This is a genomic window from Marvinbryantia formatexigens DSM 14469 (genome assembly GCF_025148285.1).
GTDB lineage: Bacteria > Bacillota > Clostridia > Lachnospirales > Lachnospiraceae > Marvinbryantia > Marvinbryantia formatexigens.
Genome location: NZ_CP102268.1, coordinates 288,358 through 344,765 on the forward strand (window position 1 = coordinate 288,358; position 56,408 = coordinate 344,765).

A 56,408-nucleotide genomic window follows, 5' to 3' on the forward strand; every position below is an offset into this window, starting at 1 on the left:
TAACACCAATAATCTTCATAATATTTTCTCCTTTTTATTTGCAAATAATACCTATTGATTCATAGAAATTAGAAATATCCGTGCTATCTGGTTCTAACTTCTTTATATACGATATTGTTTCGTAACCAATTTTTCGAGCAGTCTGTAAAGCCGTACTTTTAAAACCTACTATTGTTAGTTTGTTTGCAGTAGTATTTATTAAGTAACTTTCTAGTGCTACTGTTCTGTCTAATTCAACACATTTATTCAATGTATCCATACGCCCTGTTTCCCTTGGGTGATATTTATAATATACTGTTTGACCATTCTTTTGGGCTTCAAAAACGATTTCCTCTACATACGCAATCACATTAAAGAAATCCTCTCCATATACCGCCAATAAATCTAATGCTATTAGTATTGAATCATCAAGCATGTCAATTTTATTCCCATAGAAAAGCTCTTTCATTCCAAATTTAAACGCTTTATCTGTTATCAAATAATGATCTATTTGCTTTAACTCCGGTCTAACTGCCTCTGGAAAGGTAAACCATCCTCCGCTCAAATTACGATTACTTCCCATGCAGGGGCCTAAATCATAGTACTTTCCTAACCTAAATCTAGTACTAAAGATAATTTTTCTAATAAATCTCTTCAAGACCGTTCCCCCCATGCCTAACGACGGGACACCATTATCAAAATATGCATTTGATCCATCTTCTAACCAAAACATTTTGGCATATTTATTTTTTGTTCCAACCAATTTAAGACAAAACATTTCCTGTATGCACATATCATCGACAATAAATATACTGTCATACTTTTCGCTAATTTGGGAAGTAATCGTAGAAATATCATTCTTAATTTTATTATATTTTTGAGTTGGAGTAAGCTTTCCTTTATGGTAGTTCCCATTTATCACATGAACATTAATAAAGTTTTTATCAAAAACCTCCTTATATCGTTCTGTAATCTTAAAATCTTCAAAGAGAATAAGATCATTCGTGTCGTTCTTAAGTTCAGTTTTACATAATCCTATTGCTAAAATTAAATTGTATTGCGTATGTAGTACGAATAAATTATTCATGCCTCTTTATCCTTCTTTTGATTTGTATCACTATTTCTCCTGTTAATTCATCTTTAATAACAAACATAATTCCAAAGAATACAATTGCTCCTAATAATATTTGAATCACCGTTACCGAAGGAGCAGGCTTGCATATAAAATTCAAGCCAAATACAAACACGAACATAATCATTGATGCAATCAAATATCGCAAGGTATTTGAAAACATTTTCCGAATTGAAATCTGCTTTGATAATACATAGTATTGAACTAACACAAGCGTATAATTTGAAATCAGTGTCGCAACTGCCGCACCAATATACCCAAACTTAGGTATCATCAACGCATTCACAAGAATATTCATAACCGCGGCTAATGAATTTGATAAAAGAAGTATTTTTATCTGGTTTGTTGCAATAAAATACTGCGTTCCTGATATTCCTATCAATGTATTACTAAGTACAATAGGAGCTAATATCATTAGCGCTGTTGAAGTTGCTGAAAACTCATCACCTAAATACCAAGGGATAAAGCAATTGGAAATTCCAGCAATTCCAAACATTAACGGAAAAGCCATGAACAATGATGCTCTACAAGCTTTGGTCAATAACTCGTTAATTTTTTCTTTATTATTGTTTGAAAACTCATTTGCTATTCTAGGCATCATTACATTACTCAAAACCGTAATAAAAGTTAGTGGAATAAGCACTATCTTTTCAGCTTGGTCATAAAAAGATATCTGAGCGGTATCATTTGTTAACCATTCAATCATCACTTTATCGACTTGCAAATATATAGTAGAAACTAATGACGGAAGAAAAAGCATTAACGCTCCTACATAGTGTTTAGGGAATGATTTAAAATTAGGACGTAATGGATATAAATACTTTTTTAATTGGGGATATGATATTATCATTCCTACTAAATTTGACAAAGCTAGCAAAAGAATATATTTCCATAAATCGTCAGATTCTTTAACAGCTATGAAAATCCCTATTGTTGCTATTAGTTTAGCAATCGTATTCTTCAATGCCGGAATTTTCATATCCTCAACGCCAACAAAAAACCATGTGCAATCTATTACATTTCCAAAATAATACGCATAATAAAATGCAAATAGTATCGCATAATCCGAAATCAAAGCACAGACACAATACACTATTGATCCGATTATACCTAAAAAAAATCTAAGGCACATCACATCCGCAAATGTCCGTGCAGTTATGGTTGTATCATCGCGTACATATGCAATCTGACGACTTCCATAAGATGAAAGTCCAATCAATGAAATGGAAATTATTATGGAAGTCGTTGAATTAATATAACTATATATACCTAGTTGATTTGCTCCTAATACTCGTGCTAAATAAGGTGCTGTAAGTAATGGTACAATTAAGACCAAAATATTATATAAAACATTATAAATATAGTTTTTTGCTATTTTATTCATATTTGATTTTCTTTCCTGCCATCTTTTAAGTGCATAAAAATTTTATAATGCTCAGTTGCCATCTTCTCCAAAGAGTATCCCTTCATCTTCTGTATATTATTTTGGGCCATAATTTTTCTTCTTTCTTCGTCATCAAGCAAGTAGTTAATTTTTTCACTCAAATCCTCAATATCTTCACAGTCAACAAGAAACCCATTCTCAAATGGTTTAATTAATTCACAACCAGCTACACACTGATTTGTTGTAATTACCGGGAGGCCACACGCCATTGCTTCATTTATTACAAGCCCCCAAATATCATCTCTCGTTGGTAAGACAAACAGATCAGCAACATGATAATACTTTATTAATTCATTTTTCTTTTGAAAATCAACAAAGTGAACATTTTTTAGCCTTCGTTCTTTGATAATATTAATATATTCCTGTGTCGGTTCTTTTCCTCCGATTATATAAACCCCAACATTGTTTCTTTCATTACTTAGTGCCTTTAAGAGAGTATCAAAGCCCTTTCGGAATATATATTGTCCTACAGAAACAATCACCCTTTCTTCTCTGATGCCGAGTTCTTTTCGCAACTGCTCCTTATCTTCTTTTGACCTTATTCCTTTATCAATCTCTTTTTCTGGCAATGATGAAAATGGATATATATACGTATTTGTAATGCTAGCACCATGCTTAACTAGCATTTCCTTAGATTCTTTCCCCGTACATAAATATGCCGTTGCTCCTTTTATTAAATGACTTTTTATTTTCTTCACTATTCCTGACTCTTGTACATTTCTTGCACCATCAATTGATAAAATATATGGGATTTTCTTGTGCCTACAATAGTAAATTGACAGTATTGATGTCGGTGTGCTATAACCACATACCACAAAGAAGTCAAACCTAATTGTTTTCAAATATTTCAGCACCTTTAGGCACAGAGCATCTTCTTTACCTACATTAAATCCATCCATAAAAATAGACTTAAATGTATGTCTTTCTTCAGATTTCCATTTACCATCTCTATTAGAACTAAGTGTTCGTTCAAACAAAACTGTTAAATCGCACATTTCTCCTAAACGATTGAAAAATTCTACTCTGTATGGTGCTGGTAAATTCGTCAAGAAAAGTACTTTCATTTTGTTAGCCATTCTCTATTATCCTTCTCATTTCCTCTGCATACTCAACCTCGTACTGTTCCCAAGTGTGTGATTCCGCTGTAGTCTGTGCTTTTTTCCCCATTATTTTTACTTCATCTCTATTAAGTAAAAAATATCTTATTTTCTCAACCATTGAATCAATGTCTCCAGCTGGAATAACAAATCCATTCTCTCCATTTTTTATATAGTCTGCCGCACCGGCATTACTAGTACTAATGATTGGAATTCCGTAAGACATTGCTTCACTAACAACACGACCAAAACTATCAAACAACGTAGGAAGGATAAAAACATCTGCATTGAGATAATAGTTTTCAACCTGAGTATGTGGAATATCCCCAATAAAGTTGCACCATTTTTTGTATGGCTCAAGTAACTTATCGTCTATGTAATTTTTACCTACTAACACTAACTCTATTTCTTCAGAATTAATTCTTTTTACTGCTTCCAGCAAAAAATATAATCCTTTTTCGCAAGACACCGAGCCAACATACAGTAAACTTAATTTTCCAGGCTTACCTATATTATGTGATTTCTTATTTTGTTCTAAACCATACGATATGACATGTATTCTTTTTTCATCAATGTTATTTGCAATCAAAGAGCTTTTTGCAAACTCAGATGTGCATATTATGTGATCCGCTTTTGATATATTCTCCATCAACTCACAAATTATGTTATCGTCCGATGTCACTGAAATATGCCTTCGCCATTCTTCAGGCATTTTCTTTGCCATTCTTTCCATAATCATTGATTGATAATTATATGCAATAGAAGTCATATCAAAAACTTTTATTATATTGTTGTTCTGCAATTCATCAAATGCCTTCGCCGGCGCCGCTCCCATCATAATCAATGCATTAACATTTTCACGAGAAGCATATCTTGCAACCTTCCGCGCAAATTTTTTGCTTAATCTAATATTTGTCCGAACATACAGATTCTTCAATTTAGGAACACGGTTTATCAATATAAGCATAAGATTTGGCAAAATATCAAACTGAATTACTTCTGTATCCTCAAGAACAGGACAGTTTCGTAAAGTCATTCTTTCATATTCTTTATGGCTAATAACCCTAAAGACTTTTAACCATCCTAAATATCCTTTCTTAACGTATACTGTAGTTATGTATCTATATAATAAGCCGCCCTTCTTCAGTGCTTCTGCTCTTCTGAATGAAGACTGTTGCCCTGCGTGCGCCACGATAACCTTATATTTCCTCATAATCTCTCATCCCCCTGCTTCCAAAGGACAGCCTCGGTAAAAACCTCAAAACTAAAATCGGCAAAAATAAAAACAATCCATCTTGTAACATATTCTGAAACGATCTTGTTAATACCTGAAACATAAACGTAGCCGATAATGCATAAATAATTACATCTGATGCTCTTTCGGAATATTGAAGTTTTCTAAGTTTTGCTGTTATCCTACCTAAAATAGAGAAAACAATTATTATTCCAAATATTCCACCATTTTTATATCCTTCACACCAAAAATTATCAGCTATGCCTTCTGATGCCATTCCACTCAGCATTCCTTTATATCCAGCATCGTGTTTAATTGTCGCAACAGCTGCCCCCTTTCCGGGCCAAATAAAACTTGGAACCAACTGAAGTATTGCCGCAATATAGGTTCCTCCAAATGAGAATTGTCTTATCGAATTAATATAATTTGTATAGGCAAAATAAGGAAAAAAAACCTCAATATTAATCATAAAAGAATCAAATGCCGATGAACTTTCAAACCCAGACAATGTTCCAACACCTGTTCTATAGACACCTCTCATTGCTCCAACCCAGCTAACAACTAGATATAAACAAACAACAATCAATAATAATCTAGGTATTGATATTTTCTTCTTATTTAATATTGATCTAACAAGAATAGGTGCCAGAATCGCATCAATCATCAAATGTCGGTATCCAGCTGACACTGTAAAAAGTAATGTCACAATATATACGATATAAGTGGTCCATCTGTAATTTTTTTGATATACAAGCAGAACCACAGATATAGATACTAATGCATTCAGACTCACCATCAAAAACCATAGATTTGAATCTGTAGAGCTAAGAATATCATCCGAATAATTTCCTTGCTGCCCTAATGTCAATTGTGATAATACGCTCCTGCCTCGCAGTGATAAATAAATTACATACAGTACAAAAAACACACCATAAAGAATCCACGCATGATGAACTCTAATATCCGAATAATCATTTTCAATATCTTCTCTTGAATAAAGCCAATTATCATATCTCGGACTCTTTGCAAAAAAGAAGAAACAGAAAAACAGATATCCTATGATGAAGTAAAATGATGCCTGCGGAGTATATTCCATAACTTCCAGATAACGGTATTTTGTTTGCCCTCTTAATTGCCAGACCATCGGAGCAAAAACCTCAACCAAAAAACAAACTGCAGCGATTATTGTAAAATGTGAAATTACCTCATTTTTGAATTTATAAATATATACAAGAATAGAACCTATAATAACAATTCCTGTAAAAACTAAACATATTGTATTGAACACTTATTCTTCTCCTGACCGAATCAATTCTTGAAACAATTTTATATATTTATTATTCATATGTTGTTTGCTAAAATATAAAGTTGCATATGAGCGACATTTCTTTATATTCTTCAAAGATTCTTCCATCAAAAAATAATCTATTGCCTTAACCATTTCCTCTAAATCATTCATTTCAACAAATCGCCCGATTCCCATTTGTGGTGCAGTTTCAGCAATTCCACCAACATCAAAACCAACAACTGGGGTACCGCACGCTAATGCTTCCAAGCAAACCGTCGGAAAATTATCACATTTGCTTGTAATCACAAATACATCAGCGAGTGCATAAAACTCGGTAAGTTCCTTCTGATTTGTTGTCATCGGGATATATATAACATTATCCCTTTGTAAATCTTCTCTTACGCCACCTACCACAATAAACTTTATATTCTTCCCTTTATACATATCTGCTAACTTAATAAAGGTATCAATTCCCTTTCGTTCGCTAAAAACGTCATCTGTCACGGTTAATATAACTTTGAAGTTGTCAATCTCCAGTTTGAGTCTCAATTGGTTTGTATTACAAGGATAAAAAGTTTCTTCAGTGTCAATTCCATTGTTTATCACGAAACATTTTGCTTCATGCAAATATGACTTCTTCACTCTATCTGATAACCATTTTGATGGCGTAACAAAAAAGAAGTTTGAAATTCCATGAAATAATGCTTTTTTCCGTTTGTACAGCAAACTGCTACAATCAAATAATATGGATTTGGGATACTCTTTAACTTGTGCGCACTCCTTACACCCATAAAGCCATTTATCACATCCATATGCATAACTGCATTTGCCTGTAAACATTAATTCATCATGTAATGTCCAAACAACCTTGATATTCTTTTTTTTCAAATACTTAATCAACTTATATATATTGAGATAGTATCCGTGTATATTATGCAAATGGATAATGTCAGGAGAAAAGTTTTCAATTTCCTTAATTACTCTCTCCGTAGATAAGTTAGAGAAACATCCATGCAATCCTGTAATTCTACTCAGGCAAACATCAAGGTAGAATTCAAATTTCGTACATACTTGGATGGCGTAGCTATCTGCAACAGGTCCTTTTCGTCCATAACAGACTCTAACCTCATTACCATTTTGAATTAATTCCTGGCATAGATCTCGAACAATTTTTCCTGTACTTCCAACGCCATAAACACTATTAATAAACATTATTCTCATTTATCTATCACCATATTTAGCGAAGAAATATACTTCTTTACGTTTTCGCTCTGAACAAATAACGCTTTAAAAACCTTATGTCCTGGTTTCTTATCTACATCCTTCGCATCTGCAATCTTAGTAATCCACTCGGCTAATCCTTGACAATCATCTGCGTTAACAGAAGCTCCGGAGCCAGACTCTTTAATCATCTTAGCGAACCTTGATTCACCGCCAAAGGCAAACACAACCGGTTGACCACAAGAAAGCACTATTCCCGTTTTACTAGGCATCGCGGTCTTCGTTCCACCGGCTACCAATGGAATAATATTTACGCCTGCAGCAGAATAGATATGTGTAGAAATTTCACTTGGTTGCATCGGTAACATAGTAATATTTTTTACATCTGTTGCCATTTTCTCAATTGCTGTTTTTCTCGCTCCATCACCAATAATTAAAAATTGAATGTCTTCTCTATCCTGAAGCTCTTTTGCCGCATTTACCACTATTTCAACATTCTGCATCTTGCCGATATTCCCAGCATAAATTGCATAGAACTTATCTTTGTCTAAATTATATTTCTTTACGAATTCATTCTCTTCCCAAGAAATATCAACCACTTCGTCTGAATATCCCCAATTATAGATGACTTCTATTTTGTCAGCATCTACGCCTTTGCTGACAATAAAGTCTTTCATATCATCAGAAATGCAGATTAGCTTATCTGCTTTCATATACACAGACTTCTGCCACATCTCAAAATATTTGTATAGGAAAGAGCCTTCCGATATCAAATGGCTTTGAACCGCATTGTCCGGCCAAACATCCTGGAGCATTGCAACAACTTTAATGCCTTTCATCTTCGCAGCTTTGACAGCCCAGAAAGATGAATACGATACATCCTCAAAAAGAACATCAACATCTTTAAGTTTCAGAATACCGATTGCTTCTCTAATGTTTGTCAGTGTATCTCTGACATATCTGGAAAAGATATTTCCATGGTCACTATTTTTTCTTTTATATAACCTGTACTCTATATCCTTTCCTTCATAGCCATATTTAAATTCGATTTCATCCGTATTCTCCACAGCAACAAGTCTAATAACTTGATTCCCATCATCAAGGAAACCGCCAATAATATCCTTAAACAGATGATTAAAAGGACTTGCCGGGTTATATAAAATTGGTGTAGCTATTACAATTCGCATACCATCCTTTAAGCTTTCGCTGTTTCCTTTCAAAAAATATTACGCAATGACTACCTTTATCTTATCCAACGCATCATAGCAGTCTTTTATTGCTATTTCAGCATTTTCATCCTGGGCAATAACAAAACCCATTCTTGACCCGCTACTTATTACGTCAGTTACTTCTTCTCCCACATCATGTACAACACTTATCTGCTGAATACCTGACACCTTTTCAGCCTCTTCAATGCCTTCAATGCTCTTGACAACACCTGCAGTCTGCTGGAAATAACGAATAGCAGCACCTTTGCTCCACTTATGCTCAATATCGGGCTTTTCCCCAAGTGCAATCTTGATACAACATTCCACCATATTCACACCGGTAGAAAGCGGAACAAGATGTGTTGTTATATTATCACCACCAAGTCTTGCACCAATTTCAACTATCTTTGGTCCCTCAGCAGTTACAATAATCTCTGTATGGGATGGACCGTCCTTAATTCCTATTGCTCTGTTCGCAGCCTTTGCAACCTCAGCAATTCTTTCAGCAATCTCCCCACCATATTTTGTCGGCTGTGAATGCCCCATTTCTACATAATGTGGGGCACCTGTAGTTAACTTGTCCGTAATTTGAATCACATGACAAACGCCATCAACAGAAAGTGTTTCGACACTGACTTCTATACCACTCATGTATTCTTCCACGACCACATCTCCCACTCGGGAAAATGGTCTGCAGTAACTATATGCTTCTTTAATTAGTTTCTGGTCGGTTATATCAATAACCTCAAATATTCCTCTGCTGCCGGAACTATCAGCAGGTTTAACAATGAAGGGAACCGTAAACTGTTTTACAGCTTCCGTGTACTCTTCTTCATTTGCAACTTTAAAAAACTTCGGAATTGGAACTCCTTCCGCTTGAAGTGCTACCCTCATTTCAGCCTTATTTGTGGCCTTTAAAGCGGTATCTGCATCAATACCAATCAGCCCCATCTCTTTAGCCACTGTTGCAACGGATCTCATTGGCATGTCAGTAGCCAATGTCATAATTCCATCAATCTGATGCCTCTTTGCCGCTTCCACAATAGCAGGAGCATCTATTGTACTAATAACTTCTTTTATAACGCCCGGAACATTAAAACCAATTGCTTCTGGATTCATATCCACTGCAATTACATCCATTCCCATTTCTTTAGCTTTTTCAATAGCCGGAAGCTGCAGAATGCTTGCTCCCAGAATCATGATTTTTTTACTCATTACATACTCTCCTTATACAGGAAGCAATATATTTCATATCCTCAACGCTATGTCGCTGATCACAATAGATTGTAAGCATGTGTTCTTCGGTATATTTTGCAACTTCGCAGGACATTCTCTGCTCTTTATTTAATGGCCAAATGATTGTACAGAAGATGCTCATAGAAGCAAGCGCTTTCTGAACTGCGTCTCGGTTGTTAATTAGAACTGCCACATATACATCACCAAAGCCAGTTTTGTCTTGAACAAAGTCGAAGTCTTGCAAATTATCGATAAGTACTTGTGCATTCCTACAACGAAGTTCATTTACTTCTCTCAGGTCAGTTTTACAAGCTCTTTCATATGAATACTGCGACATCAATCCGGGAAGTTTCTCTTCGTCAATCACATCTGCTACAGTAGAAAAGATTTTTCGATATTCAGCCTTTATCTCTTCATTACCAGATTGTAAAAATTCATTTCGCATACATTGTGCTTTTAATCTTATCTCAGAAAATGTAAGATCTTCACTGTATTCCTTTCCCTTCAGGTCTCTATCAGTCCACAATAAGCCACCATCCGGAATATCAATCCATTTGCGAAGGCTAGCTACCGTAAAGTCTGGCTTGAAAGTATATTTACTCTCCACCAGAAGATTGTGCGTCCTATCCTCAATAAAAACAAATGACGGATATAAAGCTCTTAACTTTTCAAGTTCTGCATCCGCAATCGCTTTATTACCGAAATAATCCATGTAGAGAAACAGAACTGTTTGATCTTCATTTGAGATTAAGGAATACAGTGATTCCAGATTAATCGAATAGTCATTATTCAGCTTGTAGTATTTCACCTTGTGACCATACATTTCAAAAGGAAGTATCATAGAGTCACATGCAAGAGCAGGAATCAAAACAGTAGTCGATTTGAATTCTCGTGCTACTGCTTTAAGAGCATCGCGACCGGATCTTAAGCATATAGCTCCCATAAACTTTTCATGAGTTACTCTGCCTTTCGTTGTTTTATATATCTCTTTATCAAGCACAGCATTATACTCATATCCATACTCTTTAACCATTCCACTCTCCCACCTCAAAAAAGCAAAACTTTAAACTTAGTGTTTTCTCAGTTCTTCTATTTGTTTCTTTGCCTCGTCTTCGTTGCTTGTATCCTTATATGTATTATCGTGCCCAAGCACAATAGCAATTGTTTTGAAAAAAATCTTCACATCCATCATAAAGCTGCAGTGTCTTGCATAATAGGCATCGTTCTTCATCTTCTCTTCACCATCGGCACTATTTCTGTAATAAGCCTGACTATATCCGGTTAATCCCGGTTTCACAGTTAAGAAGATTTTGATATCTTCAGGATATTTATCTAACCAATCCGGCGGATCAGGACGAGGACCAATTAAGCTCATCGTTCCATTGAGGAGATTCAAGAGCTGCGGAAGTTCGTCCACACTTGTATTTCTCATGAACTTACCAATTTTTGTAACTCTGGGATCATCCTCTCCGTTATATGTTGAGCCATCAGCCAGACGAATATCTGGTGCATTAACATACATAGAACGGAATTTATACATCTTAAAAAGCTTACCATCTTTTCCGATTCTATTTGCATTATAGAAAATAGGACCTTTGTCAGTGAAATAAATAATCGGGCCAAAGATTATCAACGCAATCAAAAAAAACGGAAATCCACACAAGCCGATTAGAAAATCGAATATATTTTTTACGCCTTTTCTATACACCGTTTTTCCCCCTGTTATTTCATGTACTCACGTACTACTTCCCTATAGTTCTCAATAACGTAATCAACATCTTCATCAGTCAAACATGTATGAAGAGGAAGTGTAATCAGATTCTCGTAATAGCTATAAGCATTCGGGAATTCCTTAATATCCCAACCAAGTGCTCTGTATGCTGTCATCATCGGCAACGGCTTGTAGTGGACATTTGTGTTAACGCCACGCTCAGCAAGCTTCACAATAATTTCTCTTCTAGTTTCATCAGACGCACCAGGAATACGAGTTAAATACAAATGGTTTGAACTCTGGAAATTTGCTCCGCTGTGGATTAAATGTTTAATTCCCATCTCATCACACATAGCATCGTATCTATTTATAATTTGACCTCGTCTTTTCAGCATTCCCTCATATCTATCAAGCTGTTTTAAACCAATGGCAGCCATAATATCCGTCATGTTGCACTTATACCATGGACCGATAATGTCGTACTCCCACGCGCCAACCTGTGTTTTAGCAAGAGCGTCTTTGCTCTGTCCATGAAGACTCAACAGCTGATACTGATGATAAATTTCCTCATTATCAACACCTGGAATATCAAGCCAAGTAGAAGCTCCACCTTCAGCTGTGGTAAAGTTCTTAACAGCGTGAAAAGAAAAATCCGTAAAATCTGCTATCTCACCGGCCATCTTTCCGTTTCTACTAGCCCCCAGAGCGTGAGCACAATCGGCAAACACAAGGATTCTGCCCTTTGCCTGCTGAATTCTTGCCCCAAGGTCATCGCCTTCTTTTGCTTTAAACAAGCTTTTCTTACTCTCAACGGCTGCATACAGCTTGTCATAGTCACAGATGATGCCCCCGAGATCTACAGCCACAACCGCCTTTGTTTTCTCGGTAATCACTGCTGCAACTGATTCATAGTCCATCTCAGTATTATCTGACTGACTATCCACAAATACCACCCTAGCCCCTGTGTGAATCGCAGCAGACGCCGAAGCCGTATATGTATAAGCTGGAACAATAACTTCATCCCCCTCGCCAATTCCACAAACTCGAAAGTTTAACTCCTCCGCTGCAGTGGCAGAATTTAGGCAAACAACCTTGCTGGTATGGCAATATTCAGCCAGTCTTCTCTCCAATTCTTTTGTTCGAGGACCGGTCGTAATCCATCCGGATCTGAGTGCTTCAGCAACTTCTGCAATCTCAAGTTCAGAGATGTCAGGAGGACTAAATGGAATGACTCTTTTATTTAAATTTTTAACATCATTTGCCATAATGATTTCTCCTATTATTTCCCCAGCCTTTCAGCTGTTGATTTCTTTGTGTTTATCTCTCCCGGCTCTTCCCGGTCTGTTCCACGCTACCATGACTTTGTAGCATACCTGCCTCTATCCAAACACCCTATTTCTTACACACAATCTCCAGCCCAACCTGTACATTCTGCATCCCGCCCAGTAGCGGAAGCTCCAGCCATGCCTTTCTCTTGTGCCTGTCTATCTTTCTGATATATCCTTCTTTTCCTTTCAGAGGCCCGGAGTGGATGACTACCTGGCTTCCGGTGATGATGCCTTCAGACATCTGTACAACCTGCTCCTCCCCGCCAAAGCCCAGGAGGAATTCCTTTTCATTTTCAGAAATCGGAACGATTTCCCTGCCTGTCCCAATGAGCTTTGTCAAGCCAATAACCTTTTTTAATTCTTCGTGCAGATTCTGGATATCGGATGTCACTACAAATACATATCCCGGAAACAGGATCTGCTTCTGTGTTTTCCACTCACCCTGGATATGCTTTTTCACCTCATAACGCGGGATGAAGCACTGCTCCAGCACCGTCTCGGATATTTTCCTTCTACACTGTGCACATATCCGTTCTTCCATTCCGGTCTGCACCTGCATCACATACCACACTTCTGTCTCTTCCTTCTGTTTCCTGAATTGCGTATGCTTCGCCATTCTGTCCTGTTTCAGGCAGATTTTTTCTCACTTTCTGACATCCAGGTTCTGCAAACGCGGCGAAGCGACGATCTGCTGTTTCCCTGAATTTTTTCTTATGCCATCTCTTTTGCTGCGGCAACCTCATCCAGTGCACTGTCTGCTGCAGGATATGGTCCCGCAAGGATCTTTTCCGGCTGTTTTCCCGCCGGATGGAAAGTCGTCACCATCTGCTCGACCATTCCCACGATATCCCCGCTGTTCTCATAACTTGCCTTTGCAAGCTCCTCCAGCTGCCGCAGGAACTTCTCCACATCGAATGGGACCGGCTTCCCGATATGGATCAGGTCATTGTCTGTCTTTTTCAGACCTTCCTCTGCCATCAGCTTTTCCTCGAAAAGCTTTTCGCCCGGCCGCAGCCCGGTATAGACGATCTTGATATCCTCATCCGGTTTATATCCGGAAAGCTTTATCAGGTTCCGCGCCAGCGTGTCGATCTTCACCGGCTCTCCCATGTCCAGCACAAATATCTCACCGCCCCATGCGTAAGTCCCTGCCTGCAGCACCAGGCTGACCGCCTCCGGGATGGTCATGAAGTAGCGGATGATGTCCGGATGGGTGACGGTCACCGGTCCGCCCGCTTCTATCTGCTTTTTGAAGAGCGGGATCACGGAGCCGTTGCTGCCCAGCACATTCCCGAAGCGTACCGCCACAAACTGTGTCCCCGGATGCTCCCCGTTTTTCACACTCTCCATATTCAGACCGGGATGCTTCCCGTCCATGCCGTCCACCGCCATGTGGTCCTCCGGGTCGTGCGCTATCTGCCCGTCTATCTGTTTGTCCATGTGCGCGTGCAGGAACGGGAGCAGGTCCATCCTCCCCGCCTTGCTGATGGCGTCCATGCTCTGGATGACCATCTCGCACAGGCGCTTGCTGGCGCCCATGATGTTGGTCGGGTTCACCGCCTTGTCCGTGCTGATCAGCACGAACCGCTGCGTGCCGTTTTTCAGCGCCGCATAGGCTGTCTTGTACGTGCCGACCACATTGTTCTTGATTGCCTCGTTCGGGCTCGTCTCCATCAGCGGGACATGCTTGTGCGCCGCAGCATGGTAGACGATATCCGGCCTGTAGGTCTCAAATACCTGGTTGATCCTCCGGCTGTCGCGCACGGAGCCGATCAGTACCGACAGCTTCAGGTCCGGGTATTTCCGGCGCAGCTCCTGCTCGATGTCGTAGGCATTGTTTTCATAGATGTCGAAAATGACCAGCTGTCCCGGCTCATGCCCGGCGATCTGCCTGCAGAGCTCGCTGCCGATGGAACCGCCCCCGCCTGTTACCAGGATTGTTTTTCCTTTTATGTACCGGAAGATCTCCTCCATGTTGACTTTTATCGGGTCCCTGCCCAGCAGCTCCTCCACCGCCACCGGCTTCATCCTGCTTAAGGACACCTCCCCGTTTGCCAGCTGGTAGACGCCCGGCAGGCTCTTCAGCTCGCACCCCGTCTCCTTGCAGATGTCCAGGATTGCCCTCCGGTCCTCCGCGGATGCGGTCGGAATGGCGAACAGGATCTGGTCGATCTTATATTTCCGGACATTCTCCGGGATGGAGTCCCTGCCGCCCGCGACCGGGATGCCTTCCATCAGCCTGCCCCATTTATTGGGATTGTCGTCGATCACACAGCAGGGACGTGCCTCTGCCTCCCCGGAATTTTTCAGCTCGCGGATGATCACCTGCCCGGCTGCCCCGGCCCCGATGATCATTGCATTGCGGACTGCACGTCCGTCCTGTCTCCGGCGTGCGCGCTCCATCGTGATGTAGCGGTAGGAAAACCGCACCGCGATCACGAGGCAGTACTGCATGACCGCACCGATGATGTAATACGATACCGGCATCCGCTGCAGGAAAAGCGTGATCCCTGCTGTATGGAATACCGCCGTGGCAAGGGACGCCACCGTGATGCGGTTGAGCTCACTGAAGCTTGCAAACTGCCATATGCTGCTGTAGAGCCGCAGGGCATAAAACACTGCCACCATGAATACTGCATAAAACGGCATGAATTTCACAAAAGCATCCAGATATTCCGGAGGGATCTGTGATACGTGCATGTCGAAACGCAGCAGCAGCGCAAAAAAATAGGATGCACACGCCGCGACCACGTCATACAGCACAAGATAAAGCGCGATCACTTCCCAGTGCTGGAACCTGTGTTTTTTTTCTTTCGTCTGTCCTGATACCTGTTTCCCGTTTTTCTGTTCTTCTCTCATAGCTTTTCCCAACAATATTTTGATTTTTTCATAAACTCCCTGTATAATCCTGCCCGTGTGCGGCTTCCCATGCGCCGCAGGACCTGATAACCGAATATTTCCGGTAGACATCTGTCTATACTATTTTTCGCAAAAAATGTAAAAATTTCTCACAAACGCAAAAAATGCCCTGCCGGGCGCATAGCATATTAAGAAGATACTTTCCTCTCATACTATGCGCCCGGCAGGGCGCTTTTTTTGCTGCATCGCTATATTTCTTTTTTCTCTTTCTTTTCCCCTTTCCGCAGATACCTGCGGTATTGAATACTGTTGCCGCACACCTTATAAGGTACATCCAGAATTTCTACGCTGCCATCGTCTCTGCATTTTTTAAAGCCCAGGAAGCTGCCCAGAGTACGCCGGTTTCCTGTTGTCATCAGCTTTACTCCGAAATTAGTGGTATACTCAATGCAATCTCCGCGAATCGTTCCGCTGAGAATAAATGCCATATAAATTCCCCGTTCAAATGGAAGAAAATCCGGTGCAGCCATCATCTTTTCCAATGGAAGGTTCCGCTGTCCACCCCTTGCGTTTTTTCGTGCGCCGGTTTTTGCAGTGCCGTCTATATTCCGTAAAAAGCTTCCCTGCACATCCAGTCCGTCGACCATAATCCTCATTCCGGCGCGATTTACTTCCGGCAGTTCCTTTAGGCATTTCAAGAAAAAATCAAAATTTTTCTGCATAACTGTCGTGGTTCCCTGTCCGGAAGCCAGCGCGTTTTTCTGCTGCTGCAGCTCATACAACTGCTGACGCAGGTTTTCTTCCGTCTCCGCTCTTTCTTCCTGTATTTTTCCAGGCTCTTTATTCATTCCCGGCGCTTTCTCCCACGCGGCGTCGCTCTGCCTGTCCGTCATCCGCCTTAACTTATTTTCCAGCTCCGCGATCTGGTCGTCCAGTATTTCCATACGCACAGCGGAAATATGATTTCCCCTCTCCCGCTGGCAGGCGCTCTCATAAGCTTCTTGAAACAAGGTACAAATCCGGCTGGAATTCCCATTCGCTTCATAGTCTCTCTTCAGAGCATACAGCATTTCCATAAAACTCTGCTCAATGGCGCACTCATGCAGAATTTCCGACGGACAGTTCCTGTCTTTCTTTTCGCTGTGGATCCCGGAAATCTTTCCTTTACGCTCCCCGGCTCTTCGTTCGCATTTCCATACTGGATAAGCGTAGACATACTTCTCCAGATAGCGCGAGGTATCTCCCCCGGTTGCTGCAAGAGAGCGTTCATCCGTGTATCCGCTGGCAGTCCCGGTATAAGTCATCCGGATCAATTTTCCTCCGCATTCTTCCTCCGTCCCGGATAGCGCTGCTTTGCAGCGCAGGTTGAAAAACGGCGATTTTCCCGGTCCCGTCTGCCTCTTTTCGTCTGCGATACATTCCGTATTTTCCCCGGATTTTTTACGGAGCATCGCCTGCACCTTATCCCAGGTGGTCCGGTCGATGATAGCGGCATGATGATTCTTCACATAATACTTTGGTGCCTCGCCATGATTAATCGTAGAACGATGCGTCAGAAAATCTCTGGTAACCGTTTTCTGCATTTCCAGGTCCCCTACGTATTTTTCATTGCGGAGCACCGTCATGACCGAGCTGCAGGACCAGTTTTTATCATTTATGGTTTTGCGTCCCAGCTTATTGAGCTCCTCCGCGATCCGGTTGGCCGACCGGCCGCAGACGTATCTGTCAAAAATATACTGCACGGTGGCTGCCTGCTCCGGGTTTATGACCCAGGTGCCGTCCTCCGCTTTATCATATCCAATCATCCGCTTCAGATTAATCTGCGGGATACCCGCCTGGAAATTTTTCCGGAAGGTCCAGCGGATATTCTCGGAAATGGACCGCGACTCATCCTGCGCCAGAGCAGAAAGAATCGTCAGAATCAGCTCGCCGGTCGCATCCAGCGTATCAACATTTTCTTTCTCAAAATAAACGCCCACCGGCGGATTCTGCTGCCGCAATTCGCGTACACAGTTGAGCGTGTCGACCGTATTCCGCGCAAAACGGGAAATGGACTTTGTCACGATATAATCCAGCCTGCCGTTCCTGGCGTCCTCCATCATACGGTTAAACGCATCTCGGTGTGCGCGGCTGGTACCGGAAATCGCCTCGTCCGCATAGATACCGGCAAAACGCCATCCCTCCCGGTTCTGAATGAGACCTGCATAAAATGCTTTCTGATTCGTATATGAGGTCAGCTGGCTTTCATCCCCTGTGGAGACACGGCAATAAGCTGCCACGCGGATATTTGTCTGCTTCTTTAACTGTGCCCCGCCCTGGACCGACCGTTTTGTTGCCGGTATAACAGAAACCTGCGGACCTTTTGCCTCTGCTGTTATCATGTTATGTGCCTCACCTTTCTCCTGTTCTTCTGCAGTCTCTCTCCATCATGCACTGCCCGTCGCAATGTCCCGCCGTATTGCGGAAATCTCCGATATTCGTGTGCATCTCGACCTCTGTCCGGGTATCATCAAACCAGTGGACCGTATATTGAAGCGGCGAATGTACGGTAATGGAAAGAACAAATGCACTTATATGTTCTTCCGTAATACCGTTCAGAAATTCGACCGTTCCAGACTGTCCCACAGGAAGCCCCTTCATCCATGCAATCGTTTTTTCCCGGCAGTCGTAGTTTTCCTCCAGTTCCGTCCAGTAAGCTTCCAGATAATTCATACGTTCAGTCAGCTTCTGCTCCCGCTCTTTTTCTTTCGCAAGCTTCTGCTCCGTTTCCTTCAGCCCGGTCATAATCTCCTTCATCTCTTGCTCCCGGATACACAGCTCCGCCTTATGCGACTGTTTTCGACTTTCGAGCAGACAAAGCTCCCTCTGCAGACTTTCGATCTTCCTTCCGGCATCTGAAATCTGAGATTTTAAGAAAGAGCGGTCACGCTCTATATAATCCAGGCGGCAGGCATCCTCCAGCCGCTTCTGCATCTGTGGCACAAAATGAGCAGCTTCATCAGAAAAGGGAATTTTCCGGGCATCGTCCAGCGCAAAGCGCCCGCTCATAATATCCGCAAGCTTCGCCTCATCCACAAGCGGCAGGGTCGTCAGACGGAATCGCTCCATCACTGCCCTGCGAAACATTCTCACTATCTGCTTTTCATAGACCTTTTCGGAATGACAGATTATTTTCCCGTTATTTAAAGTTGTGGAAGGACAGAACCAGATTGGATGAAACTTCGTGTTTCTCACATGAAAATACCGTCCACATTCCGCACAAAGCAATCTGCCGGAAAAAGCCCGCATCTGGCGCTTCTTTCTGTGCTTTCCATAGGTGTCTGCATTCATCCTTACGATTTTGGAAGCTTCCTCATACAGCTCCCGGTCAATAATTGCCGTATGATGATTTCTTACAAGATACTGTGTGACCTCTCCTCTGTTGATTCTGGTCTGATGAGATAAATAGTCCAAAGTGAAGGTTTTCTGAATCAGTACATCGCCGGCATACCGTTCCCGGTGGAGTATCTGGGAGATATGACGCGCGGTCCAGCCCTCGTCCAGATTTTTGTACAGCTGCCCTTTTTCCGGATGCGCTTTTCTCTTTCTGCTGTAAAATGACTCCGGTGAAGAAATGCCCTCCCGGTTCAGCTCCCCGGCTATTGTATGAAAGGGCATCCCGTCTGCCGCCATCTGGAATATCCAGCGGACGATTTCTGCCTCCGCCTCAACGGTTTCAATATCTTTATACTGATAGCCACTGTCCGTGATAACCATTTTTCCGTTGTACTGGTATCCATACAGCTTCTGATTGCGCACGTCCCCTCTGGGAAATCTTTTCTGCATTCCCCAGCGGATGTTTCCGGAAATGCTCCTGCTCTCCTCCTGCGCGATGGCTCCCAGCGCAGTCAGGATAAATTCGCTCGTCGGTTCCGCCGTATCCAGCGCTTCCTTCTCAAACATGATCGTCACATGATAATCCCGCAGCGTTCTTAGGGCAATCATAAAATCCGCCGTATTCCGGGCAAATCTGGAAATAGATTTACACACAATGCGATTAATTTTTCCTTCCCTGCAATGACGCAGGATACGCTTAAAGCCTGTCCGCTTTTCTCCGTTAGTGCCGGACCTTCCATAATCGGAATATATGCCCGCCGATATCCAGGATGCATTTTTCGTCAGCAGCTGCTGAAAGTATCGCTCCTGCGTTTCATACGAGTTTTCCTGGTCTGACAGGTCCGTAGAAACGCGGATATACGCCGCAACCTTCTGCCGTCCTGTCTCTGCTTCCGTCCGGCAAAAGGATTCCCCAAATCCGGTATTGATACCGTTTTTCTGTTCCCCTTCCATTTTATTTATTCCCTTTTATTCCTTTATTCCCTGCAATTCTTATATTTTCTCATTTTCTAAGAAGATTACGTTCATTGCTTTCCTGTTAATCTGTTTCATGATGCTTCCATTATCCATCTTTTTGGGATAAAGTTCAATACTGTCTATAAAGTCTTTCATAAATTCTTTCTTTTCAGGCTTCCTGTATAATACAAAGTGTAAAGGATGAATGCACAGAAAGGAATGGAGCTGAAAGATACCTCAGTGTAAAATAAGAAATACTGACCTTTTTTCTGAAGAAATTATCGCGATTAGCAAGAAAGCCTATGAAAAGGTCACAGTCATTACTTAGAGATAGGCAGAGGCTGGCGAAACTTGTTATGCGTGCGAATGGATATGAGACAGAATTTTATAAGAAAGAATAAATGTAAGAGGCACCCACAAAAAGTGGATGCCTTTACTGCCCTTACAGCGAAAATACTTCTTAAAAAATTGCCCTTACGGCGTACAATCAGTAATTAAAAGCTTGCCCTTACGGCGTACAATCAGTAATTAAAAGCTTGCCCTTACGGCGTATATCGCTTTCTGTCACTTATATAATAAAGTATATGCGCCCAAAAGTCAATTGGTTTCTTCTGACTTTTCATTTTTTTCGGCAGTCTCTTTATTATCTGCGGATTTCAGCAATTTATTCTCTTCAAGGAGCTTGTCATAAGCCTCTTGTAGTGCTTTATTCTTTTCCTTTTCCTGTTCAAAGGCTTGTACCAGTTTCTGGTGCTCAATCCATTCTTTGGAGAAGAAATTTTTAATCATAGTTTTGCGTACTTCACGAAAAACGCCATTATCATCATTTACATCTCCGGCAATCATTCCTAATACAGAAATAATACGGGCTTTGGACATAATCTTTGCATTATTAAGAATCAAGGCACAATCATGTGCAAACCCTTCAACAGCACCAACTTTGCGATAATACCATTTCCCAGATGGATTATCGATTGGATGATAAGCAGCGGACACTTTCACGAGGGTACTTGTGGTTGGAATTACTAAAACAGTATTTGCCCATTCTTCAATAATAACAGCAGGATGCTTGTAAGAAAGTTCTGGAGAAAAATTATTTCCCCATTCCATTTGAACAATTGTTCCAACTCCATAAGAACGCTTTACAGAAAGGTTCTTTTTCGTAACCCAACGGTTCAAGCTACTGATAATCATTGCCATTTCACTTTCAGTTAATCGTTCAGAGGCGTATATTAAATTGGATAGTATCTGCATGTATGAAGCTAAAACTTCACTGGTGTCTTTCGCCATTGTGGAACGCGATATCGGGTCAGTAGCAATGGACGTTTCTGGTAATATGAGAACTATTATAACATGTATTTATAGATATTAAAATAGTAAAATGATTTCAAAATAAATTTCCGAAAATAATTTTTGAAATAAATTCGTATTTATTGTTTGAAAGGAATTATAGCAAATACATATTTTAAGAGTGAAAGGTGTATTTTCTTATGGATTTCTTTGTGCTACTACCTTCAAAGTTTATAAAAAAATAACAAGTTTTTATATTACCATGAAAAAAGGGCACAAAAGACCAAGACACCATAAAATGTCTATAGAACATTCCCTATGTTAATGAGAGTTGCGTTGTATATGAACCGGATTGATGAGCAGACGATCAGCCTTTCAATGGCAACGGGCTTGACATTGGAAAATTGAATGTAAATGGAAAGTTGGAAGGACACTTACTGAGGTTTCTCGGTAGGTGTTTTTCTTTTGCAGAAAAAAGGAGGATACCCATGAGTGAAGTAACAACAGCAATGGAATGGAGGACGATTCCCGTTGGGGACCTCCACCCTGCTGCCTATAATCCGAGGAAGAAGCTGAAACCCGGAGATAAGGAGTATGAGAAAATCAAGAAATCCATTCAGGAGTTCGGCTATGTGGAGCCTATCATTGTCAACTTTGATATGACAGTCATCGGCGGCCACCAGCGTCTGACGGTCTTAAAAGACTTGGGATACACCGAAGTCCAGTGCGTGGTGGTTCATATTGAGGATGAGGCAAAGGTAAAAGCCCTGAACATCGCACTCAATAAGATCACTGGCGCATGGAATGAGCAGCTTCTGGCAGACCTTATTGTTGATTTGCAGAGTCAGGATTTCAATACCGATCTGACGGGTTTTGAGCCAGCGGAGATCGACCAGCTTTTTTCCAAAGTCCATAACAAGGAAATTAAAGAGGATGATTTCGATGTGGATGAGGAATTGAAAAAGCCGACCATGTCAAAGACAGAAGATTTGTGGCTGCTTGGCAGGCACCGTCTGGTCTGTGGTGATTCGCTGCTGCCGGAAACTTTCAGTACATTGATGGATGGAAAACGTGCCAATCTTGTGGTCACGGACCCGCCCTACAATGTAAATGTGGAGGAAACCGCAGGAAAAATCAAGAATGACAATATGCCCGATGAGGATTTCTATAAGTTCCTCTTTGCGGCTTTTGTAAATATGGAACAGAACATGGAAAATGACGCATCCATTTATGTTTTCCATGCAGATTCCAAAGGGCTGATCTTCCGGCAGGCATTTCACGATGCCGGATTCTATCTGTCCGGCTGCTGTATCTGGAAGAAGAACGCCCTGGTGTTAGGACGCTCCCCTTACCAATGGCAGCACGAACCATGCCTGTTCGGGTGGAAGGTCGGCGGCAAGCACCAGTGGTATTCTGACAGGAAGCAGACAACCATTTGGGAATATGACCGTCCGAACTCATCCAGAGACACCTCTAATACTTCTGATAATTTCTTAGCTGTCAAGAGGTCTGGATACCGCGCCCCACATTCCCAACGGGACACGGCCTGCCTGGTAACATAGAGATGATCCGACAAGGTCTGCTGCGTCATCCCTTTTTCTTCTCTTGCCCTTTTTAGTTTCTCACCAAATTCAACCATAAATATCAACCACCTTTTTCCGATTTGATTCCTATAGGATAGGCTGATTATAAAATATTCTGCTGTCAAATGAAAGAAACACCCTCTAAAATCCATGTAAACCAAATGGTAACATGGTATTTCATGCTATCTTTTTTTTTGGCACACGAATATCCAGTCGCTGGAACAACGGTTTTGTATTATCCTGTTGGGCGCTTGTTATGCTCAATTAACATAATTAAACTAAACACAAATAGTCGGCTCTTTGCCACAGTACAGACTCGTATTAACGATCTGTTATGCTGACTGCTTCAATCGCCACACTGCCTCCACGAACAATTTCTATACGCCCCGGAAAATTTTTCTCCAAAAGCCGGATGAAATCATTATTCTTATTTTCTGTTTGGACACATTCGAGCAATATTGTGGTAGTATCATAGTCAATCATTTTCGCATGAAAAACATCCCTCATATAAGCCAATTTTGTCATATCCTGCTCTGAACAGCTATGGATTTTAATATACATCAGTTCTTTCATGTGGATTGCCATTTCCGTAAAATCCACAACCTTAATGACTTCAACGCTCCGGTTTAACTGTTTTTTGATCTGTTCAAAGGTCTGGTCATCACTGGTCAAACTGATTGTCATGCGGGAAATAGTTACATCTTCCGTAGTGCCTACGGTCAGGCTGTCCAGATTATAAGATTTACCGGAAAACAGTCCGGAAATCCGGGCCAGAACACCGATCTCATTTTCTACAAAAAGACTGATCCATCTTTTCTTAGTCATTGTCAGTACCTCCCATAATCATATCGCTTAATGGATTCCCCGGCGGCACAATCGGAAGCACGTTTGCCTCCGGCTCAATAATAAATTCGATCACTGTGGGAACCTTTGGTGTATTTTTTGCTTCCTCTAATGCAGCCCTGATTTCCTCCTGACGCTGAATGCGAATCGCTTTCGCGCCATAGCTCTCAGCCAGCTTCACAAAATCAGGAACATATTCCGGACAGCAGGCAGACGGGGTATTGCATGTTGTCAGGCAGCTTTTTCGATACCGCAAGCAAGTGCTGGAATACCGTTTATCAAAAAACATTTCCTGCCATTGGCGGACATTACCTAAATACCCGTTATTGAGAATACAAATAACAATCGGCAATTCATATACAATGGCTGTTGCCATTTCCTGAATGTTCATTTGCATACCGCCATCGCCGCAGATGGTAATTACGTCTTTGTCAGGATTCCCTAATTTTGCGCCAATGGCTGCGGGAAAACCATAACCCATTGTTCCAAGACCACCGGAAGTCAGCATTTGCTTCTGACTGGTCAATTCCAAGAACTGTGTGGTCCATAGCTGGTTCTGGCCCACATCGGTAGTAATGACAGCATTGTCAAATACCCGATTGATCTCTCGGATAATATGGCGAGGTGTCATCCTCGATGGTGTGTCCTGCAAAACGGTAAGAGGATGTTCCTTTTTCCAGGAATCCACTCGTTTTTGCCAGTCCCCAAAATCGTATTCGGGAGCCTTCTCCAGCAAAGCCTGGATTGCATTTTTTGCATCCCCGACAATCGGTATATCCACGACGATATTCCTTGAGATGGAAGCCGGATCTATGTCAACATGTATGATCGTTGCATTCCTGGCAAATTCACTCACTTTTCCGGTAATGCGGTCATTAAAGCGGACACCGATAGAAAACAGCACATCACATTCGCTAATCGCTGTGTTAGCAGCATAATTGCCATGAATGCCCAGGTTTCCAACATAGAGCGGATGAGTAGTTGGAATTGCCCCTTTCCCCATAATCGTAGTGACTGACGGTATCCCGGTCTTTTCTACAAGTGCAGTCATTTCCTGATTCGCATGAGCAATATTTACACCACCACCCAAAAGAAATACAGGCCGTTTCGCATTTTTCAGACATTCCAGTGATTTTTTTATTTGCCCCATATGAACATTCGTATTGGGCTTATATCCACGCACTTCCGCTTGTTTCGGATAACAGTCACTTCCTAATGCCTGCTGAATGTCTTTTGGTAGATTGACAACTACCACTCCCGGCTTACCGGAACGGGCAATAAAAAATGCCTTTTTGATGGTAGCGGCTAAATCTTCTCTTTTACGGACTGTGACTGCGTATTTGCTGATGCTTCTTGTAATTCCAACAATATCAACTTCCTGGAAGGCATCATTGCCGATCAGATGGGTGGGGACTTGCCCGGTAAAGCAGACCAGCGGCACGCTGTCATAGTTGGCCGTAGCAATTCCAGTTACAAGGTTCGTTGCACCAGGACCGCTTGTAACCAGACAGACACCGACTTTGCCCGTTGAACGTGCATAGCCATCCGCAGCATGAACCAATCCCTGCTCATGCCGTGGAAGAATGACGTTAATTCCCTGGACTCCGTAAAGGGCATTAAATAGGTCAATCGCCTGACCGCCGGGATAAGCGAACAACGTATCAACCTGTTCAGCTAACAATGCCTTCACAAATAATTCTGCTCCAGTAATTTGCATAAGTATTTTCCTCCTTGTGATTGCGTGTACTTGCTTGCATTGTGGACTTTTTATATGGCACCGTCTGATGACAGTGCCATATATTCATTTATTTTTGATTCGGTATTCCCTGAATGAACGTTTGAACTGATTGCTTAATATACTGTTCTCTGCTAACGGAAGAAAGGCTGCCTTCAAAAGAAGCATTTAGGAATGTAAAGCCAAACGTACTTGAAAAGATTGTCATGGCAAGACATTCAAAATCTAAATGAGGGAGCTTTCCTCGGTTCTCCATCTCTTTGAAATATTCAATCAGCGATGAGAGGAATGCCTGTGGGACTTTCATCACAAGCGGAGCTGCTTCCTCGTAAAGCTGCGGCGCTCTCAGTCCAATGGATAATTTGACAAAGTCAGGAGTGATCCGGTTCATATATTCCGTCATAAACATCTCAAGATCGGGAGCAAGCTCCCATTTCACGTCCTGAAACGCTTCTGATGTCAGATTGCCCCGCCATTTTTCCTGCTCTACTCCACTTAATACAATATCTTTTTTGGTTTTGAATTTACGGAACAGAGTACATTCATTTACCCCTGCTAATTTGGCAATATCTTTCGTTGTAGTAGCAACATATCCCTTATCTCTTACAAGAGACATTGTTGCGTCTATTATTTTCTGGCTGGTTTCATCCACTCAATGTCCCTCCCATCCGCAATGCAAGTATTCACTTTTATTATATTCGCGTATCTGTTGATTGTCAAGTTGCACTCAAAAAAACAACTCTGAACATCTTTCAGTATGGAAATACCGAGAAAGTATGAATAATGAGAGAAACAAAATTGGTAAGCAATGCAGAGAGTGGTGCACACTCTGCGATTTTGCTCCGCAAAATTGCTTGTTGGTGGACGGCCCCCAATCCCCCGGAACAGTTCTCTTCACTGCTCCGAGGGATCATCTTATTCCACAAACTTATATCCTCGCCCAATAACAGTCTGAATCATATCTGGATTCCTCAGTTGGCAAATCACATTATAGACCACACGCTCACAGCCAATCGTATCTTCTTGCCACACAGCCTTATAAATCTGTTCCGAAGAAAGCACCCACCCAGGATACTGCATAAGTAAATGAAGGACATCAAATTCCTTTGGATAGAGATCAATTTCCTCTCCGGCCAATGTGACCGTATAGCACTGTGGATCAATGGTAAGGTTCCCACGCTGGATGACAGGCTGCCGTTCTATATTCATCTGTACAGACATCTCCGCCCTCCTTAATTTAACGAACTAATTTCCATCTGCTATCCTCATCTAAAAATTCCCCTGTTCTATAGAAATCATCTTTGCTTTTGCCGCAGATAATTCCTTATGGAGATGCAATGCCATAAAAATGGTAATTACTGCAGAAATTATGTCTGCAATTGGTTGTGCGTAAAGAATGCCATTAAGTTCCCAAAACAGCGGAAGAATCAATATAACAGGGACAAAACAAATCCCCTGCCTGCAGGCACCGAGAATAAAGCCGGCCGCACCTTTGCCAAGAGCCAAAAGCAAAGAAGAATATACCGTATAAAATCCAAATAGCATAAACGAAAAGCCATTTGCCATGAGCGACCTTTGACCGACAGAAATCATTTCCGCATTACCGTCTGTAAACTGAGAAATAATTTGCGTGGAAAATACAGCCATCAGCAATCCTACAATTACACAGAAAATCGTTGACCACAGGATTGATGTTTTAATCGCCTCCTGCAAACGGTCAAATTTCTTTGCCCCATAACTAAATCCTGCAATCGGCTGAAATCCTTTTAAGAAGCCAAATACCACCAATGTTCCCATTGATGTAACTCTGGTAACGGCCCCCATTCCGGCAATAACAGCATCTCCATATCCATGTGCAGCCCGATTAATCAGTGCAATAGAAAGACTGGTAAGAAGCTGGAACGTCAGCGTTGGAACACCTATTTTCAATATTTCTGCCATCATTTGTTTTGTGGGCGCAAACTCTCTTACACTGAAAGTAAATGCACTCTTTTTCCGCAATACATAGTTCAAATAAACAAGTGTAGAAACAAGCTGCGAAATAGCTGTAGCAATAGCAGCCCCGGCAACTCCCATTTCAAGTACATAAATGAAGATCGGATCTAAACCAATATTCAATATAGCTCCCAATAACAAAGCACACATAGTGGTTTTCGCTGCGCCTTCACTTGTGACAATATTATTCATAGTCACATTGAATACATTAAAAATACATGAAACCACATAAATCCTAGCATATGTCAATGCATAAGGCATGATTGTATCTGTTGCTCCTAATAGAGTTAAAATTGGTTTCAGGAAGATAGTAGCAAGAATAATGATAATTGCCCCAACTAAAACACTGCTATATAGCGCTGTACTTGCGACCTTATTCGCAGTATCTTTGTCTCCACGTCCTAACAGCCTTGAAAGATAAAATGCAGCTCCATTACCAAACATCAGACCTAATCCTACAACCACTTGCCCCAATGGAAACACAATCGAAATCGCACCCATTTGACTTTCTCCCAGTCCTCCTACAAAGTAGGCATCCACCAGATTATACAGGGCGTTTATCAACATTCCAATCATAATCGGGATGCCAAGTGCCATAAGTGCTTTCGGAATAGGTGCGTTCCCCAAAAGCTCCATTTTGTTGTTACGTTCTTTCATTGTAAATACTCCTTTCGTACTCACGGTGCAAATTACTGTACTATAATTTATAGCACTTCATCAATTTTCCCGCTTGACACTCTCTATAAAATAAATTAGTATAAAATACAGTAATATAAAAAACGTAATTATAAAAGGAGAACATATGGCTACCATAGATTTAATTGTGTTGGGAATGCTGAAAAAAGAATCTCTAAGCGCCTATGACATTCAGAAATTAGTGGAATATCGCAATATATCAAGGTGGGTAAAAATCAGTACCCCTTCTATTTACAAAAAAGTTATTCAGTTAGAGGAAAAAGGACTTATCAATAGCGTGACCGTGAAAGAAGGGAAAATGCCCGAAAAGGCGGTGTATTCTTTGACGGAAGCTGGCGAACGGCAATTTGAGAAACTTATGATGGAGATTGCTGGTAAGCCTATTCATATTTTTCTGGATTTTAATGCGGTAATTGTAAATTTGGACAGCCTTCCAGCAGATAAACAAAAGTCCTGTCTTGCTAATATTGAAGAAAATGTGGCAAAACTAAAATCTTATCTACAAGAGAATATCCTTGCAAAAGAAAATGTGCTTGAAATACCAGAAACCGGAATGGCAGTTTTACACCAACAGTTAATACTAGCCCAAGCAATTGAAACATGGATTACATCAGTAAAAGCGAGGTTGGAAAATTAATAAAAATATCCCAGGGTAGCAGCTTGCATTGCCCCCTGGGATGTTCTTTTACACCACAAACCGATACCCGCTCCCAACCACCATTTCTATGTACCCATTTCCGATTTTCCTTCTAAGCGAACACATTATGCTCGCCACTGCTGCCCCGCAATGTTCTAAGGTTTTGTTTCCAAGCAGTTCAGTATATACGATAAAATCCCCCGGAACAGTTTTTCTTCGTACTGTTTCGGGAGATCTCTTTATCCCACAAACTTATACCCGCTCCCCACTACAGTCTCTATATACCCATCTCCAATCTTCCGCCTGATCTGGCTTATTACATTCGTCACCGCCGCCCCGCAATGCTCTGGAGGTGCTTTCCATACTTCTTCGTAGATCATAGATTGTGAGAGAACCCAGGATGGATGACTGGCTAAGTAGAGTAACGTGAAGAACTCGTGGTTGGTGAGAGGAACGGGAATGCCATTGTGGTAGACGGTCTGTTCGTTGATGCGGATCTCCAGATTGGGGAAGATGAGGATAGGTGGGTTGTAACTACTTGAGATATGTTCCATTGTCGGCTCACCTTCCACTGCTGCAAGAACTTTATTCATAATATTTTCTTCGGAATCCGAAAAGGTCAATAGCATAATTTTCCCAACAGAACCATCACCTCAATTCATCCAAAAACTTTTCCAATAGAGCATATGATACACTTCCCTTTGGATGTACCATATCAATTGCTTCTTCTACAGGAATCCAACATGCCGAGTCCACTTCCGCAGATAATACGAACTCATTATCAAGCGTATTGGCAATAAAGCCAATCATTAACATGTCCTTCTTTCCAAACCAATATGTACCAATTATTTCTAATGCTGATAATGAAAGTCCAAGTTCTTCTTTTACTTCTCGTCGTGCTGTTTCTTCTGCACATTCACCCGGTTTCATATAGCCAGAAACCAAATTATAATATTGATTAGAAATATAATTTTGCTTTAACAATGCAGCTTCTCCATTTTGATTGACAATCAAAACAATAATACAAGTCGCAAACATATCAAAAAACGGTCTATTACATTTTTCGCAATACGGGATTTTTCCTTCGTCCCCAACACTTTTTTTAATTAACCTTGTTCCGCAATCAGGGCAAAACTTAAATTCCATCTGTTATGCCTCCTTCAACGCCAGAAAGTTATCTGCTGCTTTTGAAGGGATAAACTCAATCATCTCATATTGCGCAATTCCTTCATTGTAAAATGGATCTTCTTGCATGATAGCTTCTGCCTCTTCTTTTGTTTTACAACTGCATAAAATAATACCTCCAATACGTGGGGATTTTCTGCCAGAACAAATAAATTTTCCTTTTCGATAGTAATCATCTAAAAAACGTACATGGTTAGGCAAAATCCTTTCAACCTCAGATATAGGTTTAATATAAGTCAAATTAAAAATAAACATATTGTACCTCCATAAAATTTGTGTTACTATAATAATGACCCCGGTCACTGACCGCAGTCATTATTATAGCATAAAAAAGGTACATGTCAACATAAACAATTAATAAAGGAGATCATGATAAATGGCTACACCAAAAACCCGAAAAGAAAAAGCTGCGACTACGAAAAAAAGAATTTTTGATACTGCTGTCGATTTGATAAATCAAAAAGGCTATGACAATGTTACTGTTAGTGAAATTTGCAATTCTGCTGGAATGGCAAAAGGATCATTCTACATACACTATAATTCTAAAGAAGACATTGTACGAGAAAGCTACTACACTGATATGGGAGCATTTATCGAACAACATTACGCTGATTACTTAAAACAACATCCCGAAAGTTCTCCTGCCGCCCGAATTATCCGCTTTCTAAATTTAGAACTTGAATTTGCAGTATATGCCGGATATGAACTTACCTGTTTGGCATATTCTCTTAATTTAGGTGCATGCATTCCGGGACCATCAGAACATTTTGAAAAGCGAACATTTAGTAAAATTTTATATAATGAGATTTCATCTGCAATAAAAAATATCCACACAGATTTTTCTTGCGATGATCTATTTGTATATTTTGAAAGTATTGTCCGTGGGTTAATGGCAACATGGTGTTTCTCAAATAATTCATTTAGTATTATAGAAAAAGGAAAAATCTATATATCACATACCGTTCACAATCTTATCAAAGAATAATTTCTACTTTACAAAAAGCCGATAGCAATAGTAAAATTGCTATCGGTATTTACACCCACAAACCTATACCCACTCCCGACCACCGTTTTTATATACCCTTCTCCGATTTTCCGTCTGAGGGAATACACCACATTCGCCACCGCCGCCCCGCAATGCTCCGGGTCCGCTTTCCAGACCGCTTCATAGATCTGCTCTTTGGATAGAACCCAGGAGGGATGTTGGGCTAAATAGAGTAAGGTAAAGAACTCATGGTGAGTGAGAGGGATGGAATGCCATTGTGATAGACGGTCTGTTCGTTGATGCGGATTTCCAGACTGGGGAATGTGAGGATGTCGGAACTATGGGGGCTTTCTGGGGTTCCGCACCCGGCAATGAAACCAAGACGGTTTCTGAAACGCTCCCGGAGGGAACAATCTTCCTCATCACAATTTCTATCGTTCCAACCAACATCACCACCCACCATTTTAATACTCAATAACCAATGTCTCCTGTCTGCATCAATAGGGCACTCACTATTCTTTCCTTGAATATCCAACAACGCTTAAAAAATACGAAAAGACAAAAAGCACAGCGCATATAACGCAAAATATCAAAACATAGGGTGTCATAGTGTCGGGCAAGGCTTTCCATCCTGTTTCATCTTCAAGCATCTTAACCATATAGAATATTGGAAATATGCAAAGAATAGACATCATTTGTGCTGAACGAAATCCAAACCAATAAGTCAAGAGCAAACAAATTGCAGCCCAAAAAGCAGGAATGAGAACCGACATTGCCATAGACAGGACATAAAGTGTCAAATCCCAATGGCCATATATAAAGCTGGAAATCAAATTAAGAACAATGCTCCCTATAACTCCAGGCACCAAAGTACATACAATGGAGATATATTTGCTTCCCACAACAGCGTAATTACTAATCGGCATTGCCATTCCGAATACAGAGGAAAAACACAAAAACAGGAGGCAATCTGAAATGGATTTACAGAATGAAAAATGCGTCATGGTCATTGACGAAAATCTGCCGCTTGGCATTATTGCAAATACGGCGGCTATCATGGGAATCACCCTGGGAAAAGAGATGCCGGAAGTGGTCGGTGCAAATGCTACAGACCAAAGCGGAAATGAGCATCTTGGCATCATTGAGTTCCCCGTACCAATTTTGAAAGGCTCACCGGAAATCATCAAAGCAATCCGTGAGAAGCTCTATCAACCAGACTTTCAGGACTTGACCGTAGTTGACTTTAGCAATCTGGCACAGGACTGTAAAACCTATGATGAATTTATTTCTAAAATGGGGAACGTGTCAGAAAGCACTCTGCAATACTTTGGTCTTGCCATCTGCGGCTCTAAGAAAAAGGTCTACAAACTCACAGGCAGTATGCCACTGCCACGATAAGCTGAGTCAGCAACAAACCGCTGGTACATGGAAAATCCCCATGCTCCAGCGGTTTGTTTTACAGTTCCATATTCATACAATTTCGCATAACTCTGCTATTTAACCATTTCGCATAACCCCGTCCCCACTTCGGAAACATATCTACATTTCAAATTTCAATAAAACACACGGCCCCAACTGGCAGAAACCTTTGATTTACGGGGCTTTTCTTATCAGCAGCAGACAGAACCGTTTCAATATTCCCCTAAACTTTTATTTTATACTACATAGCGAAACTACACCCCGCACATATTGGGTGGGGTAACTGCTTTACACTCCATTTGATTATTCCTATGCTTAAAACGTCATTAAAATAGATACCAAAATCACATTTACGATTCTCTCCATATTGATAGTGCCATTTGTAACCAATACCCGTCCACCACCAGAGATAGAATCCGCTGGTAAATTATCAAATTCCACTTCTGCAAAACCGAACTCTGTGCTCAAGATTTGATAATACTCACAGTTCGATTCACTAATAATCTCACCTGTACGTTCAACTATATGCATTGGCACCTTTCTCATAGTTGCAATCTTGCACGCATTCCACAAAATCAACTCTCCATATGATGACTCCACATTTTCCTTAATCTGATCTATATTTAATCCATACTCAAGCATATAGGGAACGTAGAACTGAACATTCTCTTTATCCCAATAACTTCCTACATTCCAACATATAACTGCATCAAATTGCAGATCACTTAACACTTCCGAATAAAATTCTCTAGTAACAACATCATTTTCAATAAAACATACATCTGCATCTGGCATTGCTCCAATAGAATACCCTTTTTGCTGCAGTAATTTTTTTGCCTTTTCAATACATTCGTTATTCTTATCAAGTGCAATTACTTTATGACCGTTTTCTAATAATGCTAACGTGCTATAACCAGTACCACATCCCACTTCCAAAATAATGTCGTACTTTTCTATCTTCTTCTGCATCCAATTATAATATTTCTTGTCATAAAAATATTTTGAACTTACTTCCCATTGCTCAGCATACTCTAATTTTTTATCCACGTTTTCCTCTTTCTCTTTTGCGAAAAGGTATCCCTTTTGCCAAAATGTATATCATCCGTTCCGAATTCCTATCCCCTGGGGTAAATCTGTTTCCGCATTGCCATTCTGCGGAAACAGATACACACATCCATTTTTGCTCCAAATCGGCGAAAACCTTTGATTTACTGGACTTTTCTCGTCAGCAGAGCGACTGTTTCCACATGATATGTTTATCGATTAATAATTTTTACCAGTGTTTTAATTTCATCTGCAATCACCTGCAATTATAATTAATCTGCAATATTTTTGAAAGAAATTATTTTATTGCCATTTATTTTAATATGTAAAAATTTATTGCAATTTACTCGAAGTTGACAAATAGTAGACATTGTCAACGCTAAATGGATTGTTGTATAGGGCGGCAGAATCCATCTGCCGCCCTAATCGTTTATGCTATCCTGCACTTTTTTCCTGTACTCATCCCTTTTCTTCTGGTATTTCCCGATATCCCTGTTATATCCCCTCTTTATGTCAGCTTCGCACTGCTGTAATCTTTTATGTTCGGCGCGGCAGTAGTCAGAGCAGAGGTTTACTGGTTTATCGCTCACAAACTCCCGCAGGCAGTAAACGCAGATCTTTTTTACTGCCGCCCTGCGCTCTTTTTTACTGATGTCCTGCCCGGATTTCCAGCTGTAGCCCTTTTTGTGCTCTCTCTGCCATTTTAACAGTGCCTCACGCTGACAGGCGTCTGAGCAGTATTTCTGGCGTCCGGATATAACACTGTACTCAGCGCCGCACACCTCGCATCTATCAATACTGCCGATCGGTCGTTTTACGCCCATTTTTTTACGCTGCCTGTTCTTCTCAAGCTGCGATCTGTATGAACATTCCGGGCAGCGCTTTGCACGCGGTCCGCCCGGAAATTCTCTTCCGCAGTCAGCGCAGACACGGATTTTAACGACTGTATCCAGTTTTTTCTGTTTTGCACACTCCGGGCAGTAATTACGGTCGCGTGCGCCGTAAAATGGTTTACCGCAGCTCTGACATGCTCTCAGTGTCTTTCCGCTTACCATGTCATTTCATGTGTCCGGTATTTTCCGGTATCAATAAGGCCCTGGAGTTCTTCCAGACTGCTTTCTTCTGCAACCTCATCTATCACTTTTTCATAGCTTCCATCTTCGTATTCATTAAAAAATATTTCTTCGTTCTCGTTGATAAGCTGTGTGCTTGCTATTTTTTTCATTGCATCTTCCTCCATTTAATCCAAATTTTTATATTGATTTATTCTTGATATTCTGTTATTCTATTTTTGATGGGGAGCGGTGGCAAGCCCGCCCTCCCTTGTTTCCCGCTCTGCTTACTTGTTCAGCAGAGCTTTTATTTTTTCTTTAGCCTCCTCAATATCTTTGCAAGTTTCAAGGATTTCAAGAATTTTTCTTGTCTGGTTTTCTTCTGCCAGTTCCCGGAGCATTTCGCCTAAATTCATTTCTTCGTCCATGTCGTTCTCCTTTCCCCGCTTGCCCGGTTATTGTCATTTGGTTTCCCTCTTGACAATTATAGTATAACTTATTTTAGTTATAATGTCAATTTTTATTTTCCAAATTTTTCTAAAATTTCTTTCTCCTCATTCCCGTTGCTCTCATAATATATGAGATGTTCCGGCTGCATATGGAGTATTGCGCATATCCTGTTTAAAGATTCCATGCTTATATTGGCGTTCCCATGCTTTATTTTGCGCCAGGTATCCTGTGACAGGACACCTGTTTTCTGCGCTTTATATGCAGTCATTCCGGCAGTTTCAAGAGCTTTTCCCACATCAAATTTATATTTTATCATATTATACATGTCACTCCCTTCTGTATCTACATGATAACTTACAGACTCTAAAAAGTCAATATAAAAATAACTAAAAAAAGTTGCAAAAACGCTTGACAGTAACTTTATTTAGTTATATAATAGCACTATAAGATAAAGAAAAGCAAAACACAGATGGGGGATATAAAAAATGAAAAAATACAACTTATCAAAAATCATGAAAATGGCATGGGAAATGAAAAAGAGCTATTCCTGCAGGGCGCTGAGTTTTGCCCAGTGTCTGAAAAGAGCATGGGACATGGCAAAAACAGAATACCAGAACAGTCTTGTTCCGGACAAATTTACAGACGGGATGACAATAACTGTCGATGGAATGACCCGCACTCTGAGCAGATGGACAAAGGGCGGTTATGACAGGATTTACATTAACGGCGGAAGCCGCAGAGGTGACGGGTTTGTTGATCTGAAGAGCAGGAGAATGTTTCTTAGAGGAGAGCTTACGTATCAGATAAAGATGGCAGAAAAAATTCTCGCAATGACATTCTGATCATGGAGGAATCACTCCATTGGAACAGGAATGGACAGGCGGCAGAATAGTGCCTGCCGCCCACGCGCCTATTTGATTATCGCATCAAATCCTGCTGCCTTCAGCCTCTTTACATGCTTCTGCGCATTCGCAGGGATATCATAAGCTCCTGCCTGTACTTTGTACTGATCATCCTCTGTTTTGATGATGGCAGCAAAGCCGGCTGCTTTAAGCTGCGTGACAAGCTTTTCGGCATTTTCTTTCTTTGAGAAGCTGCCGCACTGTACCCTGTTCTGCTTGTTGAGCGGTTCCGGCCGCATCTCCGTCTTGTGCCCGAAGTACAGATGCCCCCATCTGTTGCTGCTGGAGTCACTGCCGAGATACTGGTACTCTGCAAGCAGCGCTGCGCATTTATCCCTGTCAATTTTCCCATTTCCATCAGAGTAGTTTGTAAAGCTGCGAAACTGCAGGATCACGGCATCCCCAAAGCGGCGCACTCCTTTTTTAAATACGTCGTAGACTGCCTGCCGCGCGGCATCGGATGTTACTTTGGCTCCGTAAGCAGAGTAGTTTTTCCGCATGACTTCCGTGACGGTCTTTCCGTACCCGCCATCTTCCAGCATGTCGTGGATACACTGGGCAACGCCAAGGAACCCGTTCCGGCTTGCGATCACGCCTGCCTCGCCATAAACGACTCTTGCAATGGCTTCCACGCTGCTGTCCCCGATCGCCACGTCTTTGATGTCTGTACCGGTGGTACCGCCGATCAGATTTTTAAAGCGCTCCCAGTCACCACGCGCGCGGATCTGTGACGGGCAGTTTTTCGCGCAGACGTCATAGTGGGTATATACCCGGTCTGCCGGAATGCCCAGTTCTGCCATTACCTGCTTTGTGATTTCCACGGTGTTCCGGAATGCTTTTTCGTAATCATACCCTGCATTTACGCACATCTCAATGGCTACGCTGTTACGGTTATTCACCGTGCCGAACAGCTTTCCTCCATAGTTTACGCCCACATGCCATGTGCCGCGGTTGTACGGTGCCGCGAGGTATGCACTCTTATCATCCACATAAATATGTGCAGACATCCCGTCAAAGTTTCCGTCATGCTGTGCTTTTGCGTGGGCTTTCGCGTCGGCGTCTTTGTCAAAGTTGTCCGTGTTGTGGATAACGATGTTTACCGGATTGTTTCCGGCATAGGTGTTCTGGTCTGAGATATAATCCTTATTGATGTTCATACGTACTCCTTTCCGCGCTTTTGCGCAATAAAGGAGAGTGGTCACCCACTCTCCCGTACATTATCTTTTTATTTGATTATTAACTGCAATTGCTCATATTCCGGCGCTTTCACAAAATCATCTGTCAGCCGGATACCAAACTGCTCGCAAATTGCTTTGAAATTCGCGGCAATCCGGTGTGGGGAAAGATTTTGTCTCACTGCAATCCTGTCCATGACATTTGCAAGCTTCGCAACTTCTCCTACAGGAATTTTCTCTGCTGATATGATACCTATCCCCTCTTCCATTTCATGGAATCTGTTTATATATCTTGCTGTAAATTCCGTGCCCTTCTGCCCTGTAAGCTTGTGGGCAATAAATTCACAGCCTTTCTTGGTGACAAGATAACAGGGAACTGTTTTATTCTGTTCCGAAATATACGTTGATTCTGTAAAGAAATCGGAGGAAGGAATCTTTCCTTCTCCTAGCTGCTTCATGTATCTTCGAATATCTTTCAATAAGTCACAATGCTTCTTATCTACCATCTCCGCCACTTCCATTGAAGTAATCGTACTCTTCATAATCTCGTTCATGATACCAGTCCTTTCCTTTTAAAACATTGTAATCTTTACAGACATTTTTCAACCACTCCTGGTTTTACATCGTACAGAAACAGCGTTGTGCGAGAAATTTTGCCTCCTATCGCCATGACAGCATATGCAATTTTCTTAAATTCATCCTCACTGCGGTACATACTGTAAGTATCAAGTAATGCATCCAGTGCTGTAATATATTTTCTGGCTTCCATTATCAGCTTCTGCGCTTCTTTATTTTCCGGTATATCGACCACTGCACCGCGTGCCACCCTCATGCCTTTGAGAAATACCTCCGGCGTCTTTTCCTTGCCATCTTCAATCATCTCTTGCACAGGACGCGTACTCTGCTTTGTCGGAACAATCTCCTTCTTCTCCGGCTCCTTTGCCCGGAAGTAAAAGTCTACCAGATAATCGTATACCTCCCATGCCTTGTCTGTGTTAAGGGACTTTGCATGGAGAAGGGCACCTTTTTCTGTCCAGAGATAAAGGTGCGCACTGAATTTATGGCAGTCGGGAATTTCCCGACTGGCTTTAAAAGCTCTTAATTCAGCTCCTTCCAGTTTGATATAATGCTTTCCTTCCAAATATTTCTTCTTGTTGTAAGAAAAATTATATGAAATAGTTTTGGTATCTGTTCCATACATCTCCGCAAGCTGGCTTGTTGTTAATATTCTTATTCCGTAATATTCTGCTATTTTGGGTAATTGCATTTTATTTTCCTCACTTTCAAGTTTTGATTGCAAGGAACATCTTCTAAATGTTATAATATTTTTAGAGGATGTTCCTCGGCTGGAAACAGGTTTGTTTGATTGGTAGTCTGCAACCTGTTTCCTATTTTTTACTTTCATCCTCCAAAAGAAGGTGCACGCCTTTTCTTATTGCTTCTCCCTTGGTTATTCCCTTTTTTAAGCAATATTCGTTCAACTTATCATCTGTTTCTTTATCCAGACGAACACTTGTCCTTATATTTATTGGATTCTCTACTTTTGGACGCCCCGTGCGCGGACTCATACAATCACCTCACTTTCAAGCACACATAAATTATATTAAATGCACGCTCAAAAGTCAAGCGGTAATTTATATTGTTTCCGTTCCTTTCTGCATTTTTGCGCAACAAAAGAGGACGGTCGCCCGCCCTTTGTTTTTTCTTGCATTTCCGTTAAAATGGTGTTATAGTGAAAGCAGAGAGGAGCAACCGCCCACAAAGTGGTTAGCCCCGTTGGTAAACAGTAAGCCTACCTTCACCGGCCAAGTGACAAGGTAGGCTTATTTATTTTCGCTTGTTGTTCCTATCTATGTAGGCAAGCAGTGTAATTAAAAATGTTGCAAACAGGATCATGTCCTGGAATGAAAACATTTCCATCCGCACCACCTCCCCTCTTCTGCAAGTCCGGGAGGCTGCCACCCTGTAACACGGTTGTCCTGCTCTTATATTATCATTTTGTATTTTTTATTTCAACGGGAAATTCTTTTATTCCTCCAGCTCCGGCAGCCCCGCCACCGATGTAAGCAGTGATACCACCCCTGCCAGCGCCGAAGAGGATGCCACCAGTACCCAGTTGACCTCCCCCATTGCCACGGATGAGCCGATTGTTGCCACTGCGGTCTGTGCCACGGTCTTTACCGCTCTTACTCCTGCTGCTTTTACCCATTTCTTCCAGTCTCTCATGATATTTCTCCTTTCTTTACATTCCGATCTGTTTAAAGATATATCCGATCACGATGCCTGCCACGGCTGTGGCGATATATCCGGTGATTTTTCTCCACATCTCCCCGTCGCGGGATTCCAGGGCTTCCAGACGCAGCCCCTGCTGTTCCTGTTCTTTCACCATGCTCTGCAGGGATACCGCCATTTTTTCGACCGATATGGCAATCTCCCCGATCTGTCTGGTGGTCTCCTCCAGCAGCGCGATACGCCGGTTCTGGCGCACGTGTTCATCTTCCATGCGCCTGCAGAATTCCTTGTGCTCCTCCCTGCCAACGTAATTGTTTTCCATTGTCCTGTCCTCCTGCCTTTTTACGCGGTATACGCCTCAAAGTATCTGCCCGGGCACAGGGCGGACAGTGTACCATAGATCGCCTGTCCGGGATCCTCAATGCACAGCGCCAGAAGATTACCCTCAACGTAATACTTTCCAGCCTCCGGCTGCATTCCGGTTACCCACGGGACCGGATCATCCACTGTCCCGGCGTTTGTCTCGTTAATAACCGTCCATCCGGCTGCAAAAACGTCCGGTGTCCAGTCTGCCTGTGTGGTGTGGTCCTGCCGGCATCTGTAAAGCCGCCCGTTATACTGGCGGCGGTCGCCTGTCTTGACAGCCTGTCCCGGTGTCCACTCTTCGTGCAGACCTTTTACCTGCAGCGCTTCCGCATCTGTCAGAGCCGCTTTTCTGACAGACATCGCAATGCCCGCGCCAAGCTGGCGCATCATCTCTGTTTTATTCATCTTCCGCACCTCCTGTTAAAAGATTTGCTCCTGCCAGCAGCGCTTCCTGGTTCTGTCTGAGCTCGGAAATCTGTTCCTGCAGGAGCTGCATGCCGGTTCTGGTGTCCGGCTGTATTTCCGGCGTGTACTCTTTCCCGGTAATCTCTGCGTACTGTTCCGCAGTGATCTTTCCAGCCGTCACAAACACGGCAAGATTTCCGTCCGAATACAGTCCCTTGTTATAGTACCTTTTTATGATCTCAAACATCTGCCTGCCCTCCTGTCTGGTTTAATAATATGGCTGCCAGTGCTTCCTCCACTGCATTCTGGCTGCCCAGTATCTCTGCCTGTGTGAGCAGGATCTCCGCATTGATGGTTTCCTGCTCTGTCGGTTTTTCTTCCACCGGTTCCGGGGTATATTCCACCCACTCCCCGTTTACATATTTTTTGTCTGTCAGATCAAAATCACCGGAAACCGGGATGAGATCCGGGCGCTCCACTTCCCCGCTCAGATGGCTGTCACCAATTACCATGCCGGATTCCACATCAATAAACGCATATCTGTACATTTCTGCTCCTCCTTAATAAAACTCGATTACCTGCCAGCTCATATAGTAGACGGCAACATTGTTACTAATTGTCAGCGTATCAGCGGTCAAGCTATCGCATCCAGCCGCAACCTCATCGCCGCTCAAAATAATAACAATACATCTATCCGGATCCACCGTGGCTATAGGGATACTGACCGCATATTCGCCACAAACGCCTTCCGTATTAGTGGTTGTTCTTGCCGTACCCCTCTGCACACTCTTTACCACCCCTTTTGCCGCAACCTCATCCAGCTTTGTGCCTATCTCCCCGTCTGTCAGCAGACCAATGATGTGCGACAGCTTCTGGCTGAGCGTACCGCTGGCACTCCCCGTGTTGTTTTTATCTGTACTGGTTTTGATTTCAGACACCTCTGTCTTGATGGTATCAATGTAGCCTGCGCGCGCCTCCGTCCATCTCCCCATGTGGGTTGCAAGATCCGCAATCAGCTTATTCAGCTTCCCGAACACCGTGCCTGCCGTCGCGCTGCCTCCGGTATCCCCAGTCGCACCTACCTTGCCGGATAAAGTCTGCACTCCTTCCGACGCTGACTGCAGGGCTGCCTTTTCCGCTGCCGTCACAAACTGGCGTTCTTCGTCCGTTTCCACGTTTTCCGCCTTTGCGCCGATATCGAGCACGACTTCCTGCCCGTCATCCTGCTTGTGCTTAATCTGTTTTGTGACCATCTTTTATCTCTCCTTCCCGGACGACTCCCCGCAGCATGGGGGAGCCTCCATTTTTATCATCAGACTACCAGGAAACACAGGGAGCCTGCCGGGGCAGTATCCGGAAGGTCTGAGCCGAAATAAACATTTGCCTTTCCGCTCCACGCTGTTTTTTCGGCGTCACTCACAAACCGGTGCGTGGCATCCTGCGTGATCATGGACGCTGCGTGGGATGCCGGATGCTGGTAGACGGTATCCGTAAACTTGGCGCCTGCCGGAACGTCAGCCTCCACCGTATGACCGCCTACCGTATCCGCGTTACCGCCGTCTGCAGGCAGGCTTTCCGGTTTGTTCTTGATATAGGCGTCGCTGGATGTATCATTCACATTCCAGTCACTCTGTACGTTCGGCTCCGCGTTTGCCGGAGCATGTGCTGCCTGGCTGTGGTCATATGCGGTTTTTCCACGGTCACCTCTGTAAGCCGAGGATGCTGTCTCGCCAAGCGCGATCGTATCCGAGATCACGACATATGTGGTACCGGACCAGCGGTACGTCTTTTCCGTCTGCAGGTCTACATAGATCTTCCCGGATTCTCCGGCAATTTCCGTGGTGTGCGCAGCCTCTTTATAGAATTTTCCTGCGTTCAGATAGCCTTCAATAACATCGTCCACATAGGACGGCAGCTGCGCGGCCGGAACCTTTCCGGTGTTGTCAAGTTCCGCAACACCTCCTGCCGAACCTTTGCTGGTTGCCGGAATGGCACCTGTATCCGCCGCGGAAAGCGTGATGTCTGCTGTCAGTGCTTTCCCGTTTACCTTCCGGCTCACCGGCACTTTTCCATTAAACTCTTCCGTATAATCCGTCTCGTCCGCCCACTGGCCTGTTCCGTTTCCGTTGTTTTTCAGCACCTGCCCTGCCGTGCCTCCTGCCGGAAGATGCTGGTATCCGGGTGTGGTCGGATGGGTATATGCCGTGCCTGTGACATTCTCCTCCCACTGGCTGCCATCCCACATGTATTTTTTGCCTGTTTCCTTTACAAAGACATCCAGACCATCATACGCCGCCCTGATCGTGACAAGCTCATCACGCTCTGCAATGGTGTCAACCACATACCTTGCATCAATCGGCGCTTCCGCCTGCAGCTTAAAGCCGCTGGCAACCGTAATTCCTTTTTTCTCCGCAAAACTCATACCTTTTCTACCTCCCCTTAATAATTGAATGTCATCTTGAATGCAGATACCGTTGACGGATCGTTTACATAGACGTTATAAGCTACGCCGTCTACCGTCACCTCGGATTTTGCAAATGTACCGGTTACGTCAAAGCTGTTTGCATCCAGAATCTTTGCAAGGTTTCCGTAAGACTTCGGATAAGCAAACAGCATCCGCTGGTTGCTGCAGGTAAACGTAAATGTCTTGTTGCCTTTGGCAGTGACTGACTTGGTTGCTGCTTTGACCAGTGCCTCATTTACCGCCGCATCCACCGCGATACTGCCATAGTAGTACGGGCTGACAAACGTATATGTGCCTGTCTTTGCTGTTACCGTCTTATTATCCGCATCCGTTACCGTGACGGAGAGCTGCTTGTTTGCCGTTACCGTCAGCGGAGCAGTAAGAGTCACGGTGTTCACACCAGCCTTGATGCCGCTTGTCAGCACCCCGAGGGAGGCTGCTCCGTCAAACACCTCGATTTTTGAGATAGCCGCGGATCCCATCGTGATTGTCACATCCACAGCAGTTACGCTCTGGGAGGTTCCAGCCTCAACAACGCCGCCGTTTGCCGGCTTCATCGCTGCGGATACGGTCGGCGCCACATACGGATGCAGGAGCCTGTCGATCATATCGATCGCTTCCACGCCATCTGTGGGCGGCACATAGCCCTTCGGGATACCGCCGACAGCAACCGTGGACGGCGTCTGGTTTTTATATAGCGTGTCGTTCGCCGTCGCTCCTTCCTCGACCCCTTCCAGCTTTTCTTTTTCCTCACTTGTATAATCGTTCGTGGACAGGCCTTTCCCGGCTACCTTGTCCACCTTGTTCCCGACCGCCGCATCCAGGGCATCCGCCACATCCTTGTGGGATGCGATATAATCCGCGATCTCCTTTAAGGTATCATACGTTTCCGGCGCGCCGCCGATCAGATCCCCGATCTTCGCGTTTACGTAATCAACCACAGTCTGCTCCTCGCCGTCCGCATCGCTCATCATGACTGCGTCCGCAACGGTTTTCGCAAACCATTTCTCCCATACGGGAGCCTCTTCCGTCCCGGTGTTCCGGAACATAAACACTCTTTCTTTTGCCATCCTTTTTTGTCCTCTCTTTCTTTTTTATAATTTTGCTAAAAAGACAGTGCCTTCCGGAGCATCCTGCTCCTGCGACACTGCCAGTCTGCCGTTAATTATTGACCCGGCTTCTGCTGCTCCGGATGCGCCGCCTCCGGCTTCCGTGCCAGCCCAGTACTGTGCGCCTGCCGGCGGCGTATCTCCGAAAGACATATTTGAAAATGACGCTGCACGGAAAACTCCCGGCATTCCATCCACGATAAACAGCGTGTCGCCGTTCCCGAGGATCGTATCCTCCGGACCGACCAGGACTTTGCTGCCACTGCCTCCGGACTGCATCGCCCGTAAAAGATACACTTCATTATTAAGGAGTACCTGCACAACCGCATTGAACAGATCTGCATGCGCCGGATCTGTCGTTTCAAATTTTCTCAGCTCTTCCACAAATTCCAGATGAGCAGGAATTTCAAAATTAGCCATCTACGGATCCCTCCTTATAAAAAATGTCGTCAATTTCAAATGCCATTTCTATATCTTCATCTTTCCCCTTGTCCATAAATGATTTGATTGCCACCAGATCCCCGTCCGCGTCATATAATGCCATTTCATTGATCTGTATCCCTTTCAGCGTCCCTTTTGCCAGAGTACAGGTGTATCGTATGCAGGTATCTGACATGATCTGAAATCCATCGATCTTCTGACGGTAAAGTTCGTTTCTGAGATAAGGTTCATCCGGATCCGGCATCCGGATGATACCGTCCGATACAGCGCCATCCCCGAACGCAAAACCCGTTATGCATGGCAGCGGCGCGATTCCCGCTCTTGCTTCCAGCATCTTTCTGATCCCGATCGTCGTTACAATACTTTTTGACATCCTCACATCACCTCCTCTGTTTTTTCTGCATCAATATTTTTACTTCCGTCAAGACGATGCGCTCCATCGAGAAGCCACCAGTCCTTATAAACCGTGATCTTTCCAGCAAATGTTTCCCTCAGATTCACATCTCCCCGGATCACCATGTTCATCGGATTTAAATCCGGATAAGCCAGAAGCACGGAACCATCCAACAAAAAAGAGCCATCAAGGTAATAAACCCCAGTAGCCCACGGTACACAAAAACGTATTCTTATTTTACTAAGCAGCATGTCATTTCTGTTTTCCACGGTGGTTCCGATCCCATACATAAAAGAGAGATGAGACGGTTTCATACTGCGGATTTTCTGAAAAAGATCGCTTAATGAATAGGTAAAGTCCAGATCCTCAAACCGCACCTTAAACGTATACGGTTTCACATTTTCTGTAATCTCTACTTTCACTCCGGTAGCCAGATAGATCCATTCCTCCAGCCTGTCCGGATTCAGAGGCGCCCGCATATTTCTTCTCAGAAAAATTTCTCTTCTGCGCTCCTCCAGGCTCTTTGTGGAATCCACGGGTATTCCATACAGGATCTCATGATACATGAGGCCCCATGTTGCTGTTTCCGGAAAAACCTGCAACGGAAGTTCCGTTACCAGCCTCTCCGCATCCTCATATTCCTCACCGGTCACCTGGTACAGCCATTTTCCAACATAGGAATTCTCGTACCATCCTTTTGTCACCGTTCCTATCATTTTTTTCGCAATCCGGTTCGTTGGGAAATTTTCCAGATTCATTCCACCACCCCGCTTGCAAATGTGACGCTTTCCGTTATCGGAAATTCATTTGTGTGTATCCCGATATTTCGCACATCCCCATTCATCCGGAAATCGGTATAGTCATTTACCCCATCCGTTTCTGACAGCACAGACGCGGCTCTTGTATATTTAACCTCCCCGTCTGCCAGTGCTTCATCGTAATATTTCAGAAGATTCTTTTCAAATTCTGCGCGGATCGCCTCCAGCGTATATCCTGCTTCCGGTTCCACCGTTGCTGTATACGTAACCGTAACCAGATCCGGCGCGCTTACCGTAAGAATCGCCCCGATCGGAGCCTTTCTCTGTATCCTGTCTTCCGGGTGCATGATATACGTATACACTTCATCGCAAATATGCTCATTTGCGGGACGGCCATTGGAATCAATCAGAATCAGCTTTACCGTTCCCGGTCCATTCCATTCCGGAATCACCGACGCCGCGCCAACACCAACTACCTCTTTTGCCCACCGGATATAGTCCGCATCATTTCCGACAAATGAAACCCCACTCTGGTAATATTCCAGTATTCTGTCCCGGTAGTCTTCGTCAGACTCCTCTTCGCTTCCTCCGGTAACCGCCTCCGGATTCCAGATCTTTGTCACTTTCTCCATCGGATTCATGGCAAGAGTTATAGTTCCGGCAGCCACATTCGACCCAGTACCGCTTTCCAGTGCGACGATTTCCACGACCGCAACACCGGATTCCGGTATCTCTACCGGTTCTTCGGATACAAATTCAATAGAAGCGCCCGTATCCGCAGCGGCAGTGCAGAATATACTCTGCCCTTCGATTCTGGTTCCCGGCTGCGCAGTGATCTCAAGCTTCCCATATGCGTATCCGGCCGGCTTCCGTGTCAGACCCGCCTGTTCTCCATGGAGGTCAAGCCACTCTCCCCACGCATATTGCGGAAACATCAGCATCAGCGTCCGTACTATATGGTACTGCACAAGTTCTGATTTCTCCAGTGCTGCCGGATAAGTAATATCATACGCAAAATCTCCCGGCATTGCACTGATGTCCATCGGAAGATTCTGCATCATACGTTCATGGATTATATCAGCGTCATTGTCCTGCACAAAATCCGGGTATACAAACTCCCGCATCTTCCTCACCTCCCATCCGCTTTAATCACAATTGCCAGAGGGAACTGCTCCCATTCAATGCCGCGGACCAGAAACGAAACCTTTACCGAATCACCCTGCCACATAAACGAAAATCCCTCCACCGTTTCCGTTCGCGGATTTGCCGCAAGAGTTTCCTTTATCGTCCGCTCTATTGCCAGTTCTACCGCATTTTCGTCATTCTCCTTGAGCGCGTCATCTATTTCAGAGCCGATATCGTTGCTGTAAGAAGCGCAGCTGTACCGTGCCGTGGAAACAGCCTTGACGCACCAGATGCGGTAGGCTTCCTGTCCGTCATTCATGACAATCCGGTTTACAGCATCCCTCACAAAATCGCCTTTTTCCAGATCCCATGCAGGAGACGGCTTATATTCCCTGTCATATTCCTCCTCGTTTTCTTCCGGTATCTGGATATCCACCACCGGAAACAGTCCTGTCTCTTCACCCATTCTTCTCACCTCAGATCCCGTCAGCCCTCATGACAATATCAATTACGACCGCTGTATCCTGCACCCAGGTTACCACGACATGGTCTCCCGGCTTTATCTTTCTCATTTTTTCCGGAACAAAAGCAAAACCGGAGTCCTCCGTTGTTTTAACCTCAGCCAGTCTGTCCCCTGTGTTTCCGAGTGCAAGCTGCCTGCAGACCATATAGTCAGCAGCCGGTATAATTTCCGGAAAAGTATTGCATTTCAGCCCGTTCCCCGCCGTTATTTCCGCAAAATCGATTTTCAAATCCGAAGGTATATGCTCCTTCATCCTCGCATCCATAACAGCCGCAAACTTCGCCGCTCCCGAATTTCCATTGTTGTCCATGTTGCCTCCTCCAGCCGCTTCCCTTCCTGCATGATTCTGCATTTATTCCCTGGCTGCTTTTACAGTCATTGTCATTTCCATACTCTCACAGTCGTGGACAATACTCATCACGTGATAATAACCAGTGCCTATCAGCGGAGATTTTATGTGGATAACATCTCCCTTTCTCACCGAAGGCAGATCTACCGCCTTTATCTTTATCTCTTTTTCCGGATCCCCTTTTTCTTTCAGAATCTCCTTCGCAGCCTTTTTTGCCTCGCCCAGACTTTCGTCATTGCCCCTGTTATAAATTTCCTGGCGTATTCCATATTCCGTTTTTCCATCCACAGTAGCTTCGAGCGGACGTCTGTCATTGTCACCAGCTTCCCCAAAAACCTTAACTCTTGTAACCATTCCAGAAAGATTCACCTTATAAGACACAGACGTAAAATTTTTATCCTCCTCAAAATGGTAAACGGTCTCGTTTCCTCCATATCTGAGCACCTGGACTTTTCCCTTTACCGCGCGGAGAAATCCTTTTCCCCCGCCCTTCTTCTCTGCTTCATCCAGAATCTTGGTAATAATAGATCCCAGCTTTTCGTTATTGTATTTCATTTTGCCGTGCGTTACATCCGGACCGGTGTAGGTTTGAAGCGGTATTTTCCATTTTGAGAAAATTTTTGAAACCGCTGATTTTGTTTTAATGCCCGACGAATAATACACATTATCTTTTGATTCCTGCAGATCCCTCAGCTCATCATACGCTTTTATTTTCAGTGTCTCTGAAGACAGTTTTGCGCCCAGCGACCATTCATCGATTTTTCCCCGGACAGCCTCCTGTGCGTTCTTTCCATCGTATGAATACCGCAGAACCACATAGCATCCCGGCTTTGCGCTTGAAGAAAGCTTCCCTCTTGATATCCCGTCATTCTTTGCTGAAAAAGATATCCTTGCCGCCAGTTCTTTTTCCTGTTCCTCCCACCCAAGATCTTCGATCAGAGCGGTTATATCAATCTGTTCCCCTTTTTCCGTAACAAGGATCACCTGGTACCGGTACCGGAACGGGTTTATATCCATCTGACCACCTCCGCCTACGGAATAGTAAGCACGCATCCCGGAAAGATCCAGTGCCCGCTGTCGCTGGATCCATATCCGTATTTCTTTGCCGTGCTCTCTATCGTGCTTTTATTTGCATCATATATCTTCTTCCAGTCTGACCCGCTTCCGCCGTAAAACTTCCTTGCAATAGCCCAGAGGGTATCGCCGGATTTTACCGTATACCTTTTTTTCTCTTTCTTCTCCGACTTTCGCGGTACCGTCTTTTTCTTTGTGCTGTCTGTGGATGCAGCTTCCTTAATCGTTGTCACCTTGTTTTCCCGGTACACCACAAAAACAATTGAATACTCATAATCCCCGTTCCCGCCAGACTGTTCGTATTCAAATGATTTTATCGTCACATCCTTATTGATATTTCCACCGGAAACGATAAGGTTCAGAACCGTCCCGCCGTCTCTCCACTGCTCTATCTTATTGATACAGTCTGCCGGATCCAGCCATAAACGGTTCAGCCACGCCGCGTCTTTTCTTGCTTCGCCCCAGAATGTTCCTGTCCACTGGACTGTCTGCAGGTCCGCGCCGGACGGGAATGCATAGGTGCCGTCCCGGATAATGTCATATTCCTGGTACTTTGCATCCCCTTTTACCTTTATGCTTTCCGGCATGGATGGAAAACGCAGGGATGATTTTGTATTTTCCTTTTCCTTCAGATAAATATCCACCCTGGCTCCCTCCTATACCGGCATATTTGCAAAATGTTCCGCGACGCGCTCCGCAACCTCGTTGATCAGATCGTCCGACGATTCCCTTAACTGCGCTTTGATCATCTGCGCGATCGTCTGCGGGTTATCCCGGCTGATCTCAAAGGACGGGCTGAAATTCAGCTGTATCTGGATATTCTCTTTTTCGGTATTCACCGGTATATCTGTCTTATCCGCTTCAGCGCTTCCTTCTCCTGCTGCTCCGTCCGGATAAGCGATGCTGCTGTATTTTCCAACGATTCCGCCGTCTGCGTAAGCCGCCACTCCAAGCGCGCGTCCTGCCTGCTCCCACAGCTCGATTCCGCGTTCTCTTCGCTTTGCGCCCACCGGAATTACAAACTCCGGTCCGTCCTCGCCGATCCATGACAATAATGGTCCGTCAACGTAACGTCCTTCTGCTGATGCAGCTGCCCCTGCTATCGTCGCAAATGCACTTCCTCCAACCGCTGATACATTGATGCTGGCTGACGGATTTGTGATGTGCCAGTCAAGTGTAACAGCCACATCTGCACTAGCGCTAAATCCAGCCACAAATTTCCCCTGTACCTCTGAATTTACCTCGCTGTAGACTCTGGAGATCTCACCCGCGCTGTTATTGTGCGTCATGGTCATGTCCACATCTGCGTCTGCCGGAAGAGGTTCAGCAAATTCATCCTCTGTCTGCGCTTCCGCCTCTTCGCGCGCCTGGGATGCATCTACATCACCTGCACCTAAATTTACGTCTGCATCTTGCTCCATCGTCGGGTTTTCTGCGTCCGCCGCTGCATTTTCCGCAGCGCTTTCCAGCGCAGACATATCAAAGGTAATGGCGTCTTCCGGAACAGTGATTGTTGCCCCCATTGCTACCTCAGCAGCAGTCTCATATCCGTTCGCCTGTGCCAGTTCATCTGCCTCCATATTTACCGCGGCAGCGATCTGTTCAAGGGCGCTCTGACCATCGACTTCCACCTCTCCGAGCGTTATCTGCACGCCCTCTGTCGTTATTTCAGCCTGGCTTTCAGAGCCGGACAGCGCCTCCTCAAAGCTCTGCAGGGCTTCCTCTGCAGCCTGCTGCGCTTCTGAGGTATCTGCATTCAGCATATCCGTAGGAATTTTCAGCTCCATATCCGGATAAATTGTATACGGATCTTCGATTCCGTTATATGCCGCTATCTCACGCCAGTCAATGCCGAGGGCGTCGCCAATCTGCGACAGAGTGTCTCCTTTTTTAACATTTATTTTAACCTCCCCGTCTGCTTCACCCTCGACCGTTCCAAGGTCTCCCAGATCGTCCTGGATCTTTGACAGCCATTCCTCCTTGTCAATGTCAACTTCGCCGTCAACACTCGTCTTCAATCCTTCTATGCTATACTCTTCATCCGTGGTTTCAAGCAGTGCGCGCTTCCATGCCGCCGAAAACTCTTCCGGAAGCTGTCCTGCTGCATCCATTTCACCGATTGCATCAATCAGCGCCTGATTGCCCGAATCTGCAAGCGCATTCGCGTAAACCTGCATAGCCGCATCCGCGTCTCCTGCAGCTGCGCCCATCTCCATATTTGAGGTAAACTCCTTCATCAGCGCTTCCGGCACTTTTTCCCCTGCTTCTGCATAGGAATCAATGATCCTGGTCATGGCGTCCGAATCCGGTTTCATTTCCTGCCAGAGTCCGTTCAGCGCATTCTGGTCGGCGTCCGTTACGATTCCAAATGCTCCCAGACCGTTCCCGGCGCTCAGGGATTCCGCGTCCAGACCTATATTCATGGCCCATATGTCCATTATGCCATTTTCCAGATCCCGCTGCGCCGACTGTACAGCTTCATCCGCCAGTGCCTGCGCAGTTTTCCTGTTCTCCGCGATTTTTCCGCCGTATGCACCCTGCAGCGTATCCCTTCCAAGCTCCAGCCCTTTCGCGGTCTCCATTCCCCTTTGCTGCCGGACATACCCTTCTGTCATTTTATGATACGTGTCATTTTCTTCCGCTGTAATCCTTCCGGATGCCTCCATACCATTCAATTCCGCATACCAGGCTGTAACATCCTCCCGCACAGCCTCCATTGCGCTTTCACGCTGGTCCCGCACAGCTCCAAGCAGCTCTGTAAACGACCCGCTCTCCAGATCCGCCGCGTTCAGACTCCCGTATTCCTGGTTGATCCAGTCCCACTTTGCCTGCGCTTCCGCCTCTTTCCACCTCGCTGTGATACCGTTCATCTTCGCCTGTAGCTCGCTTATTGCCTGCTCCTCATCCACATCGATGATTCCGTCCAGAAGTGCGGTTTCGACTGCGCTTCTCAGATCCTCCGACAGATTTGTCAGCTCCAGATGATCCGCTCTTGCCCACTTCTCAATATTACCAGACAGCGTCTCGCCCTCTTCCGTCCCGCCAAGATATGTCTGCACATGGATACTTGCGGCAAATGTCCGGCTTTCAAGCTCATCGATCTCGCTGTTGATGAATGTCTCAATATTCCCGGTATATTGCTGCTGCTCTTCCGGCGTCAGTTCTATTCCAAGACGTCCCTTGAACTCCAGAACATCATTTGCCCGCAGCGCTTCCTCCGCTTCTTTTACAAGCCTGTCGGCATTTTTCACCTCATTCAGTGATACCTCCACATTCGCCAGATACTTCTGGTCAAGGATTCCTGCCGCAATTTCCTGCGCTTCTTCCGCCGACAGTCTGATATCCCCGAAATGATCTTCCAGACTGCTGCTGATCTGATTCTGGTTATAATCGTCAATCGCCGTTCCGATACCAACAACAGCAGCCGTGACCGCCGCTGCTGCCAGTCCGAATTTTGCAGCCGTTGGAACCATGCCGGAAAGATTGCCGATAAAAGAACCAAGCCCTGTAGCCTCTTTCGCCGCTGTCCCGATTCCTTTTATCACTCCGGAAACCGGCGCAAGCACGCTGGACAGCTTTGCAGCTGTTCCCATCATTCCGGTTGCCCCTTTTGCCAGAAGCGCTGTGCTCATCCACGAAGCAATACCTGCTTTTTCACCACCCGGAAGTATCCCAAGTGCACTCGAAAACAATGTTCCGACTCCATCGGCAACCAGCTGCACGCTGTCCCCGCCTGCCCATTCCAGAAAAGGTTCCGCTATGATCTTATTCCAGGAAAGATTGATCTTCCCAAGAAAATCAGCATTCGCCCATTCTTCTGAACTGGTCATGTCATGGATGGATCTCTTCATTCCTTCTGCCTTTTCGTCCACCATATCCATAAATCCGTCAAGAGCAGACCCTACCGCTGGCATTGCCCCCGTAACCGCGTCCGCAGCGCTGCGAAGATAAGGTGAGAGACGTTCTCCCAGACTGGTCTTCACACCATCTAACGCAGACTGCATCAGCACGAAGGAACCCTGCAGATTATCAAGCATTGTTTCACTCATTCTTTTCGCAGCCCCGTCCGAATCATATACCGCGCCGGTCAGCTTATCAAAATCCTCTGCAGATGCATTAATAACAGCCAGCATACCAGCCATCGCTTCCTTGCCGAAAATGGCACTTGCCGCCGCAGTCTGCTCTGTTTCCGATAACCCGCCAAGACTTGTCCTTAAATTGTCCATAACGCCCTTTAAGGACTTCATATTTCCTTCGCTGTCTGTAAGACTGATCCCGTACTTATCCATGGCCTTTGCCATGCTGTCTGTTGGAGACGCCATATTTGCAATGGACGTTTTCAACGCGGTTCCTGCCATGCTTCCCTTTATGGATGCATTTGCCATCAGACCAAGTGCAATGGATGTATCCTCAACACTGTAGTTCATGGCTCCGGCTACCGGTGCAACATACTTAAAAGATTCCCCCAGCAATCCGACATTCGTGTTTGCGTTCGCACTCGCCTGCGCCAGAACATCTGCAAAATGCGTGGAATCGCCTGCCTGCATGCCAAATGCAGTCAGCGCGTCTGTAACAATATCTGATGTACTGCCCAGATCTTCTCCGGAAGCAGCCGCAAGGTTCATAATGCCCTCGATACCCGAAAGCATATCCTCCGTCTTCCAGCCCGCCATTGCCATATAATTCATGGCCTCGGCAGACTCCGCAGCCGTAAATTTCGTCGTTGCACCCATTTCTTTCGCTTTTGCAGTAAGCGCGTCAAATCCTGCTCCGGATGCCCCGGAAATGGCTTTCACCTGGCTCATCATACTTTCAAAGTCCCCGAATGTACTGACCGTGTCTGCGACTCCAAAAGAAACCCCGCCGATTGCCGCCGCCTGTGCAATAGGGTTTTTTGCCATTCCGGCAACTTTTCCGAGCGGAGCAGTTACCGTGTCGATCACACCAATCGTGGCATTCCAGGTAGTACCGGAAAAAGCCGACAGCTTATCCGTCACCCCATCTATTACCGCACTGGCGGTATCCGCCGCTCCGACCACAGCGCTTACCGCCATCCCACCGACAGAATGGAGCTTGTCCCGCACCATATCTATAACAGGACTTGCGGTATCACTCGCCCCAAGCTCCGCTGATGCCGATGCCCCGTCAAGCGCTTCTACGGCATCCTCCACAGATCTTACTACCGGTGTGGCGCTGTCATCCGCCCCCAGCTCTGCCCAGCCCATTGTTCCGCCAAATGCTTCCACGGCATCATTCGCCGCATTCACAATCTGCGTTGCATTATCCTGCGCACTGAGTTCCATATCAACAAATACCCCATCCAGTTCATACGCCGCATCCTCTACGGCTTTAATAACCGGTGTTGCATTGTCGTCCGCAACAATTTCTGTCTTATGTACAATTGTTTTTTCTTTGTTTGTCTTATCAAAAGACTTTTCCATTCTGGATCGATATTCCCTTTGCTGTTTCTCGACTTTCTGGAACGCTTTTTCCATTCTGGATAAGTTTTCAACCACACCGGATGTTCCAGGGGCGGTGTTATCCTGCACCTCAACCGGAATCTCAATTTTAATCGTTCTTTCTGCCATGGATAACCATCACCTCCTGCTCTGCTGTTCCAGCCGGATCATCGTAGACGCAAACATAAAAGCCCGCACTCCCGCAGGCTTATCCATAACCTCATCCGGCGGGATCCCCTGCCTCTGGAAAATCTGATGAAGCAGGGTTGATTTCCCACCGGCCATTATTAGTTTTTTGCGGTTTCCACCTGCAGATCTTCTGATCCATATCCTCCGATATCGTCAATTGCTTCCATGATTTTGTCCTTTTCACCCGGTTTCAAAAGAGCCTCCACGACATCTAAAGCATTGACAATCACTTTTCCCTGTTTTCTCAGACCCTCCCAGAGTTTCTTATTGTTCCAGATCTTTTCCTGGTCCTCCTGGGTCGTGGAATTATAGATCATCGAGCTGCGATATTTTGCCGTATCCACTTCACTTGCCACTTTGACTCCTGCACGGCGGTTCTTTTCATATTTGGTATATTTTTTACGGATAGCAAACGCATCCTCCTCGCTGAGAGGGTGGATAGAGAACGAAAAATAATGTCTGCCGTTACGGACAATATCGATTTTCACTGTTTCATTCGCCGCGCTATCTGCAGCTGCCAGCAGCCCCTCTAAAAGATCCCCTTCGTTCTCCTGGTAGATGTTTTCTTCCTTTTCCGTCATATCTGTTTCGATTGCTTTAATCTCTGCCATTTCTGCTCCTTTCCGCGCTTTTTTGCGCAATAAAAGAGAGCGGTTTCCCGCCCTCATGTATATTACTCTCTGATACAACCAGATTTTTATGCGTCAGATCGTAAGTGCAGACCGGTACTCCGGCTTTCCGTTGCAATGCAGGTTATATGAGCGTTTTAAGAAATCTCCTGTGGAAACGTTCTGCAGGTCGTTGTCACCACTGAAGATGCACTCCCTGTAAGTAATACGCTCCTGCGAGCCATTTCTTCCCTCGATCGCGCCATCCAGCGTCAGAACCGGTGATTCTCCCGCGCTCACTGCCGCCAGAACCTGGTTGAACAGATATCCATCCAGCACCACAATCTCCGAAATGGTGATGGTAATGCCGATGGTATTGTTCACTTCAAGTTCCAGATTCTGTCCGATCGGATTATATTTATTATTGTTAAATGCTGCCTTTGCCTGGAAACTGTCAACCTGCGCCAGCTGCTCCCCGTTTTCGTTATACAGCATGGCATCTTTACCGGAACGGCCATGCCTTGCGTCTGTTGATGCTCTTGTATTTAACATCCTTTATTTCCTCCCTTTTCTCATTATTCTGCCTGTGTGCTGAACCGGAATTTGTAGAACAGATATACATGCTCTGCAGAATCCTTATCAATCACGTCAATGTCAAAATAGCAGGAATCCCCATCCGGCACATACGTGGAGCTTTCTGTTACCGTTCCGGATACCAGTTTACCCTCCTGCACCATATCGTTTACGATTTTCTGGAGCTTGCCAACGATAATTGCTCTTCCGTTTACGTCATTATCCACCTTTCCTACCAGTGCATCTGCCTGGGCATTGGTCCTGTACAGCAGTTCATACCTGGTCTTTACGCGCCGGATTTTTTTCCAGCCTTCATCGTGGTTTTCGTCCGGACTGATCAGGGTATTCACTGCTGCATCCAGCCATACCTCGTTATCCGTATTGTATGCCAGTGCAACGCATCCATTTTTGATAGCCTTTTCATACTGGCTGTTTGTGAAAATCTCTCCGATTTCCGTATACCGGTCAATAACCGTATGAGTAAGCGACTGGTTCGACGGACACGCCGCAATCATTCCTGCCACAAGAGCGGCAACGCGGTAACCTTCCAGAGCCTCCTCTTTTGCCTTTACATCCGCATTCAGGATATAGACCATGTTCTCTTTGCCAAATCCCGTTGCTGATGCAATACGTTCCTCGAAATCTAATGTGGTTTTCTCTGCAACCACACCAATTCCGAACTGTCCCGCCTCATAGATCCGGTCAAGGAACGCAGACAGAAGATTATGTACCCCGCTGTCCTCCGTATCCACACAGATGGTATTGAAATAATACTTTTCTACTTCCTCCAGAGCCATTCCGTAATCAGCATTCGTAACTTCCGGATCTTCCCCGGCAGTAAATGCCGACTGGTTGACATTCGTAACCACACCGGCAGCCCCGTCTCCTTCCAGTTTTGCCGTAAAATTCTTTGATTTCGCAAAACCTTCTGCCAGAGCTTTTGCCTCATCATCTCCCGCAGTAAAATTTACCCTCTCAAATTCCCGGGTACCACTGTAAATAATGCATTCCTTGCGGGTATCATCCGCCAGCTTTTCCCGGACACTTACAGTAAATCCCATCTTACCGGGATATTTCGCTGTGAGAACCACACTTCCTGTCGCCGCAGCCAGGGAAACCGTTTCTGCCGTTCCTCCGTTCCCCACACGGCAGGCAATCAGCTTCTGCGCTCCTCCATACAGTGCTTCCCTGAGCGCATCTGTAGCCGCTCCTTCCCCGTAGATCTGTCCATATCCATCCTCTCTCTCAATCACACGTACCGTCCCGAGAGGTCCGAAAG

General features: G+C 44.2%; 63 protein-coding genes and 1 pseudogene (2 of these 64 only partly in view). 5 read left to right on the forward strand and 59 right to left on the reverse strand.

The genetic code is table 11. The features are described from left to right. From NQ534_RS01420 to NQ534_RS01500, 17 genes are all read right to left on the reverse strand, one after another. Nucleotides 1–19, reverse strand: the 5' portion of a protein-coding gene (locus tag NQ534_RS01420; protein ID WP_040785127.1) for a 3-deoxy-manno-octulosonate cytidylyltransferase. The gene continues 737 nt to the left of window position 1, outside the view; 19 of the gene's 756 nt are visible here — the first part of the coding sequence; the start codon lies at nucleotides 17–19; its stop codon lies beyond the left edge, outside the window. Nucleotides 20–34: 15 nt separating this feature from the next. Next, the gene (locus tag NQ534_RS01425) at nucleotides 35–1,066 is read right to left on the reverse strand and encodes a polysialyltransferase family glycosyltransferase (protein WP_006864095.1); all 1,032 of its coding nucleotides are present in this window, start codon (nucleotides 1,064–1,066) and stop codon (nucleotides 35–37) included. Next, entirely contained in the window at nucleotides 1,059–2,495 is a 1,437-nt protein-coding gene (locus NQ534_RS01430; protein WP_040785130.1) for a flippase, read from the reverse strand. Before NQ534_RS01430 ends, NQ534_RS01425 begins: the two co-directional genes overlap by 8 nt. Further along, nucleotides 2,492–3,631, reverse strand: coding sequence for a glycosyltransferase family 4 protein (locus NQ534_RS01435; protein WP_006864097.1), 1,140 nt, complete (start codon nucleotides 3,629–3,631; stop codon nucleotides 2,492–2,494). The genes NQ534_RS01430 and NQ534_RS01435 overlap by 4 nt, the downstream gene beginning before the upstream one ends. Next, nucleotides 3,624–4,865, reverse strand: a complete 1,242-nt coding sequence (locus NQ534_RS01440) for a glycosyltransferase family 4 protein (RefSeq protein ID WP_006864098.1) — start codon at nucleotides 4,863–4,865, stop codon at nucleotides 3,624–3,626. The genes NQ534_RS01435 and NQ534_RS01440 overlap by 8 nt, the downstream gene beginning before the upstream one ends. Further along, nucleotides 4,852–6,174, reverse strand: a complete 1,323-nt coding sequence (locus NQ534_RS01445) for an O-antigen polymerase (protein WP_006864099.1) — start codon at nucleotides 6,172–6,174, stop codon at nucleotides 4,852–4,854. Before NQ534_RS01445 ends, NQ534_RS01440 begins: the two co-directional genes overlap by 14 nt. After that, complete coding sequence (locus NQ534_RS01450) at nucleotides 6,175–7,395, reverse strand: glycosyltransferase (RefSeq protein WP_006864100.1); 1,221 nt, start codon at nucleotides 7,393–7,395, stop codon at nucleotides 6,175–6,177. After that, on the reverse strand, nucleotides 7,392–8,582 hold the full coding sequence (locus tag NQ534_RS01455; protein ID WP_006864101.1) for a glycosyltransferase family 4 protein: 1,191 nt from the start codon (nucleotides 8,580–8,582) through the stop codon (nucleotides 7,392–7,394). The genes NQ534_RS01450 and NQ534_RS01455 overlap by 4 nt, the downstream gene beginning before the upstream one ends. A 39-nt stretch (nucleotides 8,583–8,621) precedes the next feature. Then, nucleotides 8,622–9,818, reverse strand: coding sequence for an ATP-grasp domain-containing protein (locus NQ534_RS01460; RefSeq protein WP_006864102.1), 1,197 nt, complete (start codon nucleotides 9,816–9,818; stop codon nucleotides 8,622–8,624). Continuing rightward, entirely contained in the window at nucleotides 9,811–10,872 is a 1,062-nt protein-coding gene (locus NQ534_RS01465; RefSeq protein WP_006864103.1) for a hypothetical protein, read from the reverse strand. Before NQ534_RS01465 ends, NQ534_RS01460 begins: the two co-directional genes overlap by 8 nt. Before the next feature lie 36 nt (nucleotides 10,873–10,908). Beyond that, nucleotides 10,909–11,547: a sugar transferase gene (locus tag NQ534_RS01470; protein WP_006864104.1), complete on the reverse strand. Its 639-nt coding sequence runs from the start codon at nucleotides 11,545–11,547 to the stop codon at nucleotides 10,909–10,911. Between the two features lie 14 nt (nucleotides 11,548–11,561). Beyond that, on the reverse strand, nucleotides 11,562–12,815 hold the full coding sequence (locus NQ534_RS01475; protein WP_006864105.1) for a DegT/DnrJ/EryC1/StrS family aminotransferase: 1,254 nt from the start codon (nucleotides 12,813–12,815) through the stop codon (nucleotides 11,562–11,564). Between the two features lie 127 nt (nucleotides 12,816–12,942). Next, on the reverse strand, nucleotides 12,943–13,494 hold the full coding sequence (gene loaP, locus NQ534_RS01480; protein WP_006864106.1) for an antiterminator LoaP: 552 nt from the start codon (nucleotides 13,492–13,494) through the stop codon (nucleotides 12,943–12,945). 95 nt (nucleotides 13,495–13,589) lie between these two features. Next, on the reverse strand, nucleotides 13,590–15,737 hold the full coding sequence (locus NQ534_RS01485; RefSeq protein WP_260042986.1) for a nucleoside-diphosphate sugar epimerase/dehydratase: 2,148 nt from the start codon (nucleotides 15,735–15,737) through the stop codon (nucleotides 13,590–13,592). A gap of 248 nt (nucleotides 15,738–15,985) precedes the next feature. Continuing rightward, nucleotides 15,986–18,118, reverse strand: coding sequence for a recombinase family protein (locus tag NQ534_RS01490; protein WP_006862456.1), 2,133 nt, complete (start codon nucleotides 18,116–18,118; stop codon nucleotides 15,986–15,988). A gap of 10 nt (nucleotides 18,119–18,128) precedes the next feature. Further along, nucleotides 18,129–20,066 (reverse strand): recombinase family protein, encoded by a 1,938-nt coding sequence (locus tag NQ534_RS01495; RefSeq protein ID WP_006862455.1) that lies wholly within the window; start codon nucleotides 20,064–20,066, stop codon nucleotides 18,129–18,131. Nucleotides 20,067–20,666: 600 nt separating this feature from the next. Beyond that, nucleotides 20,667–21,269, reverse strand: a complete 603-nt coding sequence (locus NQ534_RS01500; RefSeq protein WP_143115889.1) for a putative type II toxin-antitoxin system PemK/MazF family toxin — start codon at nucleotides 21,267–21,269, stop codon at nucleotides 20,667–20,669. 578 nt (nucleotides 21,270–21,847) lie between these two features. On the opposite strand from NQ534_RS01500, the gene NQ534_RS01505 reads away from it, so the two are divergent. Further along, nucleotides 21,848–22,921, forward strand: a complete 1,074-nt coding sequence (locus tag NQ534_RS01505; protein WP_006862452.1) for a site-specific DNA-methyltransferase — start codon at nucleotides 21,848–21,850, stop codon at nucleotides 22,919–22,921. Here NQ534_RS01505 and NQ534_RS21650 read toward each other — a convergent pair. The 6 genes and pseudogenes from NQ534_RS21650 to NQ534_RS01535 all read right to left on the reverse strand — a co-directional run. Further along, nucleotides 22,873–23,094: pseudogene (locus NQ534_RS21650) on the reverse strand (helix-turn-helix domain-containing protein); the annotation flags it as partial. The gene NQ534_RS01505 and the pseudogene NQ534_RS21650 overlap by 49 nt on opposite strands. Nucleotides 23,095–23,263: 169 nt before the next feature. Then, nucleotides 23,264–23,767 carry an acetolactate synthase small subunit gene (gene ilvN, locus NQ534_RS01515; RefSeq protein WP_006862451.1) on the reverse strand — a complete coding sequence of 168 codons (504 nt, stop codon included), beginning with the start codon at nucleotides 23,765–23,767 and terminating at the stop codon, nucleotides 23,264–23,266. Continuing rightward, entirely contained in the window at nucleotides 23,760–25,502 is a 1,743-nt protein-coding gene (gene ilvB, locus NQ534_RS01520) for a biosynthetic-type acetolactate synthase large subunit (protein WP_006862450.1), read from the reverse strand. The genes ilvN and ilvB overlap by 8 nt, the downstream gene beginning before the upstream one ends. A gap of 88 nt (nucleotides 25,503–25,590) precedes the next feature. Further along, nucleotides 25,591–26,172 carry a TetR/AcrR family transcriptional regulator gene (locus NQ534_RS01525; RefSeq protein WP_006862449.1) on the reverse strand — a complete coding sequence of 194 codons (582 nt, stop codon included), beginning with the start codon at nucleotides 26,170–26,172 and terminating at the stop codon, nucleotides 25,591–25,593. A 263-nt stretch (nucleotides 26,173–26,435) separates the two neighbouring features. Further along, nucleotides 26,436–26,741, reverse strand: coding sequence for a winged helix-turn-helix domain-containing protein (locus NQ534_RS01530; protein WP_006862448.1), 306 nt, complete (start codon nucleotides 26,739–26,741; stop codon nucleotides 26,436–26,438). A 48-nt stretch (nucleotides 26,742–26,789) separates the two neighbouring features. After that, nucleotides 26,790–28,172, reverse strand: a complete 1,383-nt coding sequence (locus tag NQ534_RS01535) for an MATE family efflux transporter (RefSeq protein WP_006862447.1) — start codon at nucleotides 28,170–28,172, stop codon at nucleotides 26,790–26,792. Nucleotides 28,173–28,317: 145 nt separating this feature from the next. Between NQ534_RS01535 and NQ534_RS01540 the strand changes: the two genes are divergently transcribed. Continuing rightward, nucleotides 28,318–28,848, forward strand: a complete 531-nt coding sequence (locus tag NQ534_RS01540) for a PadR family transcriptional regulator (protein WP_006862446.1) — start codon at nucleotides 28,318–28,320, stop codon at nucleotides 28,846–28,848. A gap of 239 nt (nucleotides 28,849–29,087) precedes the next feature. On the opposite strand, the gene NQ534_RS01545 is transcribed toward NQ534_RS01540, so the two are convergent. From NQ534_RS01545 to NQ534_RS01555, 3 genes are read right to left on the reverse strand one after another with little or no spacing between them, the layout of a single operon-like run. After that, nucleotides 29,088–29,441 carry a winged helix-turn-helix domain-containing protein gene (locus NQ534_RS01545; protein ID WP_242655363.1) on the reverse strand — a complete coding sequence of 118 codons (354 nt, stop codon included), beginning with the start codon at nucleotides 29,439–29,441 and terminating at the stop codon, nucleotides 29,088–29,090. Nucleotides 29,442–29,496: 55 nt separating this feature from the next. Then, entirely contained in the window at nucleotides 29,497–29,994 is a 498-nt protein-coding gene (locus NQ534_RS01550; protein ID WP_006862444.1) for an NAD(+) diphosphatase, read from the reverse strand. 3 nt (nucleotides 29,995–29,997) lie between these two features. Then, on the reverse strand, nucleotides 29,998–30,288 hold the full coding sequence (locus tag NQ534_RS01555; protein WP_006862443.1) for a YciI family protein: 291 nt from the start codon (nucleotides 30,286–30,288) through the stop codon (nucleotides 29,998–30,000). 121 nt (nucleotides 30,289–30,409) lie between these two features. Here NQ534_RS01555 and NQ534_RS01560 point away from each other — a divergent pair, with 121 nt between their 5' ends. Then, the gene (locus tag NQ534_RS01560; protein ID WP_006862442.1) at nucleotides 30,410–31,018 is read left to right on the forward strand and encodes a TetR/AcrR family transcriptional regulator; all 609 of its coding nucleotides are present in this window, start codon (nucleotides 30,410–30,412) and stop codon (nucleotides 31,016–31,018) included. Nucleotides 31,019–31,026: 8 nt separating this feature from the next. Here NQ534_RS01560 and NQ534_RS01565 read toward each other — a convergent pair whose 3' ends face one another. The 3 genes from NQ534_RS01565 to NQ534_RS21830 are packed head-to-tail and all read right to left on the reverse strand — an operon-like array spanning nucleotide 31,027 to nucleotide 32,076. After that, nucleotides 31,027–31,341, reverse strand: a complete 315-nt coding sequence (locus tag NQ534_RS01565; RefSeq protein WP_322790992.1) for a winged helix-turn-helix domain-containing protein — start codon at nucleotides 31,339–31,341, stop codon at nucleotides 31,027–31,029. Next, nucleotides 31,242–31,493, reverse strand: a complete 252-nt coding sequence (locus tag NQ534_RS01570) for a hypothetical protein (RefSeq protein WP_260042992.1) — start codon at nucleotides 31,491–31,493, stop codon at nucleotides 31,242–31,244. Before NQ534_RS01570 ends, NQ534_RS01565 begins: the two co-directional genes overlap by 100 nt. Nucleotides 31,494–31,530: 37 nt before the next feature. Further along, the gene (locus tag NQ534_RS21830) at nucleotides 31,531–32,076 is read right to left on the reverse strand and encodes an ABC-2 transporter permease (protein ID WP_143115888.1); all 546 of its coding nucleotides are present in this window, start codon (nucleotides 32,074–32,076) and stop codon (nucleotides 31,531–31,533) included. Here NQ534_RS21830 and NQ534_RS01575 point away from each other — a divergent pair. After that, a complete protein-coding gene (locus NQ534_RS01575) occupies nucleotides 31,994–32,416 on the forward strand; it encodes a PTH2-like family protein (protein ID WP_006862438.1) in 423 nt (140 codons plus the stop codon). The two genes, NQ534_RS21830 and NQ534_RS01575, sit on opposite strands and share 83 nt — an antisense overlap. Nucleotides 32,417–32,752: 336 nt before the next feature. Here the strand turns inward: NQ534_RS01575 and NQ534_RS01580 are convergent, their stop codons facing one another. From NQ534_RS01580 to NQ534_RS21655, 5 genes are all read right to left on the reverse strand, one after another. Beyond that, entirely contained in the window at nucleotides 32,753–33,484 is a 732-nt protein-coding gene (locus NQ534_RS01580; protein ID WP_006862437.1) for a class I SAM-dependent methyltransferase, read from the reverse strand. Nucleotides 33,485–33,903: 419 nt separating this feature from the next. Beyond that, nucleotides 33,904–34,536, reverse strand: a complete 633-nt coding sequence (locus NQ534_RS01585; protein ID WP_006862436.1) for a hypothetical protein — start codon at nucleotides 34,534–34,536, stop codon at nucleotides 33,904–33,906. Further along, nucleotides 34,530–34,706 (reverse strand): hypothetical protein, encoded by a 177-nt coding sequence (locus NQ534_RS01590; protein WP_157200736.1) that lies wholly within the window; start codon nucleotides 34,704–34,706, stop codon nucleotides 34,530–34,532. Before NQ534_RS01590 ends, NQ534_RS01585 begins: the two co-directional genes overlap by 7 nt. Before the next feature lie 114 nt (nucleotides 34,707–34,820). Next, nucleotides 34,821–34,961, reverse strand: coding sequence for a hypothetical protein (locus NQ534_RS01595; protein WP_006862434.1), 141 nt, complete (start codon nucleotides 34,959–34,961; stop codon nucleotides 34,821–34,823). Nucleotides 34,962–35,053: 92 nt separating this feature from the next. Beyond that, the gene (locus NQ534_RS21655) at nucleotides 35,054–35,308 is read right to left on the reverse strand and encodes a helix-turn-helix domain-containing protein (protein ID WP_006862433.1); all 255 of its coding nucleotides are present in this window, start codon (nucleotides 35,306–35,308) and stop codon (nucleotides 35,054–35,056) included. Between the two features lie 160 nt (nucleotides 35,309–35,468). Between NQ534_RS21655 and NQ534_RS01605 the strand changes: the two genes are divergently transcribed. Next, complete coding sequence (locus NQ534_RS01605) at nucleotides 35,469–35,825, forward strand: hypothetical protein (protein WP_006862432.1); 357 nt, start codon at nucleotides 35,469–35,471, stop codon at nucleotides 35,823–35,825. 68 nt (nucleotides 35,826–35,893) lie between these two features. Here NQ534_RS01605 and NQ534_RS01610 read toward each other — a convergent pair whose 3' ends face one another. From NQ534_RS01610 to NQ534_RS01730, 25 genes are all read right to left on the reverse strand, one after another. After that, the gene (locus NQ534_RS01610; protein ID WP_006862431.1) at nucleotides 35,894–37,042 is read right to left on the reverse strand and encodes an N-acetylmuramoyl-L-alanine amidase; all 1,149 of its coding nucleotides are present in this window, start codon (nucleotides 37,040–37,042) and stop codon (nucleotides 35,894–35,896) included. 68 nt (nucleotides 37,043–37,110) lie between these two features. Next, nucleotides 37,111–37,614: a Rha family transcriptional regulator gene (locus NQ534_RS01615; RefSeq protein WP_006862430.1), complete on the reverse strand. Its 504-nt coding sequence runs from the start codon at nucleotides 37,612–37,614 to the stop codon at nucleotides 37,111–37,113. 35 nt (nucleotides 37,615–37,649) lie between these two features. Then, nucleotides 37,650–38,465 carry an ORF6N domain-containing protein gene (locus NQ534_RS01620; RefSeq protein WP_242655362.1) on the reverse strand — a complete coding sequence of 272 codons (816 nt, stop codon included), beginning with the start codon at nucleotides 38,463–38,465 and terminating at the stop codon, nucleotides 37,650–37,652. Continuing rightward, entirely contained in the window at nucleotides 38,449–38,628 is a 180-nt protein-coding gene (locus NQ534_RS21660) for a ribbon-helix-helix domain-containing protein (RefSeq protein ID WP_006862428.1), read from the reverse strand. Before NQ534_RS21660 ends, NQ534_RS01620 begins: the two co-directional genes overlap by 17 nt. Nucleotides 38,629–38,887: 259 nt before the next feature. Further along, nucleotides 38,888–38,980 (reverse strand): putative holin-like toxin, encoded by a 93-nt coding sequence (locus NQ534_RS01630; RefSeq protein WP_322790983.1) that lies wholly within the window; start codon nucleotides 38,978–38,980, stop codon nucleotides 38,888–38,890. Nucleotides 38,981–39,088: 108 nt separating this feature from the next. Continuing rightward, nucleotides 39,089–39,286, reverse strand: coding sequence for a holin (locus NQ534_RS01635; protein WP_040783583.1), 198 nt, complete (start codon nucleotides 39,284–39,286; stop codon nucleotides 39,089–39,091). Between the two features lie 16 nt (nucleotides 39,287–39,302). Then, nucleotides 39,303–39,614 carry a hypothetical protein gene (locus tag NQ534_RS01640; RefSeq protein ID WP_006862424.1) on the reverse strand — a complete coding sequence of 104 codons (312 nt, stop codon included), beginning with the start codon at nucleotides 39,612–39,614 and terminating at the stop codon, nucleotides 39,303–39,305. Between the two features lie 20 nt (nucleotides 39,615–39,634). Continuing rightward, nucleotides 39,635–40,063 carry a carbohydrate-binding protein gene (locus NQ534_RS01645; protein WP_006862423.1) on the reverse strand — a complete coding sequence of 143 codons (429 nt, stop codon included), beginning with the start codon at nucleotides 40,061–40,063 and terminating at the stop codon, nucleotides 39,635–39,637. Further along, nucleotides 40,056–40,310, reverse strand: a complete 255-nt coding sequence (locus NQ534_RS01650) for an XkdX family protein (protein WP_006862422.1) — start codon at nucleotides 40,308–40,310, stop codon at nucleotides 40,056–40,058. Before NQ534_RS01650 ends, NQ534_RS01645 begins: the two co-directional genes overlap by 8 nt. Beyond that, on the reverse strand, nucleotides 40,303–40,611 hold the full coding sequence (locus tag NQ534_RS01655; protein WP_006862421.1) for a hypothetical protein: 309 nt from the start codon (nucleotides 40,609–40,611) through the stop codon (nucleotides 40,303–40,305). Before NQ534_RS01655 ends, NQ534_RS01650 begins: the two co-directional genes overlap by 8 nt. Nucleotides 40,612–40,623: 12 nt before the next feature. After that, the gene (locus NQ534_RS01660) at nucleotides 40,624–41,316 is read right to left on the reverse strand and encodes a hypothetical protein (protein WP_006862420.1); all 693 of its coding nucleotides are present in this window, start codon (nucleotides 41,314–41,316) and stop codon (nucleotides 40,624–40,626) included. A 59-nt stretch (nucleotides 41,317–41,375) separates the two neighbouring features. After that, the gene (locus tag NQ534_RS01665) at nucleotides 41,376–42,485 is read right to left on the reverse strand and encodes a hypothetical protein (protein WP_006862419.1); all 1,110 of its coding nucleotides are present in this window, start codon (nucleotides 42,483–42,485) and stop codon (nucleotides 41,376–41,378) included. A 17-nt stretch (nucleotides 42,486–42,502) separates the two neighbouring features. After that, nucleotides 42,503–43,597, reverse strand: coding sequence for a hypothetical protein (locus tag NQ534_RS01670; protein ID WP_006862418.1), 1,095 nt, complete (start codon nucleotides 43,595–43,597; stop codon nucleotides 42,503–42,505). Between the two features lie 24 nt (nucleotides 43,598–43,621). Beyond that, nucleotides 43,622–44,056: a hypothetical protein gene (locus NQ534_RS01675; protein ID WP_006862417.1), complete on the reverse strand. Its 435-nt coding sequence runs from the start codon at nucleotides 44,054–44,056 to the stop codon at nucleotides 43,622–43,624. Further along, entirely contained in the window at nucleotides 44,049–44,450 is a 402-nt protein-coding gene (locus NQ534_RS01680) for a phage tail-collar fiber domain-containing protein (protein WP_006862416.1), read from the reverse strand. The genes NQ534_RS01675 and NQ534_RS01680 overlap by 8 nt, the downstream gene beginning before the upstream one ends. A gap of 2 nt (nucleotides 44,451–44,452) precedes the next feature. Then, nucleotides 44,453–45,229, reverse strand: a complete 777-nt coding sequence (locus NQ534_RS01685; protein WP_006862415.1) for a putative phage tail protein — start codon at nucleotides 45,227–45,229, stop codon at nucleotides 44,453–44,455. After that, the gene (locus NQ534_RS01690) at nucleotides 45,226–46,353 is read right to left on the reverse strand and encodes a baseplate J/gp47 family protein (protein WP_040783582.1); all 1,128 of its coding nucleotides are present in this window, start codon (nucleotides 46,351–46,353) and stop codon (nucleotides 45,226–45,228) included. The genes NQ534_RS01685 and NQ534_RS01690 overlap by 4 nt, the downstream gene beginning before the upstream one ends. A gap of 5 nt (nucleotides 46,354–46,358) precedes the next feature. Further along, on the reverse strand, nucleotides 46,359–46,820 hold the full coding sequence (locus NQ534_RS01695) for a DUF2634 domain-containing protein (protein WP_006862413.1): 462 nt from the start codon (nucleotides 46,818–46,820) through the stop codon (nucleotides 46,359–46,361). A gap of 10 nt (nucleotides 46,821–46,830) precedes the next feature. Next, nucleotides 46,831–47,187: a hypothetical protein gene (locus NQ534_RS01700; RefSeq protein ID WP_143115883.1), complete on the reverse strand. Its 357-nt coding sequence runs from the start codon at nucleotides 47,185–47,187 to the stop codon at nucleotides 46,831–46,833. Between the two features lie 42 nt (nucleotides 47,188–47,229). After that, the gene (locus NQ534_RS01705; RefSeq protein WP_040783667.1) at nucleotides 47,230–48,243 is read right to left on the reverse strand and encodes an XkdQ/YqbQ family protein; all 1,014 of its coding nucleotides are present in this window, start codon (nucleotides 48,241–48,243) and stop codon (nucleotides 47,230–47,232) included. A 14-nt stretch (nucleotides 48,244–48,257) separates the two neighbouring features. Continuing rightward, nucleotides 48,258–48,944 (reverse strand): LysM peptidoglycan-binding domain-containing protein, encoded by a 687-nt coding sequence (locus tag NQ534_RS01710; protein WP_040783579.1) that lies wholly within the window; start codon nucleotides 48,942–48,944, stop codon nucleotides 48,258–48,260. A gap of 12 nt (nucleotides 48,945–48,956) precedes the next feature. Beyond that, nucleotides 48,957–53,888: a phage tail tape measure protein gene (locus tag NQ534_RS01715; RefSeq protein WP_006862409.1), complete on the reverse strand. Its 4,932-nt coding sequence runs from the start codon at nucleotides 53,886–53,888 to the stop codon at nucleotides 48,957–48,959. Between the two features lie 158 nt (nucleotides 53,889–54,046). Then, the gene (locus NQ534_RS01720; RefSeq protein ID WP_040783665.1) at nucleotides 54,047–54,559 is read right to left on the reverse strand and encodes a phage tail assembly chaperone; all 513 of its coding nucleotides are present in this window, start codon (nucleotides 54,557–54,559) and stop codon (nucleotides 54,047–54,049) included. Between the two features lie 93 nt (nucleotides 54,560–54,652). Further along, complete coding sequence (locus NQ534_RS01725) at nucleotides 54,653–55,108, reverse strand: hypothetical protein (protein WP_040783577.1); 456 nt, start codon at nucleotides 55,106–55,108, stop codon at nucleotides 54,653–54,655. Nucleotides 55,109–55,131: 23 nt separating this feature from the next. Then, nucleotides 55,132–56,408, reverse strand: the 3' portion of a protein-coding gene (locus NQ534_RS01730; protein WP_006862405.1) for a phage tail sheath subtilisin-like domain-containing protein. 127 nt of this gene lie beyond the right edge of the window; 1,277 of the gene's 1,404 nt are visible here — the last part of the coding sequence; the start codon falls outside the window, past its right edge; it ends in the stop codon at nucleotides 55,132–55,134.

Bases quoted from the DNA above. Each gene is read 5' to 3' on its own strand.
- loaP (WP_006864106.1), bottom strand. From the start codon at position 13,494: ATGGCGAAGCATACGCAATTCAGGAAACAGAAGGAAGAGACAGAAGTG.
- NQ534_RS01585 (WP_006862436.1), bottom strand. From the start codon at position 34,536: ATGGTAAGCGGAAAGACACTGAGAGCATGTCAGAGCTGCGGTAAACCA.
- NQ534_RS01690 (WP_040783582.1), bottom strand. From the start codon at position 46,353: ATGCGGGAGTTTGTATACCCGGATTTTGTGCAGGACAATGACGCTGAT.
- NQ534_RS01500 (WP_143115889.1), bottom strand. From the start codon at position 21,269: ATGGCAATGATTATCAGTAGCTTGAACCGTTGGGTTACGAAAAAGAAC.
- NQ534_RS01460 (WP_006864102.1), bottom strand. From the start codon at position 9,818: ATGAGTAAAAAAATCATGATTCTGGGAGCAAGCATTCTGCAGCTTCCG.
- NQ534_RS01530 (WP_006862448.1), bottom strand. From the start codon at position 26,741: ATGTCTGTACAGATGAATATAGAACGGCAGCCTGTCATCCAGCGTGGG.
- NQ534_RS01640 (WP_006862424.1), bottom strand. From the start codon at position 39,614: ATGGAAAACAATTACGTTGGCAGGGAGGAGCACAAGGAATTCTGCAGG.
- NQ534_RS01715 (WP_006862409.1), bottom strand. From the start codon at position 53,888: ATGGCAGAAAGAACGATTAAAATTGAGATTCCGGTTGAGGTGCAGGAT.
- NQ534_RS01660 (WP_006862420.1), bottom strand. From the start codon at position 41,316: ATGGTCACAAAACAGATTAAGCACAAGCAGGATGACGGGCAGGAAGTC.
- NQ534_RS01635 (WP_040783583.1), bottom strand. From the start codon at position 39,286: ATGAGAGACTGGAAGAAATGGGTAAAAGCAGCAGGAGTAAGAGCGGTA.
- NQ534_RS01450 (WP_006864100.1), bottom strand. From the start codon at position 7,395: ATGAGAATAATGTTTATTAATAGTGTTTATGGCGTTGGAAGTACAGGA.
- NQ534_RS01615 (WP_006862430.1), bottom strand. From the start codon at position 37,614: ATGAACGAGATTATGAAGAGTACGATTACTTCAATGGAAGTGGCGGAG.
- NQ534_RS01540 (WP_006862446.1), top strand. From the start codon at position 28,318: ATGGCTACCATAGATTTAATTGTGTTGGGAATGCTGAAAAAAGAATCT.
- NQ534_RS01725 (WP_040783577.1), bottom strand. From the start codon at position 55,108: ATGTTAAATACAAGAGCATCAACAGACGCAAGGCATGGCCGTTCCGGT.
- NQ534_RS01665 (WP_006862419.1), bottom strand. From the start codon at position 42,485: ATGAGTTTTGCGGAGAAAAAAGGAATTACGGTTGCCAGCGGCTTTAAG.
- NQ534_RS01630 (WP_322790983.1), bottom strand. From the start codon at position 38,980: ATGGAAATGTTTTCATTCCAGGACATGATCCTGTTTGCAACATTTTTA.
- NQ534_RS01590 (WP_157200736.1), bottom strand. From the start codon at position 34,706: ATGAAAAAAATAGCAAGCACACAGCTTATCAACGAGAACGAAGAAATA.
- NQ534_RS01485 (WP_260042986.1), bottom strand. From the start codon at position 15,737: ATGAGAGAAGAACAGAAAAACGGGAAACAGGTATCAGGACAGACGAAA.
- NQ534_RS01705 (WP_040783667.1), bottom strand. From the start codon at position 48,243: ATGGATATAAACCCGTTCCGGTACCGGTACCAGGTGATCCTTGTTACG.
- NQ534_RS01560 (WP_006862442.1), top strand. From the start codon at position 30,410: ATGGCTACACCAAAAACCCGAAAAGAAAAAGCTGCGACTACGAAAAAA.
- NQ534_RS01475 (WP_006864105.1), bottom strand. From the start codon at position 12,815: ATGGCAAATGATGTTAAAAATTTAAATAAAAGAGTCATTCCATTTAGT.
- NQ534_RS01700 (WP_143115883.1), bottom strand. From the start codon at position 47,187: ATGGACAACAATGGAAATTCGGGAGCGGCGAAGTTTGCGGCTGTTATG.
- NQ534_RS01695 (WP_006862413.1), bottom strand. From the start codon at position 46,820: ATGGGTGAAGAGACAGGACTGTTTCCGGTGGTGGATATCCAGATACCG.
- NQ534_RS01610 (WP_006862431.1), bottom strand. From the start codon at position 37,042: ATGAACATCAATAAGGATTATATCTCAGACCAGAACACCTATGCCGGA.
- NQ534_RS01490 (WP_006862456.1), bottom strand. From the start codon at position 18,118: ATGATAACAGCAGAGGCAAAAGGTCCGCAGGTTTCTGTTATACCGGCA.
- NQ534_RS01650 (WP_006862422.1), bottom strand. From the start codon at position 40,310: ATGTTTGAGATCATAAAAAGGTACTATAACAAGGGACTGTATTCGGAC.
- NQ534_RS01680 (WP_006862416.1), bottom strand. From the start codon at position 44,450: ATGTCAAAAAGTATTGTAACGACGATCGGGATCAGAAAGATGCTGGAA.
- NQ534_RS01535 (WP_006862447.1), bottom strand. From the start codon at position 28,172: ATGAAAGAACGTAACAACAAAATGGAGCTTTTGGGGAACGCACCTATT.
- NQ534_RS01425 (WP_006864095.1), bottom strand. From the start codon at position 1,066: ATGAATAATTTATTCGTACTACATACGCAATACAATTTAATTTTAGCA.
- NQ534_RS01430 (WP_040785130.1), bottom strand. From the start codon at position 2,495: ATGAATAAAATAGCAAAAAACTATATTTATAATGTTTTATATAATATT.
- NQ534_RS21660 (WP_006862428.1), bottom strand. From the start codon at position 38,628: ATGAGTCCGCGCACGGGGCGTCCAAAAGTAGAGAATCCAATAAATATA.
- NQ534_RS01435 (WP_006864097.1), bottom strand. From the start codon at position 3,631: ATGGCTAACAAAATGAAAGTACTTTTCTTGACGAATTTACCAGCACCA.
- ilvB (WP_006862450.1), bottom strand. From the start codon at position 25,502: ATGCAAATTACTGGAGCAGAATTATTTGTGAAGGCATTGTTAGCTGAA.
- NQ534_RS01720 (WP_040783665.1), bottom strand. From the start codon at position 54,559: ATGGCAGAGATTAAAGCAATCGAAACAGATATGACGGAAAAGGAAGAA.
- NQ534_RS01685 (WP_006862415.1), bottom strand. From the start codon at position 45,229: ATGAATCTGGAAAATTTCCCAACGAACCGGATTGCGAAAAAAATGATA.
- NQ534_RS01575 (WP_006862438.1), top strand. From the start codon at position 31,994: ATGGATTTACAGAATGAAAAATGCGTCATGGTCATTGACGAAAATCTG.
- NQ534_RS01605 (WP_006862432.1), top strand. From the start codon at position 35,469: ATGAAAAAATACAACTTATCAAAAATCATGAAAATGGCATGGGAAATG.
- NQ534_RS01465 (WP_006864103.1), bottom strand. From the start codon at position 10,872: ATGGTTAAAGAGTATGGATATGAGTATAATGCTGTGCTTGATAAAGAG.
- ilvN (WP_006862451.1), bottom strand. From the start codon at position 23,767: ATGACTAAGAAAAGATGGATCAGTCTTTTTGTAGAAAATGAGATCGGT.
- NQ534_RS01655 (WP_006862421.1), bottom strand. From the start codon at position 40,611: ATGTACAGATATGCGTTTATTGATGTGGAATCCGGCATGGTAATTGGT.
- NQ534_RS01440 (WP_006864098.1), bottom strand. From the start codon at position 4,865: ATGAGGAAATATAAGGTTATCGTGGCGCACGCAGGGCAACAGTCTTCA.
- NQ534_RS01555 (WP_006862443.1), bottom strand. From the start codon at position 30,288: ATGTTTATTTTTAATTTGACTTATATTAAACCTATATCTGAGGTTGAA.
- NQ534_RS01455 (WP_006864101.1), bottom strand. From the start codon at position 8,582: ATGCGAATTGTAATAGCTACACCAATTTTATATAACCCGGCAAGTCCT.
- NQ534_RS01545 (WP_242655363.1), bottom strand. From the start codon at position 29,441: ATGAATAAAGTTCTTGCAGCAGTGGAAGGTGAGCCGACAATGGAACAT.
- NQ534_RS01645 (WP_006862423.1), bottom strand. From the start codon at position 40,063: ATGAATAAAACAGAGATGATGCGCCAGCTTGGCGCGGGCATTGCGATG.
- NQ534_RS01550 (WP_006862444.1), bottom strand. From the start codon at position 29,994: ATGGAATTTAAGTTTTGCCCTGATTGCGGAACAAGGTTAATTAAAAAA.
- NQ534_RS01675 (WP_006862417.1), bottom strand. From the start codon at position 44,056: ATGGCTAATTTTGAAATTCCTGCTCATCTGGAATTTGTGGAAGAGCTG.
- NQ534_RS01505 (WP_006862452.1), top strand. From the start codon at position 21,848: ATGAGTGAAGTAACAACAGCAATGGAATGGAGGACGATTCCCGTTGGG.
- NQ534_RS21655 (WP_006862433.1), bottom strand. From the start codon at position 35,308: ATGTATAATATGATAAAATATAAATTTGATGTGGGAAAAGCTCTTGAA.
- NQ534_RS01495 (WP_006862455.1), bottom strand. From the start codon at position 20,066: ATGGAAGGGGAACAGAAAAACGGTATCAATACCGGATTTGGGGAATCC.
- NQ534_RS01595 (WP_006862434.1), bottom strand. From the start codon at position 34,961: ATGGACGAAGAAATGAATTTAGGCGAAATGCTCCGGGAACTGGCAGAA.
- NQ534_RS01670 (WP_006862418.1), bottom strand. From the start codon at position 43,597: ATGGCAAAAGAAAGAGTGTTTATGTTCCGGAACACCGGGACGGAAGAG.
- NQ534_RS01620 (WP_242655362.1), bottom strand. From the start codon at position 38,465: ATGAAAGTAAAAAATAGGAAACAGGTTGCAGACTACCAATCAAACAAA.
- NQ534_RS21830 (WP_143115888.1), bottom strand. From the start codon at position 32,076: ATGATAGCCGCCGTATTTGCAATAATGCCAAGCGGCAGATTTTCGTCA.